Raw genomic sequence first — 56,407 nt, 5'->3', positions numbered from 1 at the left:
GCGGACCGGATCCGAAGACCCCGGCGAGCCCGGAGCGGCGGTTCAGGCCGCCCGCAGGGCCGCCTGGACCTTGTCCAGCGACGGCAGGCCCTTGATCGGGCCGATCGCCGCGAGCGTGGGGGCACCTGAGAGGATCGCGGCGCCCGCCGCCCGCACGTCCTCGACCGTGACGGCGTCGACCTTGGCGATCACCTCCGAGGCCGGGATCACGCGGCCCCATGCCAGGATCTGGCGCGCGTTGCGCTCGATGCGCCCGCCGGGCGTCTCAAGGGCGCCCAGCAGCGACAGCTTCAGCTGCGCCTTGGCGCGGGCGATCTCCTCCGGGCCGATGTCGCGGGTGGCCCGCGCCACCGCGTCGAGGGTGACGGAGACGAGTTCGGCCACGTCCCGGCCGGCCGTGCCGGCGCCGATGCCGAACAGGCCGCAATCGGAGAAGGGCCAGTGGAAGGCCTGAATCTCGTAGGCGAGGCCGCGGGTCTCGCGCACCTCCTGCCAGAGGCGCGAGGTCAGCCCGCCGCCCAGCACCTGCGCGAACATGTGCAGCGCGTAGTAGCCGTCGTCGCGGAAGGAGAGGCCCGGCAGACCGATGACGAGGTTCGCCTGCTCGAGCTTGCGCGGCATCCGCCGCTCGCCGCCGCCGTAGCAGCCGGCGACGACCGGCGGTGCCTCGACCGCGGGCATCGCGCCGAAATGGCGCTCGGCCGCCGCCACGAAGGCCTCGTGCTCCACCGCGCCCGCGGCGGCCACGACGGTGCGGTCGGGCGTGTACTCGCGGGCGAGGTAGGCGCGGATCGCCGCCTCATCGAAGCTGCGGATCGTCTCCGGACGCCCGAGGATCGGCCGGCCGATCGGCTGGTCGGGAAAGGCCGCCTCCGTGAAGGCGTCGTAGACCACGTCGTCGGGGGTATCCTCGACGGCGGCGTATTCCTGCAGGATCACGCCCTTCTCGCGGGCGAGCTCGCCCGCGTCGAAGACCGAGTCGGTGAGGATGTCGCCGATCACGTCCAGAGCGATGCCAACATCCTCGCCCAGCACCCGCGCGCTGTAGCTCGTGCCCTCGGCCGAGGTCGCGGCGTTGATCTCACCGCCGACATTCTCGATGTCCTCGGCGATCTGGCGGGCCGAGCGGGTCCGCGTACCCTTGAAGGCCATGTGCTCGATGAGGTGGCTCAGGCCGCTCTCGTCCGCCCGCTCGTGGCGCGAGCCCGCGCCAACCCAGACGCCGAGCGTCGCGGTGGCGACCCCCGGCATCGCCTCGGTCGCGACCGTCACGCCGTTGGCGAGCCGCGTCACCCGCAGCGAGGGCGAAGCGCCGTGCGTGTCGAAATGCCGGTTCATGCGCCTCTCGTGATGCGGGCACGCTCGCGGATCAGCGCCTCGACGGCGGACTGATCGTTGGCCACGCGCGTGACGCGCTCGGGCCGCTCCATCAGATCGGCGAGGTGCGGGGGGAGCGCCGGGCGGGCGCCGCCGGTCGCCTGCGCGACCGCGTCCGGGAATTTTGCGGGATGGGCGGTGGCCAGCGAGATCACGGGCGTGCGCGGATCCGTGTCGAGCAGGCGGCGGCCGGCGCGCACGCCGATGGCGCTGTGCGGGTCGAGGGTCACGCCGGTCGCAGCATGCGTCTCGCGGATCTCCGCCATCACGTCGGCCTCCGAGACCGCGTGCGCGTCGAACTCGGAGCGGACGGTGGCCAGCACCGATTCGTCCAGCCGGAAGCCGCCGGACTGCTTCAGACCGGACATCAGGCGGCGGATGGAGGCGGCGTCGCGCCCGAGCGCCTCGAAGAGCAGCCGCTCAAAATTTGAGGAGATCTGGATGTCCATCGAGGGCGAGGTCGTGGGCGTCACGCCCTGCAGCTCGTAGGCGCCGTGCTCCAGGGTGCGGACCAGGATGTCGTTGGCGTTGGTGCCGATCATCAGGCGCTCGATCGGCAGGCCCATGCGCTTCCCGACCCAGCCGGCCAGGATGTCGCCGAAATTGCCCGTCGGCACCGCGAAGGAGACCGGACGGTGCGGGGCGCCCAGCGCCACCGCGCTGGTGAAGTAGTACACCACCTGCGCGGCGACCCGTGCCCAGTTGATTGAGTTGACGCCCGACAGCTTCACCGAATCGGCGAAGTCGGCGTGCTGGAACAGGGCTTTGACGATGTTCTGGCAATCGTCGAACGTGCCGTCGACGGCGAGCGCGTGGACGTTGGGGGCGGCAACCGAGGTCATCTGGCGCCGCTGCACCTCGGACACCCGGCCGTGCGGGTAGAGGATGAAGATATCGACCTGATCGAGTCCGCCGAAGGCCTCGACGGCGGCCGAGCCGGTGTCGCCCGAGGTGGCGCCGACGATTGTGGCGCGGCTGCCGCGCTGCCGCAGCACATGGTCCATCAGCCGCCCGAGCAGCTGCATCGCCACGTCCTTGAAGGCGAGCGTCGGACCGTGGAAGAGTTCGAGCAGGAAGAGGTTGTCGTCGAGCTGAACGAGCGGGCAGACGGCCGGGTGCCTGAAGGTGGCGTAGGCCTCGTCGATCATCCGGTCGAGGTCGGCGTCGGCGATCTCGCCGTCAACCAGTGGGCGCAGCACGCGCTTGGCCGCTTCGGCGTAGGAAAGGCCCGCGAGGTCGGCGATCTCGGATTTCGTCAGGCCCGGCCAACTCTCCGGCACATAGAGGCCGCCGTCGCGGGCGAGGCCCGCCAGAAGGGCGTCGGAGAACGAGAGCGGCGCGGCGTCGCCGCGGGTCGAGACGTGCAGCACAGGGGCCTCCGGGAGAAGGCGCCCCCTCTACACGATGCCGGCAGCGGTGTCGAAGTCCCTGAGCGGAGGCGATACCGGGCGCGTCAGAGGTTGGTGCCCGGAGACTTCGTCAGCCGACAGCCGGCGATCCGCCATTGGCCATTGGACTGGCGTTCCAGGCTGTACTCCGCCGTCCAATCGACGCCGTAGATGTCCTGGATGGCTACAGACTGCAACAGGCCGGTCCCGCCGCTGTCCTCAGCGGTGCCGAAGACGAAGGTCCGATGCCGGTAGACCGGAGCGTAATTCGTCCGCACCATGCCGAGGAAGACCTCGGGCGTCGGGAACAGGGTCCGGATGCCAGGTGCGGCCTGGTCGTAGGCCGTCGCCGCATCGTCACGGCCGAAAGCCTCGACCTGCCGCGTGATGACGCCGCGGGCCGCCGTCCGGTCGGCCTCGTCGATGGCCGCGGCTGGCGTCAGCAGCAGCGCCGAGAGGATCACGGAGAATGTCAGCCGCGCGCGCATGGTGCCCACCTGCCTGGAGGTGCCTGACACACGAGGGTAGCGCGGCCGCAAGCGCCTGCAAGCGAGATCTCAGGCGACCGGATCGCGCAGGCGCCGCCAGGCGAAGACCGAGAAAACGCCCACCAGGCAGGCAGCGATGCCGAACCACGTGAAGGCGTATTGCAGGTGGTTGTTCGGCAGATCGACCCGGAGCTGCCCGCCGCGCGGCCAGGTCTTCTGGCCCGGCACCGCGTCGGCCTCGACGAGGTAGGGCGCCACGGTGCCGAGGCCGCGCGCCTCGGCGATCCCGGAAATGTCCCGGTTGAACCACTCACCGCGCTTCGGGTCGGGAGCGGGCACGAACATCGCGCGCGGCTCGCTCGCCCGGAGGAGACCGGTGACGGTGGTCTCGCCCGTGACGAGGCCGTCGCGCCGGACCTCCTGTGCCTTGAGCTCGGTCGGCACGAAGCCGCGGTTGACCAGGAGCGTGCCGCCATCTGCCCGCTCGAACGGCGTCAGCACGTAGTAGCCCTGGAGCGCGCGGCCCGGGGTGTCGCCGGGCGCGAGACCGTGCACCAGAGTCTCGCGATCGTTCAGGAAGCGGCCGGTCACCCGGACGTGCCGGAACTCGTCGCGCGCCGGGTTCCAGGCCTCCGGCGTCGGCGGGAGGTCGGGAGCGGCGAGCGAGCGTTCCCGGATGCGTCCGATGAGCGCCTCCTTCTCGGTCTTGCGGGCGATCTGCCAGAACCCGAGCCCGAGCAGGATGCCGAGCACGATCAACGCCGAGAGACCCGGCGCGATCAGGTCGCGCCACGTGGCCTTCCGCCCGGTCGTGCCGGAGGCGTCCACGGTCTTCGTGCTCACGGCTCGAAGCGTCCCTGCTCGGCCTTGTTGGCGTATTGCAGCGCGATCAGCATGCCCTTCAGCGGGCGCACCAGCAGGAGGCTGAGGCCGATCGACAGGCTACCCGCCACCAGGGCGTGGACCCAGATCGGCGGCTCGTAGGCGATCTCCATCCAGAGCGCGAGGCCGACCACGACGAGGCCGACGATCGACATCACGAAGAAGGCTGGCCCGTCCGCCGAGTCGAAGTTGGCGTAGTCGAGATCGCAGGCCTCGCAGGAGGGGCGCAGGGTGAGGAAGCCCTTGAACAGGTGGCCCTGGCCGCAGCGCGGGCAACGGCCGCGCAGGCCCGTCGGGATCGGCTCGGGCCGCTGGTGGCTGTGATCCAAGGTTCTGCTTCCCTCGTACGCGGTCCCCCGGAACCCGATATGGGATCGCGGGACGTCGCGTGCATGAAAAAGGGCGGCCGGAGCCGCCCTTCGCATTGCCGCCATGCGTGGAGCGCGGCGACCGGTTTTCAGTGTGCGCCGTGGCCGACGCCGGCGCCCCAGACGTAGATGGCGGCGAAGAGGAACAGCCAGACCACGTCGACGAAGTGCCAGTACCAGGCGGCGAACTCGAAGCCGAGGTGCTGCTGGGTGGTGAACTGGCCGGCATTGGCGCGCAGCAGACAGACGATCAGGAAGATCGTGCCGATGATCACGTGGGCGCCGTGGAAGCCCGTCGCCATGAAGAAGGTCGACGAGTAGATGCTCCCCGAGAAGCCGAAGGCGGCATGGTGGTACTCGTAGGCCTGGCAGGCGGTGAAGAGCACGCCGAGAACCACGGTGAGCAGCAGGCCGAGCTTCAGCCCCTTGCGGTCACCGTGCAGCAGGGCGTGGTGCGCCCAGGTGATGGTGGTGCCCGAGGTGAGCAGGATCAGCGTGTTGAGCAGCGGCAGGTGCCAGGGATCGAAGGCCTCGATGCCCTTGGGCGGCCAGACGCCGCCGGTGAACTCAAGACGCGAGGCCTGGATCGGGTCGGCGGTGTAGAGAGCGGCCTCGAAATAGGCCCAGAACCACGCCACGAAGAACATCACCTCGGAGGCGATGAACATGATCATGCCGTAGCGGTGGTGGAGCTGCACCACGCGGGTGTGGTCGCCGGAATTGGCCTCCTTCACCACGTCGCTCCACCACGCGAACATGGTGTAGAGCACGCCGAGGAGCCCTGCGCCGAACACGTAGGGGCCGGGCGACAGGGTGCCGAACTGGATGCTCTTCATCCAGAACACGGCGCCCGTCGTCATCACGAAGCCGGACATAGCGCCGAGCAGCGGCCAGGGACTGGGCGCCAGGATGTGGAAGTCGTGATTCTTGGCGTGCGCCTCTGCCATCGGAACGTTTCTCCTGACCCCTTGAGACCGCGCCGTCACCGGCCGCAGGTCCTGCCCTCACGATCGCGGGGCCTGTGCCGCCCCGTCGAAGCTCGTCTCGAAACCCGTGCCGCACCCATACTGGACGGGCGCGGCTGTTGTCACGCTTGGCGCCAACGCGGCGCCTAGAAATTCCCCCGTCCCGGTGCCTTGCCCCGGTCGAGCGCGGCCGTCACCGGCTGCCCGTTCTTCGAGGCGAAGTAGGTGTAGGACAGGGTCATCTCGGAGAGATCGGCGGTGTTCTGGTCCGCGCGCACGGCCGGGTCGATGTAGAACACCACCGGCACGTCTAAGCTCTCGCCCGGCTGGAGTGTCTGCTCCTTGAAGCAGAAGCACTCGACCTTGACGAAGTAGCCGCCCATCAGCTCGGGCTGGACGTTGAAGGTGGCGACTCCCGTCGTTGCGGTCGGCCCTGTGTTTTTCACGTGGAAGAACACGGTCTGGGTCTCGCCCAGGTTCGCGTCGACGCCGCGGCTCTCGGCCCGGAACTTCCAGCCCAGACCCGGCGCGACGTTCGTGTCGAAGCGGACCAGCATGGCATCGCCCGGCTTGGCCGCGACCGCAGTGGGCACCGGTCCCTGGCGCGGCGTGCCGCCGTAGCCCGTCGCCTTGCAGAAGGCGTCGTAGAGCGGCACCGACGCGAAGGCGAGACCGAGCATGCCCGCCGCGAAGCCCGCGCAGGCGATGGCCGTGCGGCCGGCGTTTCGGTTCGATTTCGGGGCGTTCGTCATCCCTGCATCATCGACTCAGAGAGGCCGGCTCATGATCTGCGGCCCAAGCTTGGCGATCGTCAGCACGAAGAACAGCAGGACCATCGCGCCGAGCGCCAGGGCAATCGCGATCGAGCGCTTGCGGCGGCGCGCTTCCTCTTCCGGCGTGAGAGGGCGGTACTCGACCTTGGGACCTTCCACCTTGGAATCCATCATGAACGATCAGGCCACCAGCGGCCGGAACAGCCCCAGGCTTTGCTCGGCGAGGAGCGCGGCGAAGAGCAGGAAGAGGTAGAGGATCGAGAAGCCGAACATTCCCATGGCGGCGCGCTTCTCCGCCTCGCCCTCGCGGTTGCGCAGCACCTGCACGCTGAAGGCCAGCATGCCGAGGCCGCCGAGCACGCCGATCACCGCGTAGAGCAGGCCGCCGAAGCCGAGGACCACCGGCACGAGGCCGAGCGGCGCGAGCAGCACCGTGTACCAGACGATCTGGCGGCGGGTGGAATCCGGCCCGGCCACGTTCGGCATCATCGGGATGCCGGCCTTGGCGTACTCGCCGGCCTTGACGAGGGCGAGCGCCCAGAAATGCGGCGGCGTCCAAATGAAGATGATGGCAAACAGCACGAGCGACTCGATGCCGACCGAGCCCGTCACCACCGCCTGCCCGATCACCGGGGGCAGGGCGCCCGCCGCGCCGCCGATGACGATGTTCTGCGCGGTCGCCCGCTTCAGCCACATCGAGTAGATCACCGCGTAGAACACGATGGTGAAGGCGAGGAGCCCCGCCGCCAGCCAGTTCGCCGCGAGCCCGAGGACCAGCGTCGAGGCGACCGAGAGGAACAGGCCGAAGGCCAGCGCCTCGTTCGGGCGGATGCGGCCGTCCGGGATCGGCCGCTTGGCGGTGCGGGTCATCACCGCGTCGATGTCGGCGTCCCACCACATGTTGAGGCAGCCCGAGGCGCCCGCGCCGATCGCGATCATCAGGAGCGAGATCGCCCCGATCACCGGAGAGACGTGGCCGTGCGGCGAGACCACCATGCCGACGAGCGCGGTGAAGATCACCAGCACCATCACCCGCGGCTTGAGCAGGGCGAAGTAGTCCGGAACGTCGCCGCCGACGGCGGGCGCGAAGGTCTCGCGCTCGGCGGGAAGTGCGTTGGTCAGACTCGTCATCGACATCACTGGCTCTGGCGCGCCGGCCCTCATGGCGGCGGTAAAGGCGAAACGGAAGAATTCCAGGCTCGCGGGCCCGATGCGGCCCCGGCCGGTGATCTCGCCCTTTCCGGGACGCCGCGGCGGCGTCCGGGGAAGGGCGGGGGCCGCCGCGGCGGTCCCCGCCGGGTCCGGGAGAGTCTCCCGGACCCGCTCGTCCTCAGTGGTGACCCGGCTCGTCCGCGATACGGGGCAGGGTCTCGAACTGGTGGAAGGGCGGCGGCGACGACAGGGTCCATTCCAGCGTCGTCGCACCCTCGCCCCACGGGTTGTCCGCGGCGCGCACCTTCGAGCGGAAGGCCAGGACCACGCCGATCACGAACACGAACATGCCGAGCGCGAAGATGTGGCCGCCGTAGGTCGAGACCTTGTGCCAGCCCGCGAACGCCTCCGGGTAGTCGGCGTAACGACGCGGCATGCCGGCCAGACCCAGGAAGTGCATCGGGAAGAACAGGACGTTCGCGCCGATGAAGGCCAGCCAGAAGTGCAGCTTGCCGGCCCATTCGGGGATGATGCGGCCAGTCATCTTCGGGAACCAGTAGTAGACACCGGCGAAGATGATGAACACGGCACCGAGCGAGAGCACGTAGTGGAAGTGCGCCACGACGTAGTAGGTGTCGTGCAGGTACTTGTCGATCGACGAGTTCGCCAGCACGACGCCGGTGACACCGCCGACGGTGAACAAGAAGATGAAGCCGATCGCCCAGTGCATCGCGGCTGTGAAGCGGATGGAGCCGCCCCACATCGTGGCGATCCACGAGAAGATCTTCACGCCCGTCGGCACCGCGATCACCATCGTGGCGAACACGAAGTAGGACTGCGTCTGGAGCGAGAGGCCGACCGTGTACATGTGGTGGGCCCACACGACGAAGCCGACGACGCCGATCGCGACCATCGCGTAGGCCATCGCGAGGTAGCCGAAGACCGGCTTGCGCGAGAACGTGGCGATGATGTGCGAGACGATGCCGAAGGCCGGCAGGATCATGATGTAGACTTCGGGGTGACCGAAGAACCAGAACAGGTGCTGCCAGAGGATCGGGTCACCGCCGCCGGCGGGGTCGAAGAAGGTCGTGCCGAAGTTGCGGTCGGTGAGCAGCATCGTGATCGCGCCGGCGAGAACCGGGAGCGACAGGAGCAGGAGGAACGCGGTGACGAGCTCGGCCCAGGCGAAGAGCGGCATCTTGTGCAGCGTCATGCCGGGGGCGCGCATGTTCAGGATGGTGGTGATGAAGTTGATCGCGCCGAGGATCGAGCCCGCGCCCGAGAGGTGCAGGGCGAAGATCGCGAAGTCGACGGCGGGACCCGGATGGCCCGCGGCCGAGAGCGGCGGGTAGACGGTCCAGCCGGTGCCCGCGCCCTGCGCGCCCGGTGCGCCCTCGACGAAGAGGGAGCAGACGAGGCTCAGGAAGCCCGCGAAGGTCAGCCAGAACGAGATGTTGTTCATGCGCGGGAACGCCATGTCGGGCGCGCCGATCATGAGGGGCACGAACCAGTTGCCGAAGCCGCCGATCAGCGCCGGCATCACCATGAAGAACACCATGATGAGGCCGTGGCCGGTCACGAACACGTTGTAGGTGGCCGGGTTGGAGAAGTACTGCAGCCCGGGCTCCTCCATCTCCATGCGGATGCCGAAGGAGAGGAACGCGCCGACCATGCCCGCGCAGAAGGCGAAGAGCAGGTAGAGCGTGCCGATGTCCTTGTGGTTCGTGGAGAGGAACCAGCGGGCGAAGAAGCTCGGCTTGTGGTCGTCGTGGGCGTCATGCGCCCCGTGTGCGGTGGCTGTTGCCATGGATCGAAGAGCCCTGTGCGTTTCTCTCTGATTGTGTCGCGGCTATCGGGCCGGGGCCTTGAGGGGCGCCGGCCCGGGAAAGGCGGTCAGCGCGCGTCGGCGAGCTTCGAGCCGTCGTCGAGGCGTGCGTACTTCGTCTTCGCCTCGGTGAGCCACTGGGCGTAGGCCTCCTCGCTCACCACACGCACGGTGATGGGCATGTAGGCGTGGCGCTGGCCGCAGAGCTCGGAGCACTGGCCGTGGTAGGTGCCCTCCTTGTCGGCCTTGAACCAGGCCTGGTTCAGGCGGCCCGTGATCGCGTCGATCTTGAAGCCGAAGGACGGCAGCGCCCAGGAGTGCAGCACGTCGGTCGAGGTGACCTGGATCTTCACCACCTTGTTCACCGGCACGACCATGTCGTTGTCGGTGGCGAGCAGCTTCGGCTGCTTGTCCTCGTCGAGGTTGGCGTCGAAGGTGAAGCCGCCGCCCTGGTCGGTCTGCGGGTACTCGTAGGACCAGTACCAGGCGTGACCGATCACCTTGATCATCACGTCGGCCTTCGGATCCGAGAGCTGCGTGCGCAGCAGGCGGAACGAGGGGATCGCGACCGCGACGAGGATGAGCACCGGGACGATGGTCCAGGCGATCTCGATCGCGGTGTTGTGGGTCGTCTTCGAGGGTGTCGGGTTCCGCTTCTCGCCGAAGCGGAAGATGCACCAGAGGATCAGCCCCAGGACGAAGAGCGAGATGCCGAGCGAGAGCCAGTGCATCCAGTGCTCGAAGGCGTGGATGTCGCGCGCGTTCTCTGTGACCGCGACCTGACGGTCCATCTGCCACGGCACCGGCTGGCCGATACCCGCGGCGAAGGTCTGGGAGGACGTCACGAGGAGCGCGCCGAGCCCGGCCACCCCTGACAAGAATGGTGTTTTCGTCCGCGCCGTCCGCATGTGGCTCCCTTAGCTCCCTCGGAGACTCTTCTTCTTGGCCGCGCGGCGCCCTATCTCCGGGGCTACGCGCAACCGATCTCGCGGTCCCGACGGCCGTGAGGCCGGGGTGTCCGATCGCGGTGTCAGACCACATGGGCGTGCAAGGCGCAACCGTACAAGCGTCGCATCGCGCGCTTTATCGCGCGCTTTCCTGCCGTCCCGGCGCCATGTTTCTGCCCTGTGACCTGTCTCCCACCGCGGTGTAGGAGACAGGCTCGATCGCCGTTGAGGCTGCAATAACCTGCAGGATACCGATGCCTGGGCACGATGTCGCGGAGAACGGATCGCCTCTTCCGGAGCCCGCCGTCCGGGTGCCCACGCGGGTCGTCGCCTACCGAGAGGCCGAGCCACGGGCGGACAGTCGGGCGCTCGCCGTCGAGACTCCGGTCAACCTCGTCTACGGCAGCGTGCCCTACGCGGTCATGATGACGACGCCGTCCGACCTCGAGGACTTCGCCTACGGCTTCAGCCTGACGGAGGGGATCATCGAGGCCGCCGAGGAGATCCGGGGCGTGACGCTGGAGAGCGGGGCCGAGGGGCTGCGCCTGCTGGTGGATCTCGCGCCCGGGAGGCTCCGCGAGCACCTCGCTCGCAAGCGCGCGCTCAGCGGGCGCACCGGCTGCGGCGTCTGCGGGATCGAGGATCTGGCCTCGCTGCCGAGCGCCGACATGCGCGAGGCGCCCGCGATCCGTGTCACGGTCGCGGCGATCGAGCGGGCCCTATCGGCGCTCTCGGACGCGCAGGTCCTCAACCACGAGACCCGGGCGGTACACGCCGCCGCCTGGGCGGATCTCGACGGCACGCTCGTCGCGGTGCGCGAGGATGTCGGCCGCCACAATGCCCTCGACAAGCTGGTCGGTGCGCTCATGCGCTCGGGCCGCGACCCGGCGACGGGCTTCGCGGTGATCACCAGCCGCTGCTCGTTCGAGATGGTGGAGAAGGCCGCTCGGCTCGGCGCCGCCGTGATCGTGGCGATCTCGGCCCCAACTTCCCTGGCACTGGCCCGCGCGCGCGAGCACGACATGACTCTCTGCGCCATCGCGCGCTCGGACACGCTGACGGTGTTCTGCGGCGGCGAGCGCCTTGTGATGTCGGGCTGAGGGCTGTCCCTCAGTTCCCGGTCGCGCCGTCCTTGTCGGTGGTGCCCGGTACGATCGTGGCGCCGCCGATGACCCGCACGTTGCGCTTGGCCTCCGGCGGATCCTTCCAGCCCGGATCGGCCGGCTTGTCGGCTGGCTTGAGATCGGCCGTTCTCGGCGCGGGCGTCTGCGCGGCCGGCATTGCCGGTCCCTTCGGCGCGTCCGCCTTCGGATCGACGGCCGGATCGACCTTGGCCGTCTCGGTTCTCGGAGCTTCCGGCTTCGGTGCCTCCGCCGGCCGCGGGACTTCGGGGCTGAGGCGGGCGGTCGGCTTCTCGGGCGGCTTCACGTCGGAGAGCCGAGGGCTCGCGGCCTTCTCGCCGGGTGGGGCGGGGCGGGCGCTCCGGCGCGGGGCGGTCTGGCGGCCGGCCGCGTCCGGATTCAGCCCGAGCGGGTTGCCGGCCGGATCGGCCACCGAGGCCTCGCGGGCGGCGTCCCGGCGGCTGGGTTCGTGGGCGCGCGGCGGGACGGACGGCAGCGGGCGCGCCGCGTAGGCACCGCGCTCGTCCGGCATCGGGATGCGGCCCGGCGGCACGAGGCCGCCCGTCTCCTCGCCTCGCGACGGTCTGCGGGCCGCGCCGTAATCCTCCTCGGTCCAGCCGTAGCCGGGCATCGGCCGCGCGAGGCGCCCGACGATCAGCGGCGGCTCGAGTCTTTGGCGCCCGACGATCGCGCCGCTATCGGGCGCGACGACGAGGCGGACCCGGTCGCCGCGCGGGTCGAAGGCCTCCACGACGTAGGCGCGGCCGTCGAAGCGCGGGCGGGCGATGCCGGTGAAGCCGCGGTCGCTCAGGCGCCAGACCACCGCGCGCGGCGGCAGGATCTCGTCCTCGAAGACGTATTGAGCTTGTGCCGAGAAGGCCGATCCGGCCAGCAGGGCGCAGGCGGCCGAGACGAGGCGCAGGCCCGCCCTGAGCCGGCGTCGGGTGGAACGACGGTCTGTGCCGCTTCTCGGACTCGTCTGCATGCGCGTCTCGATCTCGTCTCACGCTCTGCCGGGCCGGCGAATCCGTTCGACCGGCGGATCCGTTCAACCGGCACGGCCCCGGACCGTCGGATAGGGTCCAGGGCCCGTGCCCACAGGGTCGTTGCCCCGCATGCCGCTTGTGCTCGGCAAGGTTTCGTTAACCATCCGATTCGGGCGAGAATGCGGGGCGTGGGATCTGGGAGCGCGTCTCGGTTGGTCAGCACGGCCGGCACACGCGCTTCCGACTCCTAAGACCCGCCGCTGGCTAGGCTGGCCTGGGCAGACCCGCGCCTGCGGCAAGGGGGCAAGCGTGACAAAGCGCACCCCTCTTGCTGGAACGATTGGAATCTGTCAGTTTGTGTTTTTAGGACAGTAGGACTGTCCCATTTGTCGGTGGGCGCCTCCTGGGTGCCCATCTCCTGGGCAAGGATGTTGGTCACGTGCGCGTCGCGACGTCGAAACACATTCGCAAGCCGATCGCCGCTCCGGCGATCCGGGCCCACGCCGGCTGAAGACGGGCTGGTGGCGAGCCCGCGGGTCGGCGGGCGCTTCCTCAGGGAAGAACCGGTCTACCCCGACGAGACGAATTGACAGGTCCGACATCGGCTGATGTTCGGGCATGAAACATGCTGGCGTCCGGGCTGTATCGCCTGGACAGTCGGATCGAGCGGGATGGAAGATCAGGGCATGGCAGCTTTCGGCGAGACGAATACGGCTCCGGCGCCGCGCGGCGGTCCGGCTCCGCTCATCGTGCGCGATCCGGCGCTGCCGAAAGCGCAGGGCGCCTACGACCCGGCCCGCGAGCGCGACGCCTGCGGCGTCGGCTTCGTCGCCGACATGCGCGACCGCCGCACGCACGCCATCGTCGAGCAGGGCCTCAACATCCTGGAGAACCTCGACCACCGGGGCGCGGTCGGCGCCGACCCGAAGATGGGCGACGGCTGCGGCATCCTCACCCAGATCCCGCACGCCTTCTTCGCGGAAGAGTGCTCGCGCCTCGGTTTCGAGCTGCCGCCCGCCGGCCAGTACGCGGTCGGCCAGCTCTTCCTGCCGAAGGAGGAGGAGGCCCGCCGCATCGTCGAGGCGCTGGTTACCCAGGCGCTGTCCGACGAGGGCCTGCCGCTGCTGGGCTGGCGCGACGTGCCGGTCGATCCGTCCGATCTCGGCAAGGCCGTCCTGGAGACCGAGCCGCACCACCGGCAGGTCTTCATCGGCCGCCCGGCGAACGTTACCGACGAGGACGCCTTCGAGCGCCGCGTCTACGTCGCCCGCAAGGTGATCTCGAACAAGGTCTACCAGGCCGGCGACCCGCGCCTGATGGCGTTCTACCCGGTCTCGGTGTCGAGCCGCACCATCGTCTACAAGGGCATGGTGCTGGTGACCCAGCTCGGCGGCTACTTCCTCGACCTCAAGGACGAGCGCTACGTCTCGGCGCTGGCCCTCGTGCACCAGCGCTTCGCCACCAACACCTTCCCGACCTGGCGCCTGTCGCATCCCTACCGGATGGTCGCCCACAACGGCGAGATCAACACGCTGCGCGGCAACGTGAACTGGATGGCCGCGCGCCAGGCCAGCGTCGATTCGGAGCTGTTCGGCAACGACATCTCGAAGCTCTGGCCGATCTCCTACGAGGGCCAGTCCGACACCGCCTGCTTCGACAACGCGCTCGAGTTCCTGGTGCAGGGCGGTTACCCGCTCGCCCACGCCATGATGATGCTGATCCCGGAGGCCTGGGCCGGCAACCCGCTGATGAGCGAGGAGCGGCGCGCCTTCTACGAGTACCACGCCGCCCTGATGGAGCCGTGGGACGGGCCGGCCGCGGTCTGCTTCACGGACGGCCGCCAGATCGGCGCGACCCTCGACCGCAACGGCCTGCGCCCCGCCCGCTACATCGTCACCGACGACGGGCTCGTCGTTCTCGCCTCCGAGATGGGCACCCTGCCGATCCCGGACGAGAAGATCGTGGAGTCCTGGCGCCTGCAGCCGGGCCGCATGCTGCTGATCGATCTTCAGAAGGGCCGCATCGTCTCCGACGAGGAGATCAAGGGCGAGCTCGCCGCGGCCCACCCCTACGGCGACTGGGTGAAGAACACCCAGATCGTGCTGGAGGAGCTGCGCCCGGTGCAGCCGCGCGAGTCGCGCTCGGACGTCAGCCTGCTCGATCGCCAGCAGGCCTTCGGCTACACGCAGGAGGATCTCAAGCTCCTGATGCAGCCGATGGCCGTCACCGGCCAGGAGGCGGTGGGCTCGATGGGCTCGGACACGCCGCTGCCGGCGCTCTCCGACAAGCCGAAGCCGCTCTACAGCTACTTCAAGCAGAACTTCGCGCAGGTCACCAACCCGCCGATCGACCCGATCCGCGAGGAGGCCGTGATGAGCCTCGTCTCGTTCATCGGGCCGCGGCCGAACATCCTCGACATGGAGGGGGCCTCGCGCCGCAAGCGGCTCGAGGTGCGCCAGCCCATCCTGACGAACGGCGACCTCGAGAAGATCCGCTCAATCTCCCATTTCGAGGACCGCTTCGACACCAAGACGCTCGACATCACCTACCCGGCCGACACGGGGGCCGCGGCGATGGAAGGCGCTCTCGACCGGCTCTGCGACCGGGCCGAGGTCGCGGTGCGCGGCGGCTACAACATCATCATCCTGTCCGACCGCGCGGTCGGGCCGGACCGGATCCCGATTCCGGCGCTGCTCGCCACCGCGGCGGTGCACAACTACCTGATCCGCAAGGGGCTTCGCACCTCGGTCGGCCTCGTGGTCGAGTCGGGCGAGCCGCGCGAGGTGCATCACTTCGCGTGCCTGGCCGGCTACGGCGCCGAGGCGATCAACCCCTATCTCGCCTTCGAGACGCTGCTGGCGATGAAGGACGAGTATCCGCCGGACCTCGTCGATGACGAGATCATCTACCGCTACATCAAGTCGATCGATAAGGGCCTGCTCAAGGTGATGTCCAAGATGGGCATCTCGACCTACCAGTCCTATTGCGGCGCGCAGATCTTCGACGCGATCGGCCTGAACTCGTCCTTCGTCGAGAAGGACTTCTTCGGCACCGCGACGATGATCGAGGGCGTCGGCATGGCCGAGGTCGCCGAGGAGACCGCGCGCCGCCACCGCGATGCCTTCGGCGACGCGCCGATCTATCGGCACGCGCTCGATGTCGGCGGCGAGTACGCCTATCGCTTGCGCGGCGAAACCCATACCTGGACGCCCGACAGCGTCGCGACGCTCCAGCACGCGGTGCGCCTCGGCCTGCCCGAGCGCTACCGCGAGTTCGCCCGCCTCGTGAACGAGGAGGAGACCCACCTCAAGACGCTCCGCGGCCTGTTCAAGATCAAGTCGGCGGCCGAACTTGGCCGCGAGCCGGTCTCGATCGATGCGGTGGAGCCCGCCGCCGAGATCGTGAAGCGCTTCGCCACGGGCGCGATGTCCTACGGCTCCATCTCGAAGGAGGCGCACGAGACGCTCGCCATCGCGCTGAACTCGTTCGGCGGCCGCTCGAACTCGGGCGAGGGCGGCGAGGAGGTCGAGCGCTTCAAGCCGCTGCCGGACGGGCGCTCGCGCCGCTCGGCGATCAAGCAGGTGGCGTCCGGCCGCTTCGGCGTGACAACGGAGTACCTCGTCAACGCCGACATGATGCAGATCAAGGTCGCGCAGGGCGCCAAGCCCGGCGAGGGCGGCCAGCTGCCCGGCCACAAGGTCGACGCCAAGATCGCCAAGGTCCGCTACGCGACGCCCGGCGTCGGCCTGATCTCGCCGCCGCCCCACCACGACATCTACTCGATCGAGGATCTGGCCCAGCTGATCTTCGACCTGAAGAACGTGAACCCGGCCGCCGACGTGTCGGTGAAGCTGGTCTCCGAGGTCGGCGTCGGCACGGTCGCGGCGGGCGTCGCCAAGGCTCGTGCCGACCATATCACGATCTCCGGCTTCGACGGCGGCACGGGCGCGGCCCCGCTGACCTCGATCAAGCACGCGGGCGGCCCCTGGGAGACGGGTCTGGCCGAGACGCAGCAGACGCTGGTGCTTAACCACCTGCGCGGCCGCGTCGCGCTCCAGGCCGACGGCGGCATCCGCACCGGCCGGGACGTGCTGATCGCGGCGCTGCTCGGCGCCGACCAGTACGGCTTCTCGACCGCGCCGCTGATCGCGGCGGGCTGCATCATGATGCGCAAGTGCCACCTCAACACCTGCCCGGTGGGCGTGGCGACGCAGGATCCCGTCCTGCGCAAGCGCTTCAAGGGCACGCCTGAGCACGTGGTGAACTACTTCTTCTACGTGGCGGAGGAGTTGCGCGAGTTGCTCGCCGCCATGGGCTTCACCAAGCTCGAGGACGTGGTCGGCCGCTCGGACTTCCTCGACAAGCGCGAGGCCATCGCCCACTGGAAGGCGCGCGGCCTCGACTTCTCGAAGCTGTTCCACCGGCCGGATGTCGGGCCCGAGGTGGCGATCCGCCATGTCGAGACCCAGCACCACCCGATCGACACCGTGCTCGACCGGCGCCTGCTGGCGAAGGCGCAAGGTGCGATCGAGACCGGCACGCCGGTGGTGATCGAGGACGTGATCAAGAACTCGGACCGGGCCGCGGGCGCGATGCTCTCCGGCGCGGTGGCGAAGGCGCACGGCCACGAGGGCCTGCCCGACGACACCATCGTGGTGAAGCTGCGCGGCACCTCCGGCCAGAGCTTCGGCGCCTGGGTCGCGGCCGGCGTCACCATCGAGCTGACCGGCCACGGCAACGACTACATCGGCAAGGGGCTCTCGGGCGGCAAGCTGATCATCCGTCCGAGCGAGGCGCTGAAGTCGGCGGAAGGCCGCACCATCATGGCCGGCAACACGGTCCTGTACGGAGCGATCGCCGGCGAGTGCTACATCCGCGGCTCCGCGGGCGAGCGCTTCGCCGTGCGCAACTCGGGCGCCATCGCGGTGGTCGAGGGCATGGGCGACCATGGCTGCGAGTACATGACCGGCGGCGTCGTGGTGTCGATCGGCGAGACGGGCCGCAACTTCGCGGCCGGCATGTCGGGCGGCCTCGCCTACGTGCTGGACGAGGACGGCTCCTTCTCGAAGCGCTGCAACCTCTCGATGGTCGATCTGGAGCCCGTGGAGGAGGAGGACGACCTGATGCGCCGCTTCCACCAGGACGGCGACCTGGAGACCAAGGGGCGCGTCGACATCCTCGCCGACATGTCGGGCCACGACGAGGAGCGGCTGAGCCAGTTGCTCACCAACCATCTCAAGTACACGGGCAGCCCGCGCGCGAAGGCGATCCTCGACGACTGGGCGAACTACCGCACCAAGTTCGTCAAGGTGATGCCGGTGGAGTACCGCCGGGCGCTGCGCGAGATGGAGATGGCGCGGATGCCGGTGGCGGCCGAGTAGGCATCGCCAGACGACCGGGCGGTCAGCCGCCCGGTCAAGCACTCAGGATAATGGACGATGCGGGCGGCGCAGTCGGGAGACGCGCGAGCCCAGGGGCTGACCGATGGGCAAGATCACAGGCTTCCTCGAATTCGACCGGCAGGAGCAGAAGTACCAGCTCGCCGCCGACCGGATCCGGCACTTCCGCGAGTTCACGCTGCCGCTCGACGAGCACGATCTCACCAAGCAGGCGGCACGCTGCATGGATTGCGGCATCCCGTTCTGCCACGGTCCGACGGGCTGCCCGGTGCACAACCAGATCCCGGACTGGAACGACCTCGTCTTCCAGTCGGACTGGGAGGAGGCCGCGCGCAACCTGCACTCGACCAACAACTTCCCCGAATTCACCGGCCGCGTCTGCCCCGCCCCCTGCGAGGAGGCCTGCACGCTGAACCTCGAGAACCAGCCGGTCGCCATCAAGACGATCGAGCAGGCCATCGCCGACCGGGCCTGGAACATGGGCTGGGTCAAGCCCGAGCCGGCCGAGACCCGCACCGGCAAGCGCGTGGCGATCGTGGGCTCGGGCCCGGCGGGCATGGCCGCCGCCCAGCAGCTCGCCCGGGTGGGCCACGACGTCCACGTCTTCGAGCGCGAGCCGAAGGCAGGCGGTCTGCTCCGCTACGGCATCCCGGACTTCAAGATGGAGAAGCGTCACATCGACCGGCGCGTGAAGCAGATGGAGGCCGAGGGCGTCGTCTTCCACTACAACCAGAACATCGGCGTGACGAAATCCGTCGAGGAGCTGAAGGCCGAGTTCGACGCGGTGATGTTCTGCGGCGGCGCCGAGGATCCGCGCAATCCGCAGCTGCCGAACCAGGATCTGGAGGGCGTGCACTACGCGATGCCCTACCTCGTCCAGTCGAACCGGCGCGTGGCCGCCGAGCCGATGCCCGGCAATGGCGAGCCGCCGATCGTCGCGGCCGGCAAGAACGTCGTCGTCATCGGCGGTGGCGACACGGCCTCGGACTGCGTCGGCACCGCCTTCCGCCAGGGCGCCCTCTCGGTGACGCAGCTCGACATCCGGCCGCGCCCGCCGGAGCGCGAGGACAAGCTGTCCGTGTGGCCCTATTGGCCGACCAAGATGCGGACCTCGTCCAGCCAAGCCGAGGGCGCCGAGCGCGAGTTCCAGGCCGCGACCCTGCGGCTGGAGGCCAACAAGAAGGGCCGCGTTACCGGCGTGGTCTGCGCCCGCGTGGACGAGAAGCGCCAGCCGATCCCGGGCACCGAGTTCGTCCTGCCGGCCGACCTCGTCTTCATGGCGATCGGCTTCGCGGGCTCAGTCCAGAAGGGCCTGCTGGAGCAGTCCGGTGTCGCGATGACGAAGCGCGGCAACATCGATGCGAACGATGAGGACTACCGCACCTCCGACCCGAAGGTCTGGGCGGCGGGCGACATGCGCCGGGGTCAGTCGCTGATCGTCTGGGCGATCCGCGAGGGCCGTCAGGCCGCCCGCGCCATCGACGAGCACCTGATGGGCGCGACCATCCTGCCGCGGTAGGTTTCGGGGATTTCAAAGGGCCTTCAGGCCCTTTGGCGGGGTCCCGGGGCGCGCAGCCCCGGGATTGAAAGCTCCGCCCCGGTAGAGCCGGGGCGGAGCTTTCAAGAGCAGGGTTCCACCCTGCACCCGCGAAAGGCCGCAGGCCTTTCGAAACCGGGACTTCAGCCCGGCGGCCAGCGGAAATCGTCGGCCCGGCCCGGCTGCGGCAGGGGGGCGGCGCCGCGCTGGAGGGCGCGGTCGACGTTGCCCGAGGGGTCGCCGTCCTGCGGGCGACCGCTGATCAGCGCGCCGCCCGGCGAGATCTCGGCGCGGCCGAGCGGCACCACGGGGCCAGCGGCAGGCTTCACCGGCAGGGCCGGAATGCCGGGCGGCTCGGGCAGGCTCGGCAGCATCGCGGTGATCTGGCGGTCGATCGTTGCCACGTCGTCAAGCTTGGCCGGGCTGCCGTCGAGGCCGGGGCTGGGTGCGGCCGAAACGGCGGCGGGCGCCTCCGGCGCCGGCGCCGCGCTGCCCATCAGGCGCTTCAGCTCCACATCGACGAAGTGGGCGAGCTTGCGCGCGCCCGCATGGGTGAAATGCACGCCGTCGGAGGTGCGCAGCTTCGCCGTCTGGCCTTCGAGATCGGGACCCGACACGGTGTAGCGGTTCCGATCGTCCACGAAGCCCGGCCAGACATCGACCCAGATCCCCCCCTCGCGCTGCACCACCTCGCGGACGATGTCGTTGATCGCGGCGAGATCCCGGGTCAGGCTCTCGCTGCGCATCGGTGGCGCGCTCACCCAGATCAGCGGCAGCTTGCGGCCGCGGAACACCGTCACGAGCGCCGCGGCGCGGGCGCGGTAGATCTCGCGCCAGCGCTCGCTCAGCGGCTCGAAGCTCTCCTCGCCCTCGCGGATCGCCTGCCGGTCGTTGGCGCCCAGCATCACCACCGCGTAGGCGACCTTCGGATTGCTCTTCAGATAATCCTCAGCCGCCTTCGGCCAGTCGACCACGTCCCGGCGCACGAGGCCACTGTCGCCCCTGGCCCGGTCGATCACCGCAACGTCGGCGTTGTCCTCGAACACGTCGTCGAGGCCGCGGCTGAGATGATCGGCGAGCGAGTCGCCGAACACCGCGATCTGGACGTTGGGCTCGGTCTTGGCGACGGCTGGCTTCGGCGGCGGCGCGGTGGCGGGCCGCGTCTGCCGTTTCACCACCGGCCGGCTGCCCTCGGCGGATCGGCTTCCCTCAGGGGCGCGGGGCCGCGGGCGGCGGTAGGTCGGCTCAGCGGCGGGAGGCTGCGCCTGCGGTTGCGGACGGTCCTCCCACGGCCAGTAGAACTGGCGCTGCGCCTCCTGGGGCGGGGCGTAGCGGCGCGGGGGGGGGCGGTAGACATCCTCGCGGCTATAGTAGGCGTCGCGGGAGCGGCGTCGCGGCGCGTAGTCGGGCGCGTCGTAGCTGTCGCCCCACTGCGCGCGCACCGGAGCGCCGCCGAACGGAAGGATCGTGCCGGCCAGGAACAGGGCGGAGAGGATGCCGCCGATCCGGCTACGCCTGCTGCGCGTCATCGAGCCTCCTTGGGCCGGCCAAGGGCCGCCGCGGGCGGGACCATAGCGGAGGCGCGGGGCCGCGTCTCGGCCCGGCGCCTCCGACCGGCACCCCTCACATATTCGGGTAGTTCGGGCCGCCCGGACCCTCCGGGGTGACCCAGTTGATGTTCTGGTTCGGGTCCTTGATATCGCAGGTTTTGCAGTGGACGCAGTTCTGCGCGTTGATCTGGTAACGCACGCCGCCGCTCGCGGCCGCATCCTCCACCCACTCGTAGACGCCTGCCGGGCAGTAGCGCGCGGAGGGACCACCGAAGACGTCGTGCTCCGAGGCCTTTTGAAGCCCGAGATCCTTCACCTGCAGGTGGGGCGGCTGATCCTCCTCGTGGTTCGTGTTCGAGAGGTAGACCGAGGAGAGCCGGTCGAAGGTGAGCTTGCCATCCGGCTTCGGGTAGACGATCGGCGTCACCTCCGAGAGCGGCTTCAGGCAGGCGTGGTCGGGCTTGCCGTGGGAGAGCGTGCCGAAGGGCGAGGCGTCGAGGATGGTGTTCGACCACATGTCGAGTCCGCCGAGCCCCACGCCCACCAGCGTGCCGTACTTCGACCAGAGCGGCTTGACGTTGCGCACCGCCTTCAGGTCCTGCCCGATCGGGCTGTCGCGCCAGCCCTGCTCGTAGGCGGTCAGCTCGTCGCCCTGGCGCCCGGCCTTGAGCGCCTCACCGATCGCGTCCGCGGCCTGGATGCCGGAGAGCACCGCGTTGTGCGAGCCCTTGATGCGCGGCACGTTCACGAAGCCGGCGGAATCGCCGACGAGGCAGCCGCCCGGGAAGACGAGCTTCGGCACGGATTGCCAGCCGCCTTCCATGATGGCGCGCGCGCCGTAGCCGATGCGCTTGGCCCCCTCGAAGGTCTCGGCGATCATCGGGTGGGTCTTGAAGCGCTGGAACTCCTCGAACGGCGACAGGGTCGGGTTCTCGTAGTTCAGGTGCGTGACAAAGCCGACCGAGAGCAGGTGGTCGTCGAAATGGTAGAGCCAGGAGCCGCCGCCGGCCTTGTTCGGCAGAGGCCAGCCCATCGTGTGCTGGACGAGGCCGGGCTCGAACTTGGCCGGAGCGAGCTGCCACAGCTCCTTGACGCCGAGGCCGTATTTCTGGTGGTCGCGGCCCGCATTGAGCTTGAAGCGGTCGATCAGCGTCTTGGTGAGCGAGCCGCGCGCGCCCTCGCCGAAGATCGTGTACTTGCCGCGCAGCTCCATGCCGCGGGTGTAGTCCTCGCGCGGATCGCCCGAGCGGCCGATGCCGAGATCGCCCGTGGCGACGCCGATCACGGTGCCCCGGTCGTCGTAGAGCACCTCCGCGGCCGGGAAGCCCGGATAGATCTCGACGCCGAGCGCCTCGGCCTTCTGGCCCAGATACTTCGTCACGTTCGAGAGCGAACCGACGAAGTTGCCGTGGTTCGACATGAGCTTGGGGAAGAACAGGTTCGGCAGGGTGACGCCGCTGTTCTTGGTGAGGAACATGAACTCGTCGCGCTCGACCGCGGTCTTGAGCGGGCGCTCCGGGTCGTCCCGCCAGTCCGGCACCAGGGTGTCGAGGCCGGACGGATCGATCACCGCGCCCGAGAGGATGTGCGCGCCGACCTCGGACCCCTTCTCGACGACGACGACGCTGATCTCCTCGCCGGATTCGGCGGCGCGCTGCTTCAGGCGGATCGCCGCGGCGAGACCCGCCGGCCCCGCGCCGACGATCACCACGTCGAAATCCATGCCCTCGCGTTCGGGTAGCGCCATCGTCCGTGTCTCCTGCCTCTCGTCGGCCTTCGGCCTTGTTGTTCGTGCGCGGGCCGGTCTCGGCCCAGTCGCCCTCGGTCTCAACCCGTTCTAAGGTAGGATGGCAAGCCACGCTTGGCAGGTGAGGCGCGCCAACCTGCCGCCTCCTGTCAGCCCCGGCCCTGCGTTGTCCACAGGCTTATGATACCCCACATCAGCGTCATGACGTCTCCCGGCGACGCGCAGCACGATCTCATCGCCTATCTGGATTTCCACGCCGAGTCCGGCGTCGATGCGGCACTCGACGAGCAGCCGCACGACCGCTTCGGCGAGGCCGACGCGCCGGCTCCCGCGCCGCGCCGCGCGCCGCCTCAGGCCGCGCCCAGGCCGGCACGCCCGGCCCTGCCGCCGCGCGGCGAGGCGCCGCCCGCGCCCCGGCCGACGCCGCAGAGCACCTTCGGCCAGTCGGCGGCGGCCAAGCCCGACGAGGCGGCGAACGACGCCCGCGCCCGGGCGCGGGCGGCCGGGACGCTGGCGGAACTGGAGGCGATCCTGCGGGACTTCGACGCCTGCCCGCTGCGCTTCACCGCCAAGAACCTCGTCTTCGCCGACGGCAACCCGGAGGCCCGGGTGATGTTCGTGGGCGAGGCGCCCGGCGCCGACGAGGACCGGGTCGGCAAGCCCTTCATGGGCCGGTCCGGCCAGCTCCTCGACCGGATGATGAAGGCGATCGGCCTCGACCGCACGGAAGCCTACGTCGCCAACATCGTGCCCTGGCGCCCGCCCGGCAACCGCAACCCAACCCCGCAGGAGGTCTCGGTCTGCCGGCCCTTCATCGAGCGGCAGATCGAGCTGGTCGATCCCGACCTGATCGTCTGCCTGGGCTCTCCCTCGACCCAGACGCTGACCGGCACGAAGGACGGCATCCTGAAGGCGCGCGGGCGCTTCTTCCCCTACCGGCTGCCGAACCGCGAGGTGCGGGCGCTCGCAACGCTCCACCCGGCCTACCTGCTGCGCCAGCCCGTGCAGAAGCGGCTCGCCTGGCGCGATTTCCGCCTCCTGCGCGCCGCGCTCGACGGAAAGGCTTGACCGTACCGGCGGAACCGGGGCTTTTGCCGGGCCATTACTAACGGTCGCCGGAAGGCCGGCGGCGTGGCAGGCGGCCGCCGGTCCGGTGGCGTGGCAAGGGCGGCGGGCTCATGCGCTGGGACGATTTCCGGAGTTCCGACAACGTCGAGGATCGCCGCGGCGAGGGCGGGGGCGGCATGGGCTTCCCCGGCGGCGGCGCCGGGGGGCTCGGCATAGGCACCATCGTCGTGCTGATGATCATCGGCTGGGTCACGGGCATCAACCCGGCAATCCTGATCGGCGGCGCCGAGCAGATGACCCGCGGCGGCGGCCAGAGCCGCGAGGAGCGCGTCGATCCGCAGACGCAGCAGCGGCGCAACCAGAAGCCCACCGACGATTCTGGCCGCTTCGCCGCGAAGATCCTCGGCAACACCGAGGACGTGTGGAGCCAGATCCTGCCGAACCAGACCGGCAAGCAGTACACGCCGACCACGATGGTGCTCTACACCGGCGGCACCCGCAGCGGCTGCGGCTCGGCCCAGGCCGCGATGGGGCCGTTCTACTGCCCGCTCGACAAGAAGGTCTATCTCGACACCTCCTTCTTCCGGGAGATGGCCACGAAGTTCGGCGTGAAGGGCGACTTCGCCTACGCCTACGTCATCGCGCACGAGGTCGGCCACCACGTGCAGGACGTGCTCGGCATCCTGCCCAAGGTCCAGGCGCGCCAGCAGCAGGCGTCCAGCAAGCGCGAGGCGAACGCGCTCTCGGTGCGCGTCGAGCTGATGGCGGACTGCCTCGCGGGCGTCTGGGCCAAGAACTCGAACGACAAGTGGAACGCGCTCGAGCCCGGGGACATCGACGAGGCGCTCGCGGCCGCCAACGCGATCGGCGACGACAAGCTGCAGGAGGCCTCGCGCGGCTACGCGGTGCCCGATTCCTTCACCCACGGCTCGTCCGAGCAGCGCAAGCGCTGGTTCATGACCGGCTACAAGAGCGGCCAGACCCGCTCCTGCGACACCTTCCGCACGGCCAACAACTGACGCCGCTGCGCACCGAGGCAGGCCCATGAAGATCACCCCCGTCACGGACAAGCTCTCGGTCGCCGACCAGCCGAGCGAGGCGGAGATCGCGGCGCTCTCCGAGCGCGGCGTGCGCCTCGTCATCAACAACCGCCCGGACGGCGAGGAGGCGTCTCAGCCCGGATCCGCCGCCGAGCGGCGCGCGGCCGAGGGGGCCGGCATGGCCTATCTCGACCTGCCGGTGACGGGGCCCACCATCACCCGCGAGGCGGCCCAGCGCTTCCACGAAGCGGTCGAGGCTTCGCCCGGTCCCGTCCTCGCCCATTGCCGCGGCGGCACGCGCTCGCTCACTCTCTGGGTCATCGGCGAGGTGCTGGCGGGCCGGATGCGCCGCGAGGACGTGCGCGCCTTCGGTGCCGAGCGGGGGTTCGACCTCTCGGGCGTGGTGGCTTGGCTCGACGCGAACGCCTGAGGCGGCGTTCGGACAATCCTTCGGATACCAGCGGACCCCCTCTCCCCGCCATGCGGGGAGAGGGCCCAGCCGACCTCGTTGTCGGCTGAGCGAGCCGGCAGGCGAAGGTGAGGGGGCGGTTCCGGAAGAGCCTCCTCGGGAGATACCCCCTCACCGCTGCTCCGGCTTCGCCTGCGCTCCCCGCGGACACGACAGGGTGCCCACGGGCCTCTCCCTGCCCGGCGGGGAGAGGGGGGAGCCCTCCGGGTGGGCGCTCAGTCTTCGTCCTGCTGCGTCCCGAGCGCGCGCGCCTGCGCTTCCAGTGCGTCGAACAGCCGTCCGGCCTCCGCCCCCTCGAGCCGGTGGAAGCCCAGCGAGCGGGTGAGCATCAGCCCTAGGATCGAGAAGATCAGCGCCTCGCCCGCTCCCGAGCGGCAGCCGAGCGCTGCCATCTGCTCCAAGAGATCGGCCAGGAAGGCGCGAAAGCCTGCGACCGCCGCCGGGTTCTCGGCCGAGGCGACGAGCAGCGCGTCGGGAAAGCCGCACTCCTCCGCGTAGACCTGCCGGGCGTGGGCCACCGCCGCCAGGGGCAGCGCCGCCGGGCCGGGCGGCTGTGCGGCCAGCAGCCCGGCGATGCCGTCGCGGATCAGCCCAACCCGCCGGGCGGCGAGCGCCGCGATGAGCGCATCCTTCGAGGCGTAATGGTGCAGCACCCCGCCCTTGCTGAGGTGCGCCTCGGCGGCGACGGCGTCGATCGTCAGCGTCCGCGCGTCCGAGCGGCGCAGCAGCGCCTCGGCCGCGTCGAGGATGATCTCCGCGCGATCCGCGCGCCGGATGTGCGCCATCGTACACAACTCTCGAGAAACCGTCTGGACGGTCGGTAGGCTAGCGGATATGTCTCCCCCGCGATAGCCCAAGGGCCCCACGTTTGAGGTCATGGCAGCCGTGTCCGGTTCGTTCCCGAAATATCGCGTTGCGCTAGGCCTCGCGGCGCTGGCGTTTGCCGGTGTCACTCCCGCGGCAGCCGAGACGGTGCCGCTCCTCGCGCAGACGCTCGTGCGCACACAGGTGGCGGCCGAGACGGCGGTCTCTTCCGAGGCGGTCTTCACCGGCGACATCCAGGCCCAAGCGCAGACCAGCGTCTCGTTCCGCACGAGCGGCAAGATCGCCGAGCGCCGGGTCGAGGTCGGCGACCACGTCACCGCCGACCAAGTGCTGGCGCTGCTCGATCCGCAGGAGCAGCGCGCCAACCTCGCCAATGCCGAGGCGGTGCTGACTTCCGCAGAGGCGCAGGCGACCCAGGCCCGGCTCACCTACGAGCGCCAGAAATCGCTGCTCGCCAGCGGCTTCACCACCCGCTCCACCTACGACAACGCGGAGCAGCAGCTGCGCGTCAGCCAAGCCGCCGTCGAGTCCGCCAAGGCCGCGCTCGGCACCGCGCGCGAGCAATTCTCCTACACCGAGCTGCGGGCGGGCGTCGCCGGGATCGTGCTGAGCCGGTCCCTGGAGACCGGCCAGGTGGTCCAGGCCGGCCAGTCCGTTCTCACTGTGGCCCAGGACGGGCCGCGGGACGCGGTCTTCAACGTCTACGAGGCGCTGCTCGCAGGACCGCCGGATTCCGGGACGGTCGACGTCACCCTTCAGGCGAACCCGGACGTGCGCAGCGTGGGCACCGTGCGCGAGATCGCGCCGAGCGTCGATCCGGCCTCCGGCACCGTGCGGGTGAAGGTGGGGCTAAAGGGGACGCCCGCCGCCATGTCGCTCGGCTCCGTGGTGATCGGGCGCGGCCGTTTCGCAGAGCGCAAGGCGGTGGTACTGCCCTGGTCTGCCCTCTACCGCTGGCGCGGCCAGCCGGCCGTCTGGGTGCGCGATCCCGCCGACGGCACGGTCGCGCCGCGCGTCGTCGCGATCGAGCGCTACGCGCCGGACAGCGTCGCGCTCAAGGACGGGGTAAAGCCCGGCGAGGAGGTGGTGATCGCCGGCATCCAGTTCCTGCGCCCGGGTCTCAAGGTCACGCTCGCGGAGGCCGGCCGATGAGACCTCCGCTCGCGCTCGTCGCCCTCGCCATCCTGGCTCTCGCGGGCTGCAAGGAGGAGACGCCCGAGGCGCCGCCGGTCCGCCCGGTGCTCTACACCGTCGCGAAGGTCGTCGATACCGAGCGGTTCGGTCCCTTCGCCGGCACGGTCGAGCCGCGCTACCAGTCGCAGCTCGGCTTCCGCATCGGTGGCCGGGTGGTCGCGCGCGACGTGACGGTGGGGGACGTGGTCCGCAAGGGCCAGCGCCTCGCGGCCCTCGACCCGATCGTGACCCGTTTCGCCCTGACCCGGGCGGAGGCGGATGTTGCCGACGCCGCAGCCCAGGCCGAGAATGCCTCCGCCACCGACGTGCGGGTGCGCCGCCTGTTCGAGGGCGGCAACGTCACCCAGGCTCAGCTCGACACCGCGACCGCCAACCGCGACACCACCCAGGCCCGGCTCGCCCAGATGCGTGCGAGTCTCCAGAAGGCCCGTGACCAGATCGGCTACACCGAGCTGACGGCCGATTTTGATGGGGTCGTCACCGAGCGCCGGGCCGAGGTCGGCCAGGACGTCACCGCCGGCCAGACCATTGTGACCGTGGCCCGCCCCGAGGTGCGGGAAGCCGTGGTCGACATCCCCGAGGACCTGCTCGGGGCCATGCCGCGCGACGAGCGCTTCACCGTGGCGCTCCAGAGCGCGCCCGAGGTGACGGCGATCGGCACGGTGCGCGAGGTCGCGCCGTTTGCCGACGCCAGCACCCGCACGCGGCGCATCCGCATGACGCTGCAGGATCCGCCGGCCGCCTTCCGGCTCGGCGCGACGATCACGGTCGGGCTGACCCGCAAGGTCGCGCCGCACGTCGTGCTGCCCGAGACAGCGATCCTCAGTGCCGATGGCCGGGACGCGGTCTGGATCGTGGACGCGGCCGGCACCCGGGTCGCGCGCCGGCCCGTCACGGTCGCGGGCCGCCGCAGCGGGTTCGCCGCGCTGACCGGCGGCGTCGAGCCCGGCGAGCGCGTCGTCGTCGCCGGCACCCATTCCCTGAGCGAGGGCCAGACGGTCCGGCTCGCCGACGAGGCTCTTTGATGGACGCGCCGCGCGAGGTGCACGATGCCCGCCGGGAGGGTTTCAACCTCTCCGACTGGGCGCTCGGCCACCGCTCCTTCGTCTGGTTCCTGATGGGCGTCTGCCTGCTCGCCGGCGCGCTCGCCTACGGCAAGCTCGGCCGCGAGGAGGACCCGCCCTTCGCCATCAAGACCATGGTGGTCCAGGCCGTCTGGCCCGGCGCCACGATCGGCGACACGCTGGAGCAGGTCACCGACCGGATCGAGAAGGAATTGCAGCAGATCAACGCGCTCGACTACGTCCGCAGCTACACCACGCCCGGCAACGCCACGGTGTTCGTGCAATTCCGCGACACGACCAAGAAGGCCGAGATTCAGCCGGCCTTCTACCAGGTGCGCAAGCGCCTCGGCGACATCCAGGGCAACTTCCCGCAAGGGGTGCAGGGCCCGTTCTTCAACGACGAGTTCGGCGACGTCTACGGCAACGTCTACGCCTTCACGGCAGACGGTCTGACGCATCGGCAGCTGCGCGACTACGTGGAGGGCGTGCGCACCGAGATCCTGAAGGTGCCCAACATCGGCAAGACCCTGCTGCTCGGCACCCAGAAGGAGACGATCTACCTCGACTTCGCCACCCGGAAGCTCGCCGGCTACGGAATCGACATCCAGTCGCTGATCAGGACGCTGCAGACCCAGAACGCGGTGACCGCCTCCGGCGTCGTCCAGGCGGGGCCGGAGCGCGTCTCGGTGCGCGTGAGCGGGCAGTTCGCCTCCGAGGAATCGCTGCTCGGCCTCAACCTCCGGGTCAACGACCGCTTCTTCCGCCTCTACGACGTGGCCGAGATCAGCCGCGGCTACGAGGACCCGCCGGCCGCGATGTTCCGGGTCGACGGCCGGCCGGCGATCGGGCTCGCGATCGCCATGCGCCCGTCCGCCAACCTCCTGCATTTCGGCGAGGACCTGAAGGCGCGCATGCGGCTGATCGAGGGGAAGCTGCCGATCGGCGTCGGCGTCCACCTCGTCTCGGATCAGCCCAAGATCGTCGAGGAGGCGGTCGGCGGCTTCACCAAGGCGCTGGTCGAGGCGGTGGTGATCGTGCTGGGCGTGAGCTTCGTCAGCCTGGGGCTGCGCGCCGGGCTCGTGGTCAGCCTGTCGATCCCGCTCGTGCTCGCCATCACCTTCGTGGTGATGCAGGTGATGGACGTCACCCTCCAGCGCATCTCGCTCGGCGCCCTCATCATCGCGCTGGGCCTGCTGGTGGACGACGCGATGATCACCGTCGAGATGATGGTGGCGCGCCTCGAACTTGGGGAGAGCCTGCGCAAGGCCGCGACCTACGCCTACACCTCGACCGCCTTCCCGATGCTCACCGGTACGCTGGTGACGGTGGCTGGCTTCTTGCCGATCGGCTTCAACGGCTCGTCGGCGGGCGAGTACACCTACTCGCTCTTCGTGGTGATCGCGGCCTCGCTCTTGGTCTCGTGGATCGTCGCGGTCCTGTTCGCGCCGCTGATCGGCGTGACCATGCTGCCGAAGACCATGAAGAAGCACGACCATGAGGGGGCGCACCCGCCCGGCCGGCTCGGCCGTGCCTTCCTCGCCGTGCTGCGCGTGGCCATGCGGTTCCGGTGGATCACGGTGGCGATCTGCGTCGGGCTGATGGGTCTCGCCATGTTCGGCATGACCCACGTTCAGCAGCAGTTCTTCCCGGCCTCGGACCGCACCGAGATCCTGGTCGACATGACGCTCCCGCAGAACGCCACCATCACCGAGACGCAGGCTCAGATGGACCGCTTCGAGGAGCGGCTCCGGGGCGATCCCGATATCGAGCGCTGGTCCTCATATGTCGGCCAGGGCGCCGTGCGCTTCTACCTTCCGCTCGACCAGCAGCTGAACAACGCCTTCTTCGGGCAGATCGTCATCGTGACGAAGTCGCTGGAGGCGCGCGACCGCGTGTTCAGTCGCCTGGAGGAGATGGGCAAGCGCGACTTCGTCGGCACGGACGTGTTCGTGAACCCGCTCTCGCTCGGTCCCCCGGTCGGCCGCCCGATCCAGTACCGCCTCAGCGGGCCGGACCTCCAAGTGCTGCGCGAGCACGCGCTCGGCCTCGCCAGCGTGGTGGCCGGGAACCCGCACGTCGCGGTGCCGACCTTCGACTGGAACGAGCCCGGCAAGGTGCTGCGCGTCGAGATCCTGCAGGACAAGGCGCGGCAGCTCGGCGTGACCAGCCAGGACATCGCCGGCATCCTCAACGGCGTGGTCGGCGGCACCACGATCACGCAGGTGCGCGACTCGATCTACCTCGTGAACGTGGTGGGCCGGGCGCGGGCCGCCGAGCGCACCTCGCTCGACACGCTCCAGAGCCTTCAGGTGACGCTGGCCAACGGCACCGCGGTGCCGATCCTCGCCTTCGCCAGGATCGACTACGACCTCGAACAGCCGATCGTCTGGCGGCGCAACCGCGTGGCGACGATCACGGTCCGGGCCGCCATCACCGACACGACGCAGCCGCCGACCGTGGTGGCGGCGCTCCAGCCGGAGATCGATGCCTTCGTGAAGGCCCTGCCCGAGGGCTACACTCTGGAGACCGGCGGCGCCGTCGAGGAGGCCGGCAAGGGCCAGGGCCCGATCGCCGCGGTGGTGCCAGTGATGCTGCTCACCATGGCGGTGTTCCTGATGATCCAGCTGCAGAGCTTCGGGAAGCTGCTCTTGGTCTTCTCGGTTGCTCCGCTCGGCTTGATCGGCGTGGTGCCGGCGCTGCTCCTCTTCGACAAGCCGATGGGCTTCGTGGCGATCCTCGGCATCCTGGCGCTGATCGGCATCATCGTGCGCAACGCCGTAATTCTCGTAACGCAGATCGAGGAGTGCGAGGCGGAGGGGCTCTCGCCCTGGGACGCCGTGGTGGAGGCCACCCGCCACCGCATGCGCCCGATCCTGCTCACCGCGGCGGCGGCGAGCCTCGGCCTGATCCCGATCGCCCGCGAGGTGTTCTGGGGCCCGATGGCCTACGCGATGATCGGCGGTATCCTGGCGGCGACCGCGCTGACCCTGCTGTTCCTGCCCGCCCTCTACGTCGGCTGCTACCGCATCCGGCCGCCGGCGCGGGGCGTGTGAGCCCGCCTCACGGTCCGCAGATCTCCGCCTCCAGCGCCTGCATGGTTGGCCGGTACGCCGCGAGGTGCAGCCCGTTGCCCATCGCGCCCGGTTTGGCGAAGCCGGTCTCCCCATCCCGCAGCGCCGCGTAGGGATCGGCGAGGCGGCAGCCCAGGCGGGCGCAGACGGCGCGCAGGTGCGCCGTGTAGGGCGCGACCGATCCGGCATCGAGGCGCCCGTCGAGTTCGTGCCCGATCGGGGGCACCGCCGCGACCACGACTTTGTCCGCGTGCCCGGCGAGCGTGCGCAGGATCCGCTCGACCGCCGCCTCGAACCGGGCGGCGTTCGCGGCATAGCCCGGCCGGTTCTTCGCGATGAGGTCGTTGGTGCCGATCAGGAGCAGCGCGGCCCGGGCGCGGCGGGCGAAGCGGACGCCGTCGAGGACGTTCGCGTAGGTCTCGGCCTTCGCGCCCGCGACACCGGCATTGACGAGCTCGAGCCCGCAGGGGCGCTGCGCCGGAGGCTGCAGCTCGGCCTGGCTGTCGCCGGCGAGGAGCACGAAATCGGCCGGCGCCTCGTCGAGATGCTGCTGGATCGCCGCGAGGCGGCCCTGACCATAGTGGCGCGCATCCATCGCGGGCTCGCACAGGCTCCAGCCCAAAGCGGCGCCGAGCCCTAGGAGGCCGCAGGCGGCGATGCCCGTGGTGAGCCGCCTCACCGTGTGCCCGCGCGGTCCACCGTCGCCTGCGGTCGCGCGTCGGTGGAGGCGTAGTAGGGCTTGATGTCGAGGAGCGGCGTGCCGTCGAGACAGTCGAGGCCGCGCACCCGCAGGGTGTCGCCCTCGCGCCCGAGGAGTTCGACCACCGCCAGCGCGATCGGATTCGGGCGGGCCGGCGAGCGCAGCGAGAAGGTGCCGCGGCTGCCCTCCGCATGGCGCGGCAGCTGACGGACAAGCGTGCGGTCTGCCCGGTCCATCCAGTAGAGCAGGATCAGGTGGCTGGAACCCGTGACGTTCTGAAGGGCGGGGGCGTAGAGCGGATCGACCATCACGGTGCAGACGGCGTCGCTCTGCGTCCCGTTCTTCGGGCACTCCGCCCGCCGCGTCCACGGCGTGCGCAGGCGCCCGATGAAGTGCAGGCCGGCGTCGAAGCGCTCCGGCAGCGTCACGCTTTCCTCGCCGGGGCGAGGCCCGAAATCGTCCTGGCTCACGAAATGCCTCTCCGGATCATGCGTTGCGCCCGCCTTTCGGCCACCCGAGGCCGCACCGCAAGCCGCGACGCGGGGTGCGCCCGCGCGGTATAAGGGGCCCGGACATAGGGTGAGGAGATCGGTTTGGTCGAGGAATTGCGGCCGATGGAGGCCATTGCCGAGGTCGATGTCGCGGTGGAGCGCCTGATCGTCCTGCACGCCGAGGCGACGCAGGCGCTGCGCACGGCGCTGGCGCGCTACCTCGACGGCGGGCCGCCGCCGGACGCGGCCGAGCGGCTGAAGTTCCGCTATCCCGAGATCCGCGTCACCTATCAGCCGAGCGGGCCGATGCCGCGGATCAGCCGGGCCACCGGCAAGCTTCAGGCGCCCGGCACCTACGCCACCACGGTGACCCAGCCGGCGCATTTTCGCGAATACCTGATCCAGCAGCTCCGGCCACTGGTGGAGGATTACGGCGTCTCGCTCGAAGTCGGCCTGAGCGCGCAGGAGATCCCGTACCCCTACGTGCTTGAGGCCGGGATCGGCCCGAGCCGGCGGGCCCCGGACGGCGCGGACCTCGCCGCGTGGTTCCCGGTGCCGCTGCTCTCGGTCGTCGGCGACGAGGTGGCGGATGGGCTCTGGGAGCAGCGCGGCGATGCCCCGCGCCCGCTCGCGCTCTTCGACGCGGTGCGGGTGGACTACTCGCTGCGCCGCCTCGTGCACTACACCGGCAGCGACTGGGCCTGCGTCCAGCCCTGGATCCTGCTGACGAACTACCACCGCTACGTGGACCAGTTCGTCCGCCACGGTCTGGAGCGGCTGGCCTCGGGCGCGGAGGGGTTCGAGGAGCTGATCCTGCCCGGTGGCGTGCGGGTGACGCGCGGCGAGGCTGCCTCCGCGGATCCTGCCGCCCTCATCGCCGCCTCGCCCTGGCACCGCTTCCAGATGCCGGCCTACCATCTCGTAGCGCGGGGGTCGGACGGCGCGATGCAGGGCACGACGCTCGTCAATATCGGCGTCGGTCCCTCGAACGCGAAGACGATCACCGACCATCTCGCGGTGCTGCGCCCGCATTGCTGGCTCATGGTCGGCCATTGCGGCGGCCTGCGGCAGTCGCAGCGCATGGGCGACTACGTGCTGGCCCACGGCTACCTGCGGCGCGACCGCATCCTCGACGCGCTGGTGCCGACCGACGTGCCGGTGCCGGCCCTGGCCGAGGTGCAGCTCGCCCTCCAGGCCGCCGCGGCCGCGGTGACGGGCGAGGACGGCGACGCCCTCAAGCGGCGCCTGCGCACCGGCACAGTGGTCACCTACGACGACCGCAACTGGGAGCTGCGCTTCACCCAGGAGCGGCGGGTGATCAACCTGAGCCGCGCCATCGGGGTCGACATGGAGAGCGGCACGATCGCCGCGCAGGGCTACCGCCTGCGCGTGCCCTACGGAACGCTGCTCTGCATCTCGGACAAGCCGCTCCACGGCGAGATCAAGCTGCCGGGCGCCGCCAACGCCTTCTACGACCGCGCGGTGGGCGAGCACCTGCGCATCGGGCTCGCGGCCCTCGACGTGCTGCGCGCCGACCGCCACGGCCTGCACTCGCGCAAGCTCAGGAGCTTCGACGAGCCGCCGTTCCGGTAGGGCTCAGACCAGCGCGGCGCCCCGCCGGTTGACGTAGATCGCCATCAGGCTGTGCGAGACGCAGAGGAAGAGGCGGCTGCGGTAGCGGCCGCCGAAGCAGAGGTTTGAGACCGTGGCCGGGGTCTTGATCTTGCCGATCAGTTCACCGCCCGGATCGAGGACGTGCACGCCGTCGCCCGCGCTCGACCAGAGATTGCCCTCCTCGTCGCAGCGGAACCCGTCCGCCATGCCGGGCGAGACCGTGTGGAAGACCCGCGGGTTCGAGAGCGCCCCGTCCTCCGCCACGTCGAAGACCCGGATATGGCGCGTCGGGTTCTCGGCGAACTGGAGGCCGGTCTCGGCCACGTAGAGCCGGCGCTCGTCGGGCGAGAAGCACAGCCCGTTCGGACCCTCGAAATCGCCCACCGCGACGGTGAGCGAGCCATCGCGCGGGTCGAAGCGGTAGAGGTTGGGCGGCAGCTCCGATTCCTGCTTGCCGCCCTCGTAGTCGGTCTGGATGCCGTAGGGCGGGTCCGAGAACCAGATCGTCCCGTCCGACTTGCAGACGATGTCGTTCGGCGAGTTCAGCCGCTTGCCCCGATAGGAATCGACCAGCACCGTGACGCTGCCGTCGAGCTCGATCCGGGTGATCCGGCGCAGGCGGTGCGAGCAGGAGAGGAGCCGCCCCTGCCGGTCGCGGGCGTGGCCGTTCTCGAAGCCGACATGCGCGCGGTAGACGCTGAGGCCCCCGCCCTCGCTCCAGCGCATCACCCGGTCGTTCGGCAGATCGGAGAACAGCAACTCGTCCCGGTCCCCAAACCAGACCGGTCCCTCGCACCAGCGGAAACCCTCGGCCAGCATCTCGAGCGGCGCGTTGGGCAGGACGAAGCTCTTGAAGCGCGCCTGCGTGACCTCGAAGCTCTCCATGCCGAGCGCCCCTACCTGAACCGGCCCGGCCGGTTCACCGTGGGCTCCACGTCGAGCCCGGTAACGATCATGGTGCAGGGCTCATCGCCCACCGTGCCCGAGAGGTGGCCCTTGCGTCCGTCGCGCTCGCGGGTGTTCTGGTCCTCGCCGAACATCAGCTCGCCCGGGCCCATCTCGACCCGCTTGCCGTCCATCGTCTCGACGAACCAGCGCCCGGAGAGGACCGCGATCCACTGGGGCTTGGGGTTCTCGTGCCAGTCGCCGACCCAGCCGACCGGCAGCACCGTGAAGGTCACGCCGGCCTGCGACGGGTCCATCTTGTCGTTCCACTGCGGCGCCACGCCCGGCCCGACGCCCTGAAACTGGAAGTCCGTGAGTTCGAACCGCTCCTGGCGGCTCACGCCCTCGGCGTCTGTGTAGACGTGCCAGTACGGCATGGTGGGAGATTTGGGCTCGGTCATCGCGTCGGATCCTTCAGGGCTTGGCGGGCGCTTCGGCCGCGTAGGGGCCGGAGGAGAGCGGGTGGCGGGCAACCTCGGAGGCCGGCGCGTAGCTGCCGCCGATCACCACGAGCAGCAGGCCGCCCACGAGGCCGAAATTCTTGAGGAAGTCCCAGAAATGGGCTCGGCCCGCGCCGTTGCGCGACCAGAAGCCCGGATATTCCCAGAACCGGTGGAACAGCACGGCGGTCACCGCGCAGAAGCCCATCAGCACGAAGGCGGCGGCGCGGTCGTACCAGCCGACGACGATGAGCACCGGCGCCACCGTCTCGACCAGAATGCCGAGCACGAGGAGGAGCGCCGGAAAGGGCAGGGGGCCGGAGGCCGCCTGCTCCATCGCCTCGTCCCAGTGCACGACCTTGTCGAGCGCGCTCGGCGGGAACATGCCGACGAGGCAGATCTTGGCCGCGAGCGGCACCGCCACAAGGTTGAGCCAGGTCGCGAGGTCCATCGTGGCGGGTGGCTCCGATCTTGGGCAGGCTTGGGCGCCTCGGGGTGCCCGTGATCCCTGCCGCCAACGTCCGCACCCGGTGTCGGTTTCGTGGGTCTTTCGGAGGGGGACGGCCATCGCTGCGCCGCAGCGAGCACGATCCCGTGACGGAGCACGCCGGAACGGTGCCAAAGGGGCCACGTTGCCGCGCTGTTCCCCGACGCTGCGCCGCGGACAGAGCCGATGCAGGACCATTACGACATCATCGTCATCGGGTCCGGGCCGGGGGGCGGCTCGCTCACCGCGCGGCTCGCCTGCACCGGCAAGCGCATCCTGATGCTGGAGCGCGGGGACTACCTGCCCCGCAGCCAGGAGAACTGGAGCGCCAAGACGGTCTTCGTGGACGGCAAGTACCAGGCGAGGGAGACGTGGTACGGCGGCGACGGGCGCGCCTTCCACCCGGGCCTGCACTACTATGTAGGCGGCAACTCGAAGGTCTACGGCGCCGCCCTGCTGCGTCTGCGCGAGCGCGACTTCGAGGCGGTGCGGCACGTCGACGGCGTCTCGCCGGCCTGGCCGCTCGCCTACGCGGATTTCGAGCCCTACTACGCGCAGGCGGAGCGGCTCTTCGCCGTCCACGGAGACCGGGGCGAGGACCCGACCGAGCCCTGGGCGAGCGGCCCCTACGACCACCCGGCGGTGAGCCACGAGCCCCGCATCCAGAAGCTCTCGGACGATTGGGCCCGCCACGGTCTGCAACCCTATCACCTGCCGCTCGGGATCAAGCTCGACGAGCGCGACGGACGCCCGACGCCAACCAGCATCTGCATCCGCTGCGACGCCTTCGACGGCTTTCCCTGCCTCCTCAACGGCAAGGCCGACGCGCAGGTGATGACGGTGGACCCGACGCTGGCCGCCCACGACAACGTCACGCTGCTCGTCAACGCCTACGTCTCGCGGCTGGAGACGGATGCGTCGGGCAGGACCGTGACGGGCGTGCGCGTGACCCGCGACGGCCGGGAGGAGCGCTACAGCGCGGACATCGTGGTGGTGGCCTGCGGAGCGCTCTCGTCGGCGCTGCTTTTCCTGCGCTCCGCCAGCGACGCGCACCCGAACGGCCTCGCCAACGGCTCGGATCAGGTCGGGCGCAACTACATGCGCCACAACATGTCGGTGCTGATGGCGCTCTCGAAGGAGGTCAACGACACCGTCTTCCAGAAGACGCTCGCGCTCTCCGATTTCTACTTCGCGTCGAAGGACTGGGAGTTCCCAATGGGCCTGATCCAGATGTGCGCCAAGACCCATCCGGACCAGATCCGCGGCGAGGAGTTCCCGACATGGACGGGCTTCCTGCCGGACGCGCCCTTCAACATGGTGGCGCGCCACGCCATGGATTTCTGGCTGCAGAGCGAGGACCTGCCGCACCCGGACAACCGGATCAGCATCGATCGAGACGGGCGCACCATCCTCGACATCCGGGAGAACAACCGCGAGGCGCACGACCGCCTGCGCGCCAAGCTCTCCGACCTCCTGGAGCCTGCCGGCGCCTACACCTACCTGTTCGAGCGCTCGCTCTATCTCGGCAAGGACATCCCGCTCAGCGGCACGGCGCATCAGGCCGGCACGCTCCGCTTCGGCACCGATCCGCACTCCAGCGTGCTCGACCTCAATTGCAAGGCGCACGAGCTCGACAACCTCTACGTCACCGACGCGAGCTTCTTCCCCTCGATCGGTGCCGTGAACCCGACGCTCACCATCATCGCCAACGCCCTGCGGGTGGCCGACCGCATCGCCGAGCGGATCGGCTGAGCGCGCCACGGCGCCGCAGCCTCCGGCTTGCCTGCCCGGTGCGAATCCTGTTAAGGGGACCGCCTTTCCGCGATGCGTTGCGCCGCCATCGCAGGGGGCCCTTCGGGCTTCCCGCTCCCGAAACCCTTGCACGGACGGCAGGCAAGAGCCCGCCGAGACAGACCATGAAGATCCGCAACTCCCTCAAGTCGCTCCGCGGCCGTCACCGCGACAACCAGCTCGTGCGCCGCAAGGGCCGGGTCTACGTCATCAACAAGACCCAGAAGCGCTTCAAGGCCCGCCAGGGCTGAGGCGGATTGCCCGCGCCAGAGCGGGCATCCGACCGGAATTCGAGAGGCAGGTACCGCCCATGGTGCCTGCCTCTCTGCTTTCGTGGCCGCCGCGGCGCTCCGGCGCGTTGACGGCGTGTCGGGGCGCGCACAAGCTCGCCCGATGCTGCGCAACGTCCTCCCCGGCCTGCTCGCCGCCCTGATCGCCGGCTCCGCGCTGGCGCCGCCGCCGGGTCTCGGCCGCCCGGACGAGCGCAGCGAGGAGCGGAAGAAGCCGGCGCCTCCCGCCAGCCTCGAAGAGCTCTTCACGCGCCTGCGCGAGGCCGACGACGACGAGGAGGCCAAGGGCGTCGCCAAGCTGATCGAGCGCCGCCTCGACCGCTCCGGCAGCGCCACGGCCGATCTTCTCACCGACCGTGCCCGGCAGGCGATGAGCGCGAAGGACTTCGCCCTCGCGGCCGAGTTGATGGACCGGGTGACGGCCCTGGAGCCCGCCTGGTCCGAGGGCTGGAACCGGCGCGCCACGGTGTTCTGGCTGCTCTCCGACAAGCAGGGTGCGGTGGCCGACCTGCAGCGGGCCCTGGTGCTGGAGCCGCGCCATTTCGAGGCCTGGGCGGCGCTCGGCCGGATCTACATGTCGATGGACGACAAGGCGCGCGCGCTGAGCGCCTTCCGGCGGGCGGCCGCGCTCTATCCCCGAATGGCCAAGGTGAAGGAGGCGATCGACCGCCTCGCTCCCGACGTCGACGGCCGCGACCTGTGAAGACTGTCCTGGCGGCGCTCGCCCTCGTGGTCGGAGCGCCCCTCGTCCTCGCGCTCTGCGTCCTGGCGGCGGGCGCCGTGGCGAGCCTCATGATCGCTTGGCGCGCCGGCGCCGCTTACCCGCCGGCCGGCCCGTTCGTGCCCGTCGCGGGCGGTCGCCTCGCCACCTTGCAGGCCGGGCCGGAGCGGAACGCGCGCGGCACGGTGGTGCTGATCCACGGCGCCTCGGCCAACGCCGCCGACCCGATGGAGGGCGTCGGCCGCCTGCTCGCGGCGCGGGGCTTCCGGGTGATCGCCTTCGACCGGCCGGGCCACGGCTGGAGCGATCGGCTCGGCGCCGCGACGCCCGCCGCGCAGGCGGACCGGATCGCCGAGGCGCTGGGCAGCCTCGATCCCGGGCCGGTGATCGTGCTCGGCCATTCCTGGGGCGGTGCCGCGGCGCTCGCGCTCGCCCTCGATCATCCGGAGCGGGTCTCGGGGCTGGTTCTGGTCGCCCCGGTGGCGCTGCCCTTCCCGCAGCGGGTCGCGCTGCCCTGGTACTGGCGGCTCGCCGCACAGCCACCCGTCGCGTGGCTGCTCAGCCGGACGCTCGGCCCGCCGCTCGCGCTCTACTATCTGCGCGGCGCCTCGGCTCAAGCCTTCCGGCCCCAGCCCCCGAGCGAGGGCTACCTGGAGCGGGCGCGCGTGCCGCTGGCGGTCCGGCCGGGCGCGCTCCTGTCGAATGTCGAGGATCTGATCGGCCTGCCCGCGGCGCTCGAGCGGCAGAGCCCGCGCTACGGGAGCCTGAGCGTCCCGGTGCTGATCGTCTCGGGGGACGCGGACCCCCTGGTCCGGATCGAGGCGCAGGCTGAACCGCTGGCCAAGCGCATTCCCGGTGCACGGCTCCTGCGCCTGCCCGGCCTCGGCCACATGGTGCCGTGGGTGGCGGGCGACCGCCTCGCGGAGGCGGTCGCCGATTTCCTGCCCGAAGCGGCCTCGACGCGCTGAGTTCCCCCTCGCGGCGCCTCAGTGCTGGAGCGCGGTGGTGAAGGCGCCCCCGCGGATGCGCTCGGGGAATCCTTCGGCGTAGCGGGCCGTGGCCTCCTCGCCGTAGGTCGTGACGAGTTCCTGGAAGGCGGCGAACAGGGCGGCCTGGGCCATGCAGTCGGCGTCCAGGCCGTCGAGGCAGCCTTCCGCGAAGGCCTCGGAGACGTAGCTCAACGCGACGCGCTTCTCGTCCACATCGGCCTCGATGGGAGCGGCGGTGTGAGTCGAATTGAGCATGGCGTTGGACATCCCTCGCGCCCGACCGGAAGCCGGGCGTTCGTGGAGATGATAGGCGGCTCAGCCCCGGGCCACCAGCCAGGAATTGCGAAGCGGTTAACGCGGCCGGTCGATTTGCGGTGATTTCCGAGGCCGGCCGTTCCTGTTGTTCTGCTGCATCACCCCCCGAAACGGCCGGCGAGCGCCTGCGACAGCCGCTCGCCCTCCGCGACGAAGCGGGAGGCGGCCTCCTGCGCCGAGGGGGTGCAGATCCGATAGGTGACCGCGTAGCTGCGATAGCCCCGGTTGAAGGCTCCGGCGAGGCGGTCGCGCCGGCCCGGCGTGATGCCCTCGGCATCGATCAGGGCGCGCATCCGGCCCGACCATTCCCCGGCATCGGGTGCCGCGCAGAGCCCGCGCAGGAACGCAAGGGAGCCGATGATCTCGGAGAGCCGCATCAGGTCGCGGTCGTAAGGGGCGGGCTGCTCCGGAGGCGGGGCGGGCTCCTTCTCGGGCGCCTTCGGTGCGGCGCGCGCGGGTGACCGCTGCTGGGCCGAAGCAGGGGACGGCGCGAGGGACGCGCAGCCGGCGAGCAGGCAGAGGAGCAGGGCCATGCTGCGCGTCCTCCATCCCCCCTCTGCGGAGGAGGGTAGCCTGCGCAGCAGGGGGAGAGGGAAGGGCGCGCGCGGGAGGGCCTTCAGCCCGTCGCCAGAACCCCTCACGGGACCGGCTCCAGCGCGCTCGCCCGGGCGAAGGCCTCGGCCAGCGTCCCGAGGAGACCGGGCGTCGTGGCGAGCCCCGCCACCTCGTCGAGCCGCGCCCAGCGCACGCCGAGCGCCTCGGGCCCCGCTACCGGCTCGCCGCCGCACCAGAGCGCCGCGTGCGGGTGCACAACGTAGTGGTGCCGGGCCCGGCCCTCGCCGTCGCGGTCGATGATCTCGGTCGGCGAGAGCACGCCGACGACCCGGGCCTCCAGGCCGACCTCCTCGCGCAGCTCGCGCAGGGCCGCCTCGGCCAGCGTCTCGCCGGCTTCCACGAGGCCGCCCGGCAGGGTCCAGACGCCGCGCATCGGCGCGTTGGCGCGCGCCGCCAGCAGCACCCGGTCGCCGCGGATCACCGCGATCGAGGCGCCAACGAAGGGGCGCTGCGGGAACAGGCGACTCTCGGCCTCGCTCACGGCTTTCCGCCCTCCGGGGCCACCACGGCGACGCGGCCGTCGGCGAGGCCGACGAGGATGCGCGCCCCCGCCCCGCGCCCGAGCACCGCGACGCCGTGCTCGGCCGGCGCTGGCAGCGCGGCCCGCATCCGCTCCGAGACGCCGGCCTTCAGGGATACCAGCGCAAGCGCGCGCCCGTCCGCGGCCGGCAGGGCGAGATCGGCGGGGCCCGCGCCCTCCGGCTCGACCGGCGCGCCGATGTCGGCGCCGGGCGCGCCGGTGCCGTAGCCCGCGGCCTCCGCGGCCAGCGAGAGGGCGTCCGGTCCGAGCGTCCAGAGCTGGAGCACGCCGTCCCCGCGCACGGTCGCCGCCTGCGGCGCGCCGGCGCGGGTGAAATCCGCCACCGCGGCGATCCGCGTCGGCGCCGCGGGCTGGACCGGCGCGCGCGCCAGAACGCGCCAGCCGATGCCATCGGCGGGATGACCGATCAGCGCGAGCCCGGAGCCCGAGGCGCCGTCGAGGGTGGCGGCGAGGAAGGCGGGCCGGCCGGCGAGGCGCAGTGCCCGGGGGCGCGCCACCGCGAAGACGGAATCCGGCCCCGCCGAGACGGTGGCGGTGGCGACCGGCACCGCCTTCGGCTCGGCCGTCACCCCGAGCGGCTGGCGCTCGCGGATGGTGAGGCCGGCCGCACCGGGCACGCCCGCCGCGCGGGTCGGGCCGGTCAGGTAGGCGGAGAGCGCGCCGGAGACGGCCCGGCGCGAGCCGGGGAGCGCCCCGCGCGGCGTCTCGGCGGCGGCCAAGCCCTCGATCGCCTCGGCGCCGAGCAGGGTCGTGCGGATCGCGCCGTCCGCGAGGCCCAGCGCGGCGCCGCCGCCCTCGCCCCAGACCACCGCGACGGGCGCGCTGTCCTCCTCACCGGTTTCCACGGCCTTGCCGCCCGCCCGGGCCCCGGCCGGCGGCAGCAGGCCCGAGGTGGCGAGCGAGACCGCGACCTCGCTCGCGGGGCCGCGCAGCGCAGTGACCCGAAACGGCAGGTCGAGCACGGTGACCGAGGGCTCGGCCGCGGCCGGCGCCACGAGCGTCACGGCAAGCGTCACGGCAAGCGTCACGGCGAGCAGGCTGGGCAGCGCGGCGCCCCGAACGGGTGGGTCAGACATGCTGGCCGCCGTTGATGTGCAGCTCGGCGCCGTTCACGTAGGAGGAGGCCTCGGTGCACAGGAAGTAGATCGCCTTGGCGACCTCGTCGGGGGTGCCGAGCCGGCGCTGCGGGATCTGCTCGACCAGCTTCTCGGTCCCGGGCGAGAGGATCGACGTGTCGATCTCGCCGGGCGAGATCGCGTTGACCCGCACGCCGAGCGGGCCGAAATCCGCCGCCATCTCACGGGTCAGCCCGGCGAGCGCGGCCTTCGAGGTGCCGTAGGCGGCCCCCGCGAAGGGATGGACCCGCGAGCCGGCGATCGACGTGACGTTGACGATCGAGCCGCGCGCACGGGCGAGCTCGTCGCACAGGCCCCGCGCCAGCAGGATCGGCGCGAAGAAATTCACTTGGAACACCCGCTGCCAGTCGGCCCAGCCGGTGGCGATCGCGCCGAGGCGCTCGCCCTCGGGGCCCTTGGGCGAGATGCCCGCATTGTTGACGAGGGCGTGCAGCACGCCGCCCTCCGCCTTCAGGCGGTCGGCCACCTCGCGCACGCCGCGCATCGTGTCCTCGGCGTCGGAGAGATCGACCTGGAGGTGATCCTCCGGGCCCATCTCCCAAGGGCAATTTTCCGGGAATGCGTGGCGCGAACAGGTGATGACCCGCCAGCCGGCGGCGGAGAACCGCTTCACCGTGGCGTGGCCGATGCCGCGGCTGGCGCCCGTGAGCAGCATGATCCGGCGACGGTCGTTGAGGGGAGGAGCCACGGCCATGCCTCGCTGAGCGATCCGCGGCGGGGCGCCGTCCTGCCGACGGCCGCCCCGCTGACGGACTGACTTCCGGGTCTAAGCGCTGCGGCAGCGGAAATCCAGGGTTGCTGCCGCAGCGCAGCACGGGCGCGAACAGATCAGGGATAGAGCCGGGAGCGGGTCCAGCCCGCCCCGTCGCGGGTGAAGCGTACCCGGTCGTGCAGCCGGTACTCGCCGTTCTGCCAGAATTCCAACGTCAGCGGCGCGATGCGGAAGCCCGTCCAGTGTTCGGGCCGCGGGACCGGGCCGTTCTCGTAGCGGGCCGCGAGGTCGGCGACCTCCGCCATCAGGGTGGCTCGGTCGGCCAGCGGGCGCGACTGGCGGCTCGCATGGGCGCCGAGCCGGCTCTGCGGGTGCCGGCTCGCGAAATAGGCGTCCGCCTCCGCGGCGGTGACGGGCGTCACCGGCCCGCGGGCGCGCACCTGCCGCCGCAGGCTCTTCCAGTGCAGCACGAGGGCGGCCTGTGGATTCTGGGCAAGCTCCTCGCCCTTGGTCGACTGCGTGTTCGTGTAGAAGACGAAGCCGCGGGCGTCGAAGCCCTTCAGGAGCACGATCCGCACGTCCGGCAGCCCGCCCGAATCGGCGGTGGCGAGCGCCATCGCGTTCGGATCCTCCGGCTCGGCGGCCTCCGCCTCCTTCATCCAGGCCGCGAACAGGGCGAACGGATCCTCGGCCAGCGTGAAGTCGGCTGGCACGGCGCCGGGGTGAGCGGGATCACCGATCGTTAACGGCTCCACGGCTTATTCCTCTCTCATGGCATCCGGTCGGGGGCACCGATGGGGCGCACCAACGTTGGGCCTCACGCGGTGGCGGAGAGTTCAGGTGTAATGCGGCAGGGCGCGTGTAAAGACCCCCGGGCGAACCCCGTCGGCAGGGCACGGCGGCTCGTGCTCGGCGCCGCGCTTCTATCGGGCCTGTGCGGCTGCAGCCAACCGCTTCTGGTCTTCCGCCAGACGGCCGAGAAGCCCGCCAAGGTCGATGTGGCGGATACCGCCGATCCTGTGGTGACCGGGAGCATCGCGAAGCGCCCGGCGAGCTTCGGTACGGACCTCGGCGACGAGGATTGGCGCCGCGCCCGTGCCGCGCTGGGCGTCGCGCTGGACCCCCAGGGCAACGGTCGCCCGGTGAAGTGGGACAACCCGGAATCCGGCCTGCGTGGGTCGATCAACCCGACTGGGCTGCCCTACGTCTCCAACGACCTGATCTGCCGCGACTTCCTTGCGTCGGTGATCGCGCCCGAGCGCAGCCGCTTCGTGCGCGGCACGGGCTGCAAGCCCTCCGGCGGCACTTGGGAACTACGCCACCTGCGCGTCTCCAAACCGGCCTGAGGGCGTGTGATCGTGCGGGGCGCTCGACGGCGCAACCGCGCGCCGCTTGACGGCGCGCCCGAACAGGCCGACTTTGGTCGGTCAGGCCGTTGCGAAATAGCAACACACGCCCCACATCAGGGCCGAGATCGCCGGATCGGCGCAGAACGCCGATCCGATCACGGTTCACGACAGCAAGTCCTCAGAGGCCATGCGCAATCCCTACGACGTGCTGGGCGTTCCCAAGAACGCGAGTGAGGCCGACATCAAGAAGGCCTACCGCAAGCTGGCGAAGGCTTACCACCCCGACCGCAACAAGGACGACGCCAAGGCGAAGGACCGTTTCGCCGAGGCCAACAGCGCCTACGAGATCATCGGCGATGCCGAGAAGCGCAAGCAGTTCGATCGCGGCGAGATCGACGCCGACGGCAAGCCGCGCGCGACCGGGTTCGAGGGTTTCGGCGGCGGCTTCGGCGGTGGGCGCGGGGGCGGCTTCGAGTTCGACTTCGCCGGTCGCGGCGGTCGCGGCGGGGGCATGGGCGGCGGAGCGGGCGGCGGCGGGATGGGCGAGGACATCTTCTCGCACATCTTCGGCGAGGCCTTCCGGGCGGGCGGCGCCGGTCCCGGGGGCGCTCCGCGACAGGCCGCGCGCGGCGAGGATGTCGCGGCCGAACTCAGCGTCACTCTCGAGCAGGTGGCCGGCGAGGAGAAGCTGCGCCTCGCCCTGCCCACCGGCCGCGAGGTCGACGTGATGATCCCGAAGGGCGTGGTGGACGGCCAGACCATCCGGCTGCGCGGGCTCGGCCAGCCCGCGATGCGCGGCGAGCCCGGCGACGCGCTCCTGACGATCCGCGTGCTGCCGCACCCGCGCTTCAAGCTGGAAGGCGCGGACCTGCGCGTCAGCGTCGACGTGCCGCTGGAGGACGCGATCCTCGGCGGCACCATCCGGGTGCCGACGCTCACCGGCGCCGTCGAGATGAAGATTCCGGCGATGACGAGTTCGGGCCGCACTTTCCGCCTGCGCGGCAAGGGCCTGCCGAAGAAGGACGGCACCCGCGGCGATCTGCTCGCCACCAGCGCCATCGTCCTGCCGGAGGGCGACGACGCAGCGCTGACCGAGTTCGCCAAGGGCCGTCGCGCCGCCAAGGCCGCCTGAGATCGGCGGCTCTGAGCGGGTCGTCCGGCCCGCCCCGGCGCGACCTCAGGCTTCCGTCCCCGGTCCGCCTCCGCTAAGGAGACCCGCGGCGCGCGGGCCGCCCGGTCCCCGGACCGGGTGCCCGAGTTGCGTCGGCGGCATTCTTCTCGGGTGGGTCATGGCGGATATCGGCGAGGGTGAGGATCGCGGGGCACGCACCGGGACCGGTCTCCTCGCCGGCAAGCGCGGCGTCGTTCTGGGCGTCGCCAACAACCGCTCGATCGCCTGGGGCATCGCCAAGAGCCTGCACCAGCACGGCGCCAAGCTCGCCTTCACCTACCAGGGCGAGGCCCTGAAGAAGCGTGTCGAGCCTCTGGCCCGCGAGGTCGAGGCCCACGTCGTCGGCCATTGCGACGTCACCGACCCGGCCTCGATCGACGCCGTGTTCGCCGAGACCGAGAAGGTCTTCCCCGAGGGCATCGACTTCGTGGTCCACTGCATCGCCTTCTCGGACAAGGACGAGTTGACGGGCCGCTACATCGAGACCAGCGAGGGCAACTTCACCAAGTCGCTCCTGATCTCCTGCTACTCCTTCACGGCGATCGCCCAGCGGGCAGAGAAGCAGATGCGCGAGGGCGGCTCGCTCCTCACGCTGACCTATTACGGCGCCGAGAAGTGGATGCCGCACTACAACGTCATGGGCGTGGCCAAGGCCGCGCTCGAGGCCTCGGTGCGCTACCTCGCGGCCGATCTCGGCCCCTCGAACATCCGCGTCAACGCGATCTCGGCCGGGCCGATCAAGACGCTGGCCGCCTCCGGCATCGGCGATTTTCGCTACATCCTGAAGTGGAACGAGTACAACGCGCCGCTGCGCCGGACCGTGACCATCGGCGAGGTCGGCGAGACGGCGGCCTACCTCGTCTCGGACATGAGCAAGGGCATGACCGGTGAGATCCTGCACGTCGATGCGGGCTACCACGTCGTCGGCATGAAGAACCCGGACGCGCCCGACCTCAGCCTCGATCGGGACTGAGGGCATCTCACGGAGCGCGCACGGCGCCTCACTCGGGGATCTTCAGGTCGGCGATGCCCTTCGCCGCCTCCGGGAACTGCGGATCCATCGCCTCCAGCGTATCGGCGACCGTGCGGGCGATCACGAGGTTGCGGAACCACTTTCGGTTGGCCGGCACCACGTGCCAGGGCGCGTGCGGCGTCGAGCACTGGGTCAGCGCATCGTTGAAGGCCGCCTGGTAGGCGTCCCAGGACTTGCGCTCGACAAGGTCGGCGGGGTCGAACTTCCAGTGCTTCTGTGGATCGGCGATGCGTGCCTCCAGCCGCTCCCGCTGCTCGTCCTTCGAGATGTGCAGGAAGAACTTGAGGATGGTGGTGCCCGACGCCGTGAGCAGGTGCTCGAAATCGTTGATCAGGTCGTAGCGCATCCGCCAGACCGGTTCGGGCACGAGACCCTTCACCCGCACCACGAGCACGTCCTCGTAATGGCTGCGGTTGAACACCCCGATCATGCCGCGGCCGGGCGTGCGGGCGTGGTAGCGCCAGAGGAAATCGTGATCGAGCTCCTCCGCGCTCGGCACCTTGAAGGACGCGACCGCGCAGCCTTGCGGGTTCACGCCCTCCAGCACGGCCCGAATCGTGCCGTCCTTGCCGCCCGTGTCGATCGCCTGCAGCACGATGAGGAGGCTGCGGCGACGCTCGGCGTAGAGCCTCTCCTGCAGGGCCTGGATCCGGGCGCGCTCGGCGGCGAGCATCGCCTTGGCGTCCTGCTTGTCGAGGCCGCCATCGAGGTCCGGATCCACCGCGGCGAGGTTGAACGGGCTCCCCGGCTCGACGGTCACGACGCCTGCGGCGGCCCGAATCGTCGGCATCGCGACGTCCGGCCCACGGCGCTGCTCGATCCACTCCGCGGCCCCCGCCCAGGCCGCGTAGGCTGGCGGGTGCGAGTCGTGCGCGAACGAACCGCGCAGCTTTGTCGCCTCTGCGGCGTCCTTGCGGGATGCGTCGCCGCGCGCTCCGTGCTTCTTCGGCATGAAACTCTCGTCGTCCGGACAGGGGCCGTCGGATCGGGCATCTGAGGTAGAATCGTGAGCTTGGCAACGACCGGCGCGGCGCCGCGTTCCGAAATCGGCGGCGACGCCGCCCCGCCGTCCATCCGGGCCTCCATGCGGACCATCTACTTCATCCGGCACGGCCAGACCGCGTGGAACGCGGAAGGCCGGCTCCAGGGCCAACGCGACATCGACCTCAACCCGACCGGCGAGGCGCAGGCCCGGGAGGTCGCGGACCGCCTCGCGGAGGCGGCCGGCGGCGACCTCGCGGGCGCCGACTTCGTCGCGAGCCCGCTGACGCGCACCCGCCGCACCATGGAGATCCTGCGGGCGCGCCTCGGTCAGGATCCGGCCGCCTACCGCACCGACGACCGCCTCCGGGAGATCAGCTTCGGCGCCTGGGAGGGCTCGACCTGGGCTGAGATCCGGCGGCGCGACCCGGGCGGGGCGCACGCGCGCGACCGCGATCGCTGGGGCTACCGGCCGCCGGGGCTCGCGGGCGAGAGCTACGCCATGCTCACCGAGCGGGTCGCTCCGGTGCTCGCCGACCTCGGCCCCGCGACCGTGATGGTGGCCCATGGCGGCGTCGCGCGGGCAGTGCTGGTGGCGCTCGGCCATCTCGATATTTACGCCGCACCGCGCATCGGGATCCGCCAGGGCTCGGTCCTGGTGTTGGATGCCGGGGGCTGGCGCTGGGCCTGACGATGGCGCGTCGGCGGCTCGGCGTTCCATCCGGATTCACCTGTCCGGCCCTATGGTGCAGGAGGGCCGGCGGATCTATCTCGGGCCACGCCCCGATCTCGGCGCGATCGGGGTTTAGAGCGCGCACCCGCGTCCCCGATACGGGACGCGGACACGGCGCCTCGCAGGGGCGCGGGTGACAGGGTATCCGGCCCCGAAGGCCGGAAGCGGAGCAGTGTATGAGCAGTCTCGCCGAGGGGATCCGGTCCGAGACGGACGGGGGCGAGGTGGAGCGGCGCGGGCCCGTCCAGGCCGTCCTGCGCGGCCCGTCGCGGCCCGACCTGATCCGCGACGAGGTGCTTGCCGAGATCTTCCGCGCGACGGCGCGCCTGCGGGGCGATCACCCGGCGCTGATCGACGGCGCGACCGTGGTCGCGGGCGGCCGCCACCCGCAGCTGACCTACGCCGATGTCCTGGCGCGCGCCGAGCGCATCGCCGCGGGCCTCGCCCATCGCGGCATCGGGCCCGGCGACGTGGTGGGACTTTGGATGGCCCGCGGGCCGGATCTCCTTGTCGCGCAGATCGGCATCACCCTCTCGGGTGCGGCCTGGCTGCCCTTCGACGCCGAGGCGCCCGCCGACCGCGTCGGCATCTGCCTCGGCGACGCGGATGCCAAGGCTCTGCTCGTCTCGGAGGCGCTGGCCGCCCAGGCACCGGACGCGGCGCCCGCGCTCACGCCCGCCACCCTGGACGCGGCCACGCCCGCCGGGGCGCCCGTGCCCGACCCGCGCGCGGCCGGCTTGACACCGCAGCACCCGGCCTACCTGATCTACACCTCGGGCTCGACAGGCGTGCCGAAGGGCATCGTCATCAGCCACGCCAACATCTGCCATTTCCTGCGCTCGGCCAACGCCCTCTACGGGATGCGGGCGGACGACGTCGTCTTCCAGGGCGCCTCCGTCGCCTTCGATCTCTCGATGGAGGAGATCTGGGTGCCCTACCTCGTCGGCGCGACGCTCTTCGTCGCCTCGCCGACCATGATGGGCGACGTCGAATCGCTGCCCGGCATCCTGGAGGCGGAGGGCGTCACGGTGCTCGACACCGTTCCGACGCTGCTCGCCATGATCGCCGGCGACCTGCCGAGGCTCCGGCTCGTCCTGCTCGGCGGCGAGGCCCTGCCCGAGCCGCTGGTGGCGCGCTGGGCGAGCCCGGGCCGCCAGCTCTTCAACACCTACGGGCCGACCGAGGCGACCGTGGTGGCGACCGCCGCCGAAATGCGCCGGGGTGAGCCCGTCACCATCGGCGGGCCGATCGCCAACTACACCGTCTACGTCGCCGACGAGGCGCTGAACCTGCTGGGCCCCGGTGAGCAGGGCGAGTTGCTGATCGGCGGACCGGGCGTCGCCGCGGGCTACCTGAAGCGGCCGGAGCTGACGGCCGAGAAGTTCGTCTCCAATCCCTTCGCGGATGGCGGCATCGACCCGGTTCTCTATCGCTCGGGCGACGCGGTCTCGCTGGATGCGGCCGGCAACATCCTGTTCCACGGCCGCATCGACGATCAGGTCAAGGTCCGGGGCTTCCGGGTCGAACTCGGCGAGATCGAGGCTCGCATCCGGGCCGAGGCCGGCATCAACCAGGCCGCGGTGGTGCTGCGCGCCGACGACGGCGTCGACCGGCTCGTGGCCTTCCTGGTGCCGGAGCGCGGGGCGGAGATCGACCGCGCGGCCCTGCGCCCCGCGCTCGCCGAGCAGATGCCGCCCTACATGGTGCCGGCCCATTACGAGGTGGCCGAGACCCTGCCGCGGCTCACCTCCGGCAAGGTCGACCGCAAGGCGCTGCGCATCGCCCCCCTGACGGTCGTCGCCGCCGAGGCGGACCAGGAGCCGCCGCGCAACGAGACCGAGGCGGCGCTCCTCGCCGCCGCCCGGCAGGTCTTCGGCAACCAGCCGATCGATCTGGCCGGCGACTTCTTCGCCGATCTCGGCGGCCACTCCCTGCTCGCCGCCCGCTTCGTCTCGGCGGTGCGCGAGGTGCCGGCGCTGGCCGGCATCACCCTGCCGGACGTCTACCGCGAGCGCACGCTCCGGGCGATGTCTGACGTGCTGATCGCCCGGACCGGCGGCGTCGGCGCTGAGGCGGCCGTGCGCGACCTCGCCTTCGCGCCGCCGCCGCTGCTGCGCCGGGCGCTCTGCGGCCTCGCCCAGGCGGCGGCGCTGCCCTTCGTCATCGCGCTCGCCACCTCGCAGTGGCTCGGCATCTTCGTGACCTACCTGCTGCTCACCGGCGGCGGGCTCGGCTTCTTCGGCGAGATGGCGGTGCTGCTCGCCGTCTATGTCGGCATCAACGCCACGACCGCCACCATCGCGGTCGCGGCCAAGTGGCTGGTCCTCGGCCGGACCCGGCCGGGGCGCTACCCGCTCTGGGGCGTGTACTATTACCGCTGGTGGCTGGCCCAGCGCCTCGCGCCGCTCGTCCACGTGAAGTGGCTCCAGGGCTCGCCGGCCATCGTGATCTACCTGCGCCTGATGGGGGCGAAGATCGGGCGCGACGTGCTGATCTCGGACATCGAGGTCGGCGCGCCGGACCTTCTCACGGTCGGCGACCGCGCCTCGCTCGGCGGCCGCCTCGTCGTCGCCAACGCTGAGGTGGTCGGCAACGAGCTGGTGATCGGCTGGGTCTCGATCGGCGCGGAGGCGGCCATCGGCACCTCCTGCGTCGTCAGCCACGACACGGTGATCGGCGACTTCGCGGAGATCGCCGACCTCACCACGATCCCGACCGGCACCCGCGTGGCCCGCGCCGAGCGCTGGGACGGCTCGCCTGGCCGCAAGGTCGGCATGGCGGATCCCGCGGCTTTGCCCGAGCAGGCCGAGGCCTCGCCCGCCCGGCGCGGCCTGTTCCTGGCCCTCTACGTCCTGCTGCTCGCCGCGATCCCGGCGGTCGGCCTGCTGCCGATCTTCCCGGCCTTCTTCATCTTCGATCAGATCTCGGACTCGCTCAGCGATCTCACCGACATCGACTATCACTTCTACCTGCCGCTGCTGACCTGGCCCACCGCCATGCTGATGACGGCCGGCACCGTGCTGCTGATCACCGGGATCCGCTGGCTCGCCCTGCCGCGGACGCGCTCTGGCACCCACTCGGTCCATTCGTGGTTCTACCTGCGCAAGTGGTCGCTGGCGCTCGCCGTCGAGGTGACGCTGGAGACGCTCTCCTCGCTCTTCGCCACCGTCTACATGCGGGCGTGGTACCGGCTGATGGGCGCCCGGATGGGGCAGGGGGCCGAGATCTCCACGAACCTCGCCGGGCGCTACGACCTTGCCGAGATCGGCGCGAAGAACTTCGTGGCCGACGAGGTGGTCTACGGCGAGGAGGAGATCCGCCGCGGCTGGATGCACCTCGCCGAGACCCGCACGGGCGCCCGCGTCTTCGTGGGCAACGACGCGGTGGTGCCGCCGGGCGCGGTGATCCCGGACGACGTGCTGATCGGCATCAAGTCCAAGCCGCCGGAGAACGCCGCGATGGCGCCCGGCGAGACGTGGTTCGGCTCGCCGCCGATCCGCCTGCCGGCCCGCCAGCGGGTCGATCTCGGCTCGACGGCCCAGACCTACGAGCCGGGGCTCTGGCCCAAGCTGCGCCGCGGCATCTTCGAGGCCTTCGCGACCTCGTTCTCGCCGATGCTCTACATCACCCTCGCGATCACCGCGATCGACTGGTACTTCTATCCGGCGATCCTGGAGCGCGACTGGTGGGGGCTGGCCTTCAGCTTCGTCGCGGCGAGTGTGGTCATCGCGCTGATCCAGTCCTCGGCCGTCATCGCGATGAAATGGCTCCTGATGGGCGTCTACAAGCCCGGCATGCGGCCGATGTGGTCGTGGTGGGCGATGCGCACCGAGGCGATCGCGGTCGCCTACTGGGGCCTCGCCGGCAAGGTGCTCTTGGAGCACCTGCAGGGCACGCCGTTCCTGCCCTGGGTGCTGCGGCTCTTCGGGGTCAAGGTGGGGCAGGGCGTCTGCATGCTCACCACCGACGTCACCGAGTTCGACTGCGTGGAGATCGGCGACTACAGCGTGATCAACCGGACCTCGGCGCTGCAGACGCACCTCTACGAGGACCGGATCATGAAGATCGGCCGGGTGAAGCTCGGCCGCGGCGTCTCGGTCGGCGCCTTCGCGACGGTGCTCTACGATACGAAGGTCGGCGACTACGCGCGGCTGCGCCCGCTCACCATCGTGATGAAGGGCGAGTCGATCCCCGCCAGCACCGAGTGGGAGGGCGCCCCGGCCGTGCCAGTGGTGCACGCGCCGGAGGCGCCGAAGGCCGCGGCGTAACCTTCCCTCCCCCGCAGAAGGGGGGAGGGTGTGCGATCCACTACGCCACCTCGTCCCGCGCGCCGAGGCGCTTGTCGAGATAGGTGTCGACCGTCTGGGTCAGCTCATCGACCTTGCCGTCGAAGAAGTGGTTGGCGCCCTCGACCATCTGGTGCTCGATGATGACGCCCTTCTGGGTCTTCACCTTCTCGATCACCGGCATCACCTCGCGGGCCGGCGCCACCCGGTCCTCCGAGCCGTGCACGAACAGTCCCGATGATGGGCAGGGCGCCAGGAAGGTGAAGTCGTAGCGGTTGGCCATCGCGGCGATCGAGATGAAGCCCTCGATCTCGGGGCGGCGCATCAGGAGCTGCATGCCGATCCACGAGCCGAACGAGACGCCCGCGATCCAGCAGGACTTCGCCTCCGGGTTGACCGACTGCACCCAGTCGAGCGCGGCGGCCGCGTCGGACAGCTCGCCCGAGCCGTGATCGAACGCGCCCTGGCTGCGCCCGACCCCACGGAAATTGAAGCGCAGGGCCGCGAAGCCGCGATTGGCGAAGGTGTAGAAAAGATTGTACACAATCTGATTGTTCATCGTACCCCCGAACTGGGGGTGCGGGTGCAGGATGATCGCGATCGGGGCGCCGCGCTTCTTCGGCGCCTGATAACGGCCTTCCAGACGACCGGCCGGACCGGTGAAGATGACCTCGGGCATACGCGTCTCTGACTCCTGTGGCGGACGCCGGACCGAATCCGCGTCGCGCCGTGCGACATCCAGGCACCGCCTTGACTCGGCTCGCGCCCGACTTACAAGCGCTCTTAGAATGGTTCTAGGGGATTAGAACAATTCTAAAATAGGAACCGATCCGAGACAGCGCCAGTGCGCTGGTTCGGGCGAACCCGTTGCCCGTCGCCGTTCCTCGGACCTGCCCGTGCGGTTTCCGCGGGGGCTTAGCACGACGGCAGGGGCGAAAAGCAAGGAAATGTCGCGACCTGAGGATGATGGAGCCCCGATGAGCCAGGAGCGCGCCTATCTCGACCACAACGCCACGTCCCCGGTCCGTCCGGAGGTCGCGGCAGCGGTCGCGCGCGCGCTGGCCCTGCCCGGCAACCCGTCCTCGGTGCACGCGGAGGGGCGCGCCGCCCGCGCCGCCCTCGACGCGGCCCGCGCCGCGCTCGGCCGCCTCGTCGGCGCGGCGCCGACCCGGATCGTGTTCACCAGCGGCGGCACGGAGGCGGCCAACGCCGTCCTGTCGGGTGCCCTGCGCCGGACCGGCCTGCCCGCGCCGACCCGCCTCCTGATCGGCGCGACCGAGCACCCTTGCGTCACCGCGGGCCACCGCTTTCCCGAGGGCGCAGTCGAGGTCGTGCCGGTGACCGCGGCCGGCCTGCTCGATCTCAACGCGCTCGCGTCTCGCCTCAGTGCACTGCGCGACGAGACGGTGCTGATCTCGGTCCACGCCGCCAACAATGAGACCGGCGTCGTCCAGCCGCTGGCCCAGATCGTCGCCCTGGCCCGGCGGCACGGCGCCGCCCTGGTGCACAGCGACGCGGTCCAGGCGGTCGGCAAGATTCCATTGGATTTTGCCGCTCTCGGCCTCGACGCCCTGACGCTCTCCGGACACAAGTTCGCGGCGCCGAAGGGCGTCGGCGCCCTGATTCTGGCCGCGGGCGTGACCCTCGAGACGGCCTTCGTCCGCGGCGGTGGCCAGGAGGCGCGCCTGCGCTGCGGCACCGAGGCCCTGCCGTCGCTCGTCGGGATGGGCGAGGCGGCGGCGATCGCGGCGCCGAGCCTCGGCGAGGAAGGCGCGCGGCTGGCAGGTCTTCGGGACGCGCTGGAAGCCGGTGTTGTCGCCCTGGCGCCCGGCGCGGTGATGTTCGGGGCGGGCGCGCCGCGCCTGCCGAACACGGCGACCTTCGCCGTGCCGGGCCTCGACGCGCCGACCGCGCTGATCAGCCTCGACCTCGCCGGGGTCGCGGTGTCGTCAGGCTCGGCCTGCGCCTCCGGCAAGGTCGCGCGCTCTCCCGTGCTCGCCGCCATGGGCGTGAGCCCTGCGCTCGCCGCGGGGGCGCTGCGCGTCAGTCTCGGCTGGAATTCGCGCACCGAGGACGTGTCCCGCTTCCTCGACGCCTTCGAACGGGTGATCGCCACCCTATATAAGCGGCGAGGGGTGGCGGCCTGAGCCGCGCGATGCCCCGAGCCATCCGCAAGACAGCCCCGGCCCTTGACGCCGGAGATGCTTAGGAGACGCTGATGCCTGCCGTGCAGGAAACCATCGACCGGGTCCGTTCGATCGACCTGGACCAGTACAAGTACGGGTTCGAGACCGTGATCGAGATGGAGAAGTCCGAGAAGGGCCTCTCCGAGGACGTGGTGCGCTTCATCTCGGCCAAGAAGAACGAGCCCGAGTGGATGCTGCAGTGGCGCCTCGACGCCTACAAGCGCTGGCTCACCATGAAGGAGCCGGAGTGGGCGCGCGTCGAGTACGACCGGGTCGATTACGACAACATCTACTACTACGCCGCGCCGAAGCGGAAGGGCCCCGAATCGCTCGACGAGATCGATCCGGAGATTCTGAAGACCTACGAGAAGCTCGGCATCCCGCTGCGCGAGGTCGAGGTGCTGGAGGGCATCGCGCCGGAGCGCCGCGTCGCGGTCGACGCCGTGTTCGACTCGGTCTCGGTCGCCACGACCTTCAAGAAGGAGCTCGAGAAGGCCGGTGTGATCTTCATGCCGATCTCCGAGGCCATCCGCGAGTATCCGGATCTGGTGCAGAAGTACCTCGGCTCGGTCGTGCCGGTGACGGACAACTTCTTCGCGACTCTCAACTCGGCGGTCTTCTCCGATGGGTCGTTCGTCTACATCCCGCCGGGCGTGCGCTGCCCGATGGAGCTGTCGACCTATTTCCGCATCAATGAGCGCGACACCGGCCAGTTCGAGCGCACGCTGATCATCGCCGACAAGGGTAGCTACGTCTCGTACCTCGAGGGCTGCACCGCCCCGAAGCGCGACGACAACCAGCTCCACGCCGCGGTGGTCGAGCTCGTGGCGCTCGACGACGCCGAGATCAAGTACTCGACCGTCCAGAACTGGTACCCGGGCGACAACGAGGGCAAGGGCGGGATCTACAACTTCGTGACGAAGCGCGGCGATTGCCGCGGCGCCCGCTCGAAGATCTCCTGGACGCAGGTCGAGACCGGCTCGGCCATCACCTGGAAGTACCCGTCCTGCATCCTGCGCGGCGACGAGTCCCGCGGCGAGTTCTACTCGATCGCGGTGTCGAACGGCATGCAGCAGGTCGATTCCGGCACCAAGATGATCCATCTCGGCAAGAACACGACGAGCCGGATCATCTCGAAGGGCATCTCGGCCGGCCGCTCGCAGAACACCTACCGGGGCCTCGTCTCGGCCCACAAGAAGGCCAAGGGTGCGCGCAACTTCACCAACTGCGACTCGCTCCTGATCGGCGACCAGTGCGGCGCGCACACCGTGCCCTACATCGAGTCGAAGAACGCCTCCGCGGTCTTCGAGCACGAGGCCACCACCTCGAAGATCTCCGAGGAGCAGAAGTTCTACTGCCAGCAGCGCGGCCTCTCCGAGGAGGAGGCGACCGCGCTGATCGTCAACGGCTTCGTCCGCGACGTGCTGCAGCAGCTGCCCATGGAGTTCGCCGTCGAGGCCCAGAAGCTGATCTCGATCAGCCTGGAAGGCTCGGTGGGCTGATCGCCTGGGCGATCCTGACGACGACGTGCTGCGGGCGGCCCACCGGCACTGCTCGCGGCACGCCGACGAGGTGAGGAGCAGCGCCGCATGCGGCTGCTTCTACTGCCTAGAGATCTTCGCGCCGGACGAGATCGAGGAGTGGA

The 56,407-nt window shown here is 70.6% G+C and carries 50 protein-coding genes (1 of these 50 running past the window's edge); 22 read left to right on the top strand and 28 right to left on the bottom strand.

Going from position 1 to position 56,407, the window contains the following annotated elements:
- Window positions 1–42 precede the first annotated feature (42 nt).
- From DK427_RS25280 to coxB, 11 genes are all read right to left on the bottom strand, one after another.
- On the bottom strand, window positions 43–1,338 hold the full coding sequence (locus DK427_RS25280) for a M16 family metallopeptidase (protein ID WP_109953787.1): 1,296 nt from the start codon (window positions 1,336–1,338) through the stop codon (window positions 43–45).
- The gene (gene thrC, locus DK427_RS25275) at window positions 1,335–2,747 is read right to left on the bottom strand and encodes a threonine synthase (protein WP_109953786.1); all 1,413 of its coding nucleotides are present in this window, start codon (window positions 2,745–2,747) and stop codon (window positions 1,335–1,337) included. Before thrC ends, DK427_RS25280 begins: the two co-directional genes overlap by 4 nt.
- An 83-nt stretch (window positions 2,748–2,830) precedes the next feature.
- Window positions 2,831–3,253 (bottom strand): DUF4864 domain-containing protein, encoded by a 423-nt coding sequence (locus DK427_RS25270; RefSeq protein ID WP_109953785.1) that lies wholly within the window; start codon window positions 3,251–3,253, stop codon window positions 2,831–2,833.
- 69 nt (window positions 3,254–3,322) lie between these two features.
- Window positions 3,323–4,081, bottom strand: a complete 759-nt coding sequence (locus DK427_RS25265) for an SURF1 family protein (RefSeq protein WP_109954387.1) — start codon at window positions 4,079–4,081, stop codon at window positions 3,323–3,325.
- Between the two features lie 11 nt (window positions 4,082–4,092).
- Window positions 4,093–4,464, bottom strand: a complete 372-nt coding sequence (locus DK427_RS25260; protein ID WP_245930716.1) for a DUF983 domain-containing protein — start codon at window positions 4,462–4,464, stop codon at window positions 4,093–4,095.
- 128 nt (window positions 4,465–4,592) lie between these two features.
- The gene (locus DK427_RS25255; protein WP_109953783.1) at window positions 4,593–5,450 is read right to left on the bottom strand and encodes a cytochrome c oxidase subunit 3; all 858 of its coding nucleotides are present in this window, start codon (window positions 5,448–5,450) and stop codon (window positions 4,593–4,595) included.
- A gap of 164 nt (window positions 5,451–5,614) precedes the next feature.
- Window positions 5,615–6,220, bottom strand: a complete 606-nt coding sequence (locus DK427_RS25250) for a cytochrome c oxidase assembly protein (protein WP_109953782.1) — start codon at window positions 6,218–6,220, stop codon at window positions 5,615–5,617.
- Window positions 6,221–6,235: 15 nt separating this feature from the next.
- Window positions 6,236–6,415, bottom strand: a complete 180-nt coding sequence (locus DK427_RS25245) for a hypothetical protein (RefSeq protein ID WP_109953781.1) — start codon at window positions 6,413–6,415, stop codon at window positions 6,236–6,238.
- A gap of 6 nt (window positions 6,416–6,421) precedes the next feature.
- Window positions 6,422–7,372: a heme o synthase gene (locus DK427_RS25240; protein WP_109954386.1), complete on the bottom strand. Its 951-nt coding sequence runs from the start codon at window positions 7,370–7,372 to the stop codon at window positions 6,422–6,424.
- Window positions 7,373–7,571: 199 nt separating this feature from the next.
- Window positions 7,572–9,200, bottom strand: a complete 1,629-nt coding sequence (gene ctaD / locus DK427_RS25235) for a cytochrome c oxidase subunit I (protein WP_109953780.1) — start codon at window positions 9,198–9,200, stop codon at window positions 7,572–7,574.
- 86 nt (window positions 9,201–9,286) lie between these two features.
- Window positions 9,287–10,126, bottom strand: a complete 840-nt coding sequence (gene coxB, locus DK427_RS25230) for a cytochrome c oxidase subunit II (RefSeq protein ID WP_109953779.1) — start codon at window positions 10,124–10,126, stop codon at window positions 9,287–9,289.
- Window positions 10,127–10,419: 293 nt separating this feature from the next.
- Between coxB and fdhD the strand changes: the two genes are divergently transcribed.
- Complete coding sequence (gene fdhD, locus DK427_RS25225; RefSeq protein WP_109953778.1) at window positions 10,420–11,265, top strand: formate dehydrogenase accessory sulfurtransferase FdhD; 846 nt, start codon at window positions 10,420–10,422, stop codon at window positions 11,263–11,265.
- 10 nt (window positions 11,266–11,275) lie between these two features.
- Here the strand turns inward: fdhD and DK427_RS25220 are convergent, their stop codons facing one another.
- Entirely contained in the window at window positions 11,276–12,271 is a 996-nt protein-coding gene (locus DK427_RS25220; protein WP_109953777.1) for a PepSY domain-containing protein, read from the bottom strand.
- A gap of 687 nt (window positions 12,272–12,958) precedes the next feature.
- Between DK427_RS25220 and gltB the strand changes: the two genes are divergently transcribed.
- Both gltB and DK427_RS25210 read left to right on the top strand, forming a co-directional pair.
- Complete coding sequence (gene gltB / locus DK427_RS25215) at window positions 12,959–17,653, top strand: glutamate synthase large subunit (RefSeq protein WP_204165237.1); 4,695 nt, start codon at window positions 12,959–12,961, stop codon at window positions 17,651–17,653.
- Window positions 17,654–17,756: 103 nt separating this feature from the next.
- Window positions 17,757–19,190, top strand: coding sequence for a glutamate synthase subunit beta (locus tag DK427_RS25210; RefSeq protein ID WP_109953775.1), 1,434 nt, complete (start codon window positions 17,757–17,759; stop codon window positions 19,188–19,190).
- 161 nt (window positions 19,191–19,351) lie between these two features.
- Here DK427_RS25210 and DK427_RS25205 read toward each other — a convergent pair whose 3' ends face one another.
- Window positions 19,352–20,737, bottom strand: a complete 1,386-nt coding sequence (locus DK427_RS25205) for an SGNH/GDSL hydrolase family protein (protein ID WP_109953774.1) — start codon at window positions 20,735–20,737, stop codon at window positions 19,352–19,354.
- Between the two features lie 94 nt (window positions 20,738–20,831).
- Window positions 20,832–22,505 (bottom strand): electron transfer flavoprotein-ubiquinone oxidoreductase, encoded by a 1,674-nt coding sequence (locus tag DK427_RS25200; RefSeq protein WP_109953773.1) that lies wholly within the window; start codon window positions 22,503–22,505, stop codon window positions 20,832–20,834.
- Window positions 22,506–22,706: 201 nt separating this feature from the next.
- On the opposite strand from DK427_RS25200, the gene DK427_RS25195 reads away from it, so the two are divergent.
- The 3 genes from DK427_RS25195 (at window position 22,707) to DK427_RS25185 (ending at window position 25,043) form a co-directional block, all read left to right on the top strand.
- Window positions 22,707–23,573, top strand: coding sequence for a uracil-DNA glycosylase (locus DK427_RS25195; RefSeq protein WP_109953772.1), 867 nt, complete (start codon window positions 22,707–22,709; stop codon window positions 23,571–23,573).
- A gap of 110 nt (window positions 23,574–23,683) precedes the next feature.
- Window positions 23,684–24,592, top strand: coding sequence for a KPN_02809 family neutral zinc metallopeptidase (ypfJ, locus tag DK427_RS25190; protein WP_109953771.1), 909 nt, complete (start codon window positions 23,684–23,686; stop codon window positions 24,590–24,592).
- A gap of 25 nt (window positions 24,593–24,617) precedes the next feature.
- A complete protein-coding gene (locus DK427_RS25185; RefSeq protein ID WP_109953770.1) occupies window positions 24,618–25,043 on the top strand; it encodes a protein tyrosine phosphatase family protein in 426 nt (141 codons plus the stop codon).
- 254 nt (window positions 25,044–25,297) lie between these two features.
- Here DK427_RS25185 and DK427_RS25180 read toward each other — a convergent pair whose 3' ends face one another.
- Complete coding sequence (locus DK427_RS25180; protein ID WP_109953769.1) at window positions 25,298–25,867, bottom strand: TetR/AcrR family transcriptional regulator; 570 nt, start codon at window positions 25,865–25,867, stop codon at window positions 25,298–25,300.
- A 100-nt stretch (window positions 25,868–25,967) separates the two neighbouring features.
- On the opposite strand from DK427_RS25180, the gene DK427_RS25175 reads away from it, so the two are divergent.
- Genes DK427_RS25175 through DK427_RS25165 form a run of 3 tightly spaced genes read left to right on the top strand, consistent with a single transcriptional unit; the run spans window position 25,968 to window position 31,218 of the window.
- Window positions 25,968–27,059, top strand: a complete 1,092-nt coding sequence (locus tag DK427_RS25175; protein ID WP_245930715.1) for an efflux RND transporter periplasmic adaptor subunit — start codon at window positions 25,968–25,970, stop codon at window positions 27,057–27,059.
- Entirely contained in the window at window positions 27,056–28,126 is a 1,071-nt protein-coding gene (locus DK427_RS25170; RefSeq protein ID WP_109953767.1) for an efflux RND transporter periplasmic adaptor subunit, read from the top strand. Before DK427_RS25175 ends, DK427_RS25170 begins: the two co-directional genes overlap by 4 nt.
- The gene (locus DK427_RS25165; RefSeq protein ID WP_109953766.1) at window positions 28,126–31,218 is read left to right on the top strand and encodes an efflux RND transporter permease subunit; all 3,093 of its coding nucleotides are present in this window, start codon (window positions 28,126–28,128) and stop codon (window positions 31,216–31,218) included. Before DK427_RS25170 ends, DK427_RS25165 begins: the two co-directional genes overlap by 1 nt.
- A 7-nt stretch (window positions 31,219–31,225) precedes the next feature.
- On the opposite strand, the gene DK427_RS25160 is transcribed toward DK427_RS25165, so the two are convergent.
- Both DK427_RS25160 and tsaA read right to left on the bottom strand, forming a co-directional pair.
- Window positions 31,226–31,915 (bottom strand): GDSL-type esterase/lipase family protein, encoded by a 690-nt coding sequence (locus tag DK427_RS25160; protein WP_109953765.1) that lies wholly within the window; start codon window positions 31,913–31,915, stop codon window positions 31,226–31,228.
- Window positions 31,912–32,406, bottom strand: a complete 495-nt coding sequence (gene tsaA, locus DK427_RS25155) for a tRNA (N6-threonylcarbamoyladenosine(37)-N6)-methyltransferase TrmO (RefSeq protein ID WP_109953764.1) — start codon at window positions 32,404–32,406, stop codon at window positions 31,912–31,914. Before tsaA ends, DK427_RS25160 begins: the two co-directional genes overlap by 4 nt.
- A gap of 144 nt (window positions 32,407–32,550) precedes the next feature.
- Here tsaA and DK427_RS25150 point away from each other — a divergent pair, with 144 nt between their 5' ends.
- Window positions 32,551–34,020, top strand: a complete 1,470-nt coding sequence (locus DK427_RS25150) for an AMP nucleosidase (protein ID WP_109954385.1) — start codon at window positions 32,551–32,553, stop codon at window positions 34,018–34,020.
- 3 nt (window positions 34,021–34,023) lie between these two features.
- On the opposite strand, the gene DK427_RS25145 is transcribed toward DK427_RS25150, so the two are convergent.
- The 3 genes from DK427_RS25145 to DK427_RS25135 are packed head-to-tail and all read right to left on the bottom strand — an operon-like array spanning window position 34,024 to window position 35,877.
- Entirely contained in the window at window positions 34,024–34,926 is a 903-nt protein-coding gene (locus DK427_RS25145; protein WP_109953763.1) for an SMP-30/gluconolactonase/LRE family protein, read from the bottom strand.
- Between the two features lie 11 nt (window positions 34,927–34,937).
- Complete coding sequence (locus DK427_RS25140; protein WP_109953762.1) at window positions 34,938–35,387, bottom strand: cupin domain-containing protein; 450 nt, start codon at window positions 35,385–35,387, stop codon at window positions 34,938–34,940.
- Between the two features lie 13 nt (window positions 35,388–35,400).
- Window positions 35,401–35,877 (bottom strand): DoxX family protein, encoded by a 477-nt coding sequence (locus DK427_RS25135; RefSeq protein ID WP_245930714.1) that lies wholly within the window; start codon window positions 35,875–35,877, stop codon window positions 35,401–35,403.
- Between the two features lie 222 nt (window positions 35,878–36,099).
- Between DK427_RS25135 and DK427_RS25130 the strand changes: the two genes are divergently transcribed.
- The 4 genes from DK427_RS25130 (at window position 36,100) to DK427_RS25115 (ending at window position 39,683) form a co-directional block, all read left to right on the top strand.
- A complete protein-coding gene (locus DK427_RS25130; RefSeq protein WP_109953761.1) occupies window positions 36,100–37,665 on the top strand; it encodes a GMC oxidoreductase in 1,566 nt (521 codons plus the stop codon).
- A 164-nt stretch (window positions 37,666–37,829) separates the two neighbouring features.
- Window positions 37,830–37,955, top strand: a complete 126-nt coding sequence (ykgO, locus tag DK427_RS25125) for a type B 50S ribosomal protein L36 (RefSeq protein ID WP_003601867.1) — start codon at window positions 37,830–37,832, stop codon at window positions 37,953–37,955.
- 142 nt (window positions 37,956–38,097) lie between these two features.
- The gene (locus DK427_RS25120) at window positions 38,098–38,697 is read left to right on the top strand and encodes a tetratricopeptide repeat protein (RefSeq protein ID WP_109953760.1); all 600 of its coding nucleotides are present in this window, start codon (window positions 38,098–38,100) and stop codon (window positions 38,695–38,697) included.
- The gene (locus DK427_RS25115; RefSeq protein ID WP_245930713.1) at window positions 38,694–39,683 is read left to right on the top strand and encodes an alpha/beta fold hydrolase; all 990 of its coding nucleotides are present in this window, start codon (window positions 38,694–38,696) and stop codon (window positions 39,681–39,683) included. The genes DK427_RS25120 and DK427_RS25115 overlap by 4 nt, the downstream gene beginning before the upstream one ends.
- Before the next feature lie 18 nt (window positions 39,684–39,701).
- Here the strand turns inward: DK427_RS25115 and DK427_RS25110 are convergent, their stop codons facing one another.
- From DK427_RS25110 to pdxH, 6 genes are all read right to left on the bottom strand, one after another.
- Window positions 39,702–39,959: a hypothetical protein gene (locus tag DK427_RS25110; protein WP_109954382.1), complete on the bottom strand. Its 258-nt coding sequence runs from the start codon at window positions 39,957–39,959 to the stop codon at window positions 39,702–39,704.
- 158 nt (window positions 39,960–40,117) lie between these two features.
- Window positions 40,118–40,552, bottom strand: coding sequence for a TIGR02301 family protein (locus DK427_RS25105; protein ID WP_109953759.1), 435 nt, complete (start codon window positions 40,550–40,552; stop codon window positions 40,118–40,120).
- A 104-nt stretch (window positions 40,553–40,656) separates the two neighbouring features.
- Window positions 40,657–41,115 carry an NUDIX hydrolase gene (locus tag DK427_RS25100; protein ID WP_109953758.1) on the bottom strand — a complete coding sequence of 153 codons (459 nt, stop codon included), beginning with the start codon at window positions 41,113–41,115 and terminating at the stop codon, window positions 40,657–40,659.
- Window positions 41,112–42,251 (bottom strand): hypothetical protein, encoded by a 1,140-nt coding sequence (locus DK427_RS25095; RefSeq protein ID WP_109953757.1) that lies wholly within the window; start codon window positions 42,249–42,251, stop codon window positions 41,112–41,114. Before DK427_RS25095 ends, DK427_RS25100 begins: the two co-directional genes overlap by 4 nt.
- Window positions 42,244–42,966: an SDR family NAD(P)-dependent oxidoreductase gene (locus DK427_RS25090; protein WP_109954381.1), complete on the bottom strand. Its 723-nt coding sequence runs from the start codon at window positions 42,964–42,966 to the stop codon at window positions 42,244–42,246. The genes DK427_RS25095 and DK427_RS25090 overlap by 8 nt, the downstream gene beginning before the upstream one ends.
- A gap of 173 nt (window positions 42,967–43,139) precedes the next feature.
- The gene (gene pdxH, locus DK427_RS25085; RefSeq protein WP_245931113.1) at window positions 43,140–43,682 is read right to left on the bottom strand and encodes a pyridoxamine 5'-phosphate oxidase; all 543 of its coding nucleotides are present in this window, start codon (window positions 43,680–43,682) and stop codon (window positions 43,140–43,142) included.
- Window positions 43,683–43,868: 186 nt separating this feature from the next.
- On the opposite strand from pdxH, the gene DK427_RS25080 reads away from it, so the two are divergent.
- The 3 genes from DK427_RS25080 (at window position 43,869) to fabI (ending at window position 46,516) form a co-directional block, all read left to right on the top strand.
- Window positions 43,869–44,369: an RT0821/Lpp0805 family surface protein gene (locus DK427_RS25080; RefSeq protein WP_109953756.1), complete on the top strand. Its 501-nt coding sequence runs from the start codon at window positions 43,869–43,871 to the stop codon at window positions 44,367–44,369.
- Between the two features lie 190 nt (window positions 44,370–44,559).
- Entirely contained in the window at window positions 44,560–45,504 is a 945-nt protein-coding gene (locus DK427_RS25075) for a DnaJ C-terminal domain-containing protein (RefSeq protein WP_109953755.1), read from the top strand.
- Window positions 45,505–45,661: 157 nt separating this feature from the next.
- Window positions 45,662–46,516 (top strand): enoyl-ACP reductase FabI, encoded by an 855-nt coding sequence (gene fabI / locus DK427_RS25070; protein WP_109953754.1) that lies wholly within the window; start codon window positions 45,662–45,664, stop codon window positions 46,514–46,516.
- 28 nt (window positions 46,517–46,544) lie between these two features.
- Here fabI and DK427_RS25065 read toward each other — a convergent pair whose 3' ends face one another.
- Entirely contained in the window at window positions 46,545–47,528 is a 984-nt protein-coding gene (locus DK427_RS25065) for a polyphosphate kinase 2 family protein (protein ID WP_109953753.1), read from the bottom strand.
- 132 nt (window positions 47,529–47,660) lie between these two features.
- On the opposite strand from DK427_RS25065, the gene DK427_RS25060 reads away from it, so the two are divergent.
- The gene (locus DK427_RS25060; RefSeq protein WP_109954379.1) at window positions 47,661–48,248 is read left to right on the top strand and encodes a histidine phosphatase family protein; all 588 of its coding nucleotides are present in this window, start codon (window positions 47,661–47,663) and stop codon (window positions 48,246–48,248) included.
- A gap of 218 nt (window positions 48,249–48,466) precedes the next feature.
- Window positions 48,467–52,558 (top strand): Pls/PosA family non-ribosomal peptide synthetase, encoded by a 4,092-nt coding sequence (locus DK427_RS25055; protein WP_109953752.1) that lies wholly within the window; start codon window positions 48,467–48,469, stop codon window positions 52,556–52,558.
- A gap of 40 nt (window positions 52,559–52,598) precedes the next feature.
- Here the strand turns inward: DK427_RS25055 and DK427_RS25050 are convergent, their stop codons facing one another.
- Window positions 52,599–53,255 (bottom strand): alpha/beta hydrolase, encoded by a 657-nt coding sequence (locus DK427_RS25050; protein WP_109953751.1) that lies wholly within the window; start codon window positions 53,253–53,255, stop codon window positions 52,599–52,601.
- 298 nt (window positions 53,256–53,553) lie between these two features.
- Between DK427_RS25050 and DK427_RS25045 the strand changes: the two genes are divergently transcribed.
- The 3 genes from DK427_RS25045 to DK427_RS25035 all read left to right on the top strand — a co-directional run.
- The gene (locus tag DK427_RS25045) at window positions 53,554–54,723 is read left to right on the top strand and encodes a cysteine desulfurase family protein (protein ID WP_109953750.1); all 1,170 of its coding nucleotides are present in this window, start codon (window positions 53,554–53,556) and stop codon (window positions 54,721–54,723) included.
- Between the two features lie 71 nt (window positions 54,724–54,794).
- Window positions 54,795–56,264, top strand: a complete 1,470-nt coding sequence (gene sufB, locus DK427_RS25040) for a Fe-S cluster assembly protein SufB (protein ID WP_109953749.1) — start codon at window positions 54,795–54,797, stop codon at window positions 56,262–56,264.
- A 25-nt stretch (window positions 56,265–56,289) separates the two neighbouring features.
- Window positions 56,290–56,407, top strand: the beginning of a protein-coding gene (locus DK427_RS25035; protein ID WP_109953748.1) for a cytoplasmic protein. Its footprint extends 122 nt past the window's final position; 118 of the gene's 240 nt are visible here — the first part of the coding sequence; it begins with the start codon at window positions 56,290–56,292; the stop codon falls past the right edge of the window.

The organism is Methylobacterium radiodurans, assembly GCF_003173735.1.
GTDB classification, from domain to species: Bacteria; Pseudomonadota; Alphaproteobacteria; order Rhizobiales; family Beijerinckiaceae; genus Methylobacterium; species Methylobacterium radiodurans.
This window is presented reverse-complemented; position numbering and strand designations above follow the sequence as displayed.

Excerpts from the sequence above, each read along its gene's own strand:
- DK427_RS25280 (WP_109953787.1), bottom strand. The coding sequence starts at position 1,338 with ATGAACCGGCATTTCGACACGCACGGCGCTTCGCCCTCGCTGCGGGTG.
- DK427_RS25270 (WP_109953785.1), bottom strand. The coding sequence starts at position 3,253 with ATGCGCGCGCGGCTGACATTCTCCGTGATCCTCTCGGCGCTGCTGCTG.
- DK427_RS25255 (WP_109953783.1), bottom strand. The coding sequence starts at position 5,450 with ATGGCAGAGGCGCACGCCAAGAATCACGACTTCCACATCCTGGCGCCC.
- DK427_RS25250 (WP_109953782.1), bottom strand. The coding sequence starts at position 6,220 with ATGACGAACGCCCCGAAATCGAACCGAAACGCCGGCCGCACGGCCATC.
- DK427_RS25245 (WP_109953781.1), bottom strand. The coding sequence starts at position 6,415 with ATGATGGATTCCAAGGTGGAAGGTCCCAAGGTCGAGTACCGCCCTCTC.
- DK427_RS25240 (WP_109954386.1), bottom strand. The coding sequence starts at position 7,372 with ATGACGAGTCTGACCAACGCACTTCCCGCCGAGCGCGAGACCTTCGCG.
- ctaD (WP_109953780.1), bottom strand. The coding sequence starts at position 9,200 with ATGGCAACAGCCACCGCACACGGGGCGCATGACGCCCACGACGACCAC.
- coxB (WP_109953779.1), bottom strand. The coding sequence starts at position 10,126 with ATGCGGACGGCGCGGACGAAAACACCATTCTTGTCAGGGGTGGCCGGG.
- fdhD (WP_109953778.1), top strand. The coding sequence starts at position 10,420 with ATGCCTGGGCACGATGTCGCGGAGAACGGATCGCCTCTTCCGGAGCCC.
- DK427_RS25220 (WP_109953777.1), bottom strand. The coding sequence starts at position 12,271 with ATGCAGACGAGTCCGAGAAGCGGCACAGACCGTCGTTCCACCCGACGC.
- gltB (WP_204165237.1), top strand. The coding sequence starts at position 12,959 with ATGGCAGCTTTCGGCGAGACGAATACGGCTCCGGCGCCGCGCGGCGGT.
- DK427_RS25210 (WP_109953775.1), top strand. The coding sequence starts at position 17,757 with ATGGGCAAGATCACAGGCTTCCTCGAATTCGACCGGCAGGAGCAGAAG.
- DK427_RS25205 (WP_109953774.1), bottom strand. The coding sequence starts at position 20,737 with ATGACGCGCAGCAGGCGTAGCCGGATCGGCGGCATCCTCTCCGCCCTG.
- DK427_RS25200 (WP_109953773.1), bottom strand. The coding sequence starts at position 22,505 with ATGGCGCTACCCGAACGCGAGGGCATGGATTTCGACGTGGTGATCGTC.
- DK427_RS25195 (WP_109953772.1), top strand. The coding sequence starts at position 22,707 with ATGACGTCTCCCGGCGACGCGCAGCACGATCTCATCGCCTATCTGGAT.
- ypfJ (WP_109953771.1), top strand. The coding sequence starts at position 23,684 with ATGCGCTGGGACGATTTCCGGAGTTCCGACAACGTCGAGGATCGCCGC.
- DK427_RS25185 (WP_109953770.1), top strand. The coding sequence starts at position 24,618 with ATGAAGATCACCCCCGTCACGGACAAGCTCTCGGTCGCCGACCAGCCG.
- DK427_RS25180 (WP_109953769.1), bottom strand. The coding sequence starts at position 25,867 with ATGGCGCACATCCGGCGCGCGGATCGCGCGGAGATCATCCTCGACGCG.
- DK427_RS25170 (WP_109953767.1), top strand. The coding sequence starts at position 27,056 with ATGAGACCTCCGCTCGCGCTCGTCGCCCTCGCCATCCTGGCTCTCGCG.
- DK427_RS25165 (WP_109953766.1), top strand. The coding sequence starts at position 28,126 with ATGGACGCGCCGCGCGAGGTGCACGATGCCCGCCGGGAGGGTTTCAAC.
- DK427_RS25150 (WP_109954385.1), top strand. The coding sequence starts at position 32,551 with ATGGAGGCCATTGCCGAGGTCGATGTCGCGGTGGAGCGCCTGATCGTC.
- DK427_RS25145 (WP_109953763.1), bottom strand. The coding sequence starts at position 34,926 with ATGGAGAGCTTCGAGGTCACGCAGGCGCGCTTCAAGAGCTTCGTCCTG.
- DK427_RS25140 (WP_109953762.1), bottom strand. The coding sequence starts at position 35,387 with ATGACCGAGCCCAAATCTCCCACCATGCCGTACTGGCACGTCTACACA.
- DK427_RS25135 (WP_245930714.1), bottom strand. The coding sequence starts at position 35,877 with ATGGACCTCGCGACCTGGCTCAACCTTGTGGCGGTGCCGCTCGCGGCC.
- DK427_RS25130 (WP_109953761.1), top strand. The coding sequence starts at position 36,100 with ATGCAGGACCATTACGACATCATCGTCATCGGGTCCGGGCCGGGGGGC.
- ykgO (WP_003601867.1), top strand. The coding sequence starts at position 37,830 with ATGAAGATCCGCAACTCCCTCAAGTCGCTCCGCGGCCGTCACCGCGAC.
- DK427_RS25120 (WP_109953760.1), top strand. The coding sequence starts at position 38,098 with ATGCTGCGCAACGTCCTCCCCGGCCTGCTCGCCGCCCTGATCGCCGGC.
- DK427_RS25110 (WP_109954382.1), bottom strand. The coding sequence starts at position 39,959 with ATGCTCAATTCGACTCACACCGCCGCTCCCATCGAGGCCGATGTGGAC.
- DK427_RS25105 (WP_109953759.1), bottom strand. The coding sequence starts at position 40,552 with ATGGCCCTGCTCCTCTGCCTGCTCGCCGGCTGCGCGTCCCTCGCGCCG.
- DK427_RS25095 (WP_109953757.1), bottom strand. The coding sequence starts at position 42,251 with ATGTCTGACCCACCCGTTCGGGGCGCCGCGCTGCCCAGCCTGCTCGCC.
- DK427_RS25090 (WP_109954381.1), bottom strand. The coding sequence starts at position 42,966 with ATGCTGCTCACGGGCGCCAGCCGCGGCATCGGCCACGCCACGGTGAAG.
- pdxH (WP_245931113.1), bottom strand. The coding sequence starts at position 43,682 with ATGAAGGAGGCGGAGGCCGCCGAGCCGGAGGATCCGAACGCGATGGCG.
- DK427_RS25080 (WP_109953756.1), top strand. The coding sequence starts at position 43,869 with ATGCGGCAGGGCGCGTGTAAAGACCCCCGGGCGAACCCCGTCGGCAGG.
- DK427_RS25075 (WP_109953755.1), top strand. The coding sequence starts at position 44,560 with ATGCGCAATCCCTACGACGTGCTGGGCGTTCCCAAGAACGCGAGTGAG.
- fabI (WP_109953754.1), top strand. The coding sequence starts at position 45,662 with ATGGCGGATATCGGCGAGGGTGAGGATCGCGGGGCACGCACCGGGACC.
- DK427_RS25065 (WP_109953753.1), bottom strand. The coding sequence starts at position 47,528 with ATGCCGAAGAAGCACGGAGCGCGCGGCGACGCATCCCGCAAGGACGCC.
- DK427_RS25060 (WP_109954379.1), top strand. The coding sequence starts at position 47,661 with ATGCGGACCATCTACTTCATCCGGCACGGCCAGACCGCGTGGAACGCG.
- DK427_RS25055 (WP_109953752.1), top strand. The coding sequence starts at position 48,467 with ATGAGCAGTCTCGCCGAGGGGATCCGGTCCGAGACGGACGGGGGCGAG.
- DK427_RS25050 (WP_109953751.1), bottom strand. The coding sequence starts at position 53,255 with ATGCCCGAGGTCATCTTCACCGGTCCGGCCGGTCGTCTGGAAGGCCGT.
- DK427_RS25045 (WP_109953750.1), top strand. The coding sequence starts at position 53,554 with ATGAGCCAGGAGCGCGCCTATCTCGACCACAACGCCACGTCCCCGGTC.
- sufB (WP_109953749.1), top strand. The coding sequence starts at position 54,795 with ATGCCTGCCGTGCAGGAAACCATCGACCGGGTCCGTTCGATCGACCTG.